Source organism: Nostoc sp. FACHB-280 (assembly GCF_014697615.1).
In the GTDB taxonomy this organism is placed as follows: Bacteria; Cyanobacteriota; Cyanobacteriia; order Cyanobacteriales; family Nostocaceae; genus Nostoc_B.
In genome coordinates, this window is the sequence record NZ_JACJSD010000011.1 from 1 (window position 1) to 57671 (window position 57671).

A 57671-nucleotide genomic window follows, 5' to 3' on the forward strand; every position below is an offset into this window, starting at 1 on the left:
TTGGTAGAATTTAGGTAACATTATCATTTGATAGGTCTTGTTGACAATACCTGACCTATCTTTTTTTACCCCAAAACGGTCACAATCTTTTATTTCCTCGGCTTCAGCCGCTTTGTCACCCCTTCAGGTCCCAACCTTCAATTCCTGATGCACAGGAACAACACAGCCAATTTCGCCATCTGCGGTTGCTTTTTTCATAACAACATGACTACCAGTTTGACGAACTTGCTCAAATCCCAACCGCTCCAGTGTGCGAATCGCTTCTCTGCTTGAGATCCGTGGTAGCTTAGGCATAGCTGACTTCTATACTGGTCACAAATCTAGGTGATGTATCAGGTAGAGGAAATTCCTCTAAGTAAAGCCGTGTAGCCTCTTTCAAACCGATAATCGCTTGTTCAATAGTCTCACCTTGATCTACAGTGCCAACTTCTGGACATTCAGCTATGTACATATCATCTTCTTTATAAAGAATCACTGTAAAGCTACGAGTCTTCATTGCATTTTACTTCCCAAGGCTTTTTTGTTTAGCATAACATCACCCTTTTCTCACAAAGGTGGTTTTCAAGGTTGCGTTATGCTAAGTTTTGTCCATCAATTCTGATTAACTTACCGCTAACTTACCCCAACCGACATAAGGCAATTTCGTAGCTGTAGAGCGAATTTTATCAGCGTTAGCAACTAACTGACCGCAAGCATCCCAACTACCAGAAACGAACATATTTCTAGAACCTTCACCGATGAAAACTGGGGCTGTAAAGTCACCAATTTGTACTTGTAAGGTTTCTAAATTTATTGTTACCGTTGCTTGGGGATTTGCTGTTACCAGTTCTTGTAATTGTTTGACAGTTGCCCCATCCGCAGTTACACAAGGCACACCAATAGCCACACAATTACCGAAAAATATTTCGGCAAAACTTTCACCAATTAAAGCTTTAATACCCCATTTAGCGATCGCTTGTGGCGCATGTTCCCGCGATGAACCACAGCCAAAGTTACGATTCACAATCAACACATTTGCGCCTTGATATTGGGGCTTATCAAAGGGATGTTCACCTTTTAAAGCTGTGCGGTCATCAATAAACGCATTTTCACCCAAACCATCAAAAGTAATCGCCTTTAAAAAACGGGCAGGAATAATCCGGTCTGTATCAATGTCATTCCCAACTAAAGGTACAGCCTGCCCAGATACTTGTTGAATTTCACTTCCCATAATTTTCTTTGCGCCTTTGCGCCTTTGCGCGAGATAAAAAAGATGTGGTTTGTTAACCCAAATTCCTGAGTGTAAGCTTTTGCCTCCTGCCCCCTGCCTTCTCCTACAGCAAGTCACGCACGTCAGCAACTTCGCCCTTAATAGCCGCAGTCGCCACCATCGCCGGACTCATCAGTAATGTGCGACCAGAGGCGGAACCTTGTCTGCCTTTAAAGTTGCGGTTAGAAGAAGAAGCACTGATTTGTCTACCTTGGAGTTTGTCGGGGTTCATCGCCAGACACATGGAACATCCTGGTTCTCGCCATTCAAAACCTGCGGCTGCAAAGATTTTGTCTAATCCTTCGGCTTCGGCGGCTTGTTTCACTCTTTCGGAACCGGGGACAACAAAGGCTTTGACTCCTTCAGCCACGCGACGACCTTGGGCAATTTTCGCCGCTTCTCGCAAATCGCTGAGTCTACCGTTGGTGCAGCTACCAATAAAGCAGACATCGATTTTTGTGCCTTTGATTGCTTGACCGGGTAATAAATCCATGTAGCGATAAGCTTCTTCGGCAATAAAACGGTCTTCTTCCGCCAGTTCTTCGGGTTTGGGGATGAATTGATTAATGCCGATTCCTTGACCGGGGGTGATTCCCCAAGTAACTGTTGGTGAAATCTCGGCGGCATCGAAGACAACGACATCATCGTATTCGGCATCAGCATCACTCTTGATGGATTCCCACCAAGTTACTGCTTGATCCCAGTCTGCGCCTTTGGGGGCAAAGTCTCTATCTTGGAGATAATCGTAGGTGACTTGATCGGGATTGACGTAACCGCATCTCGCCCCACCTTCTATTGCCATGTTACAGACGGTCATCCGTTCTTCCATGTTCATGGCTGCAAAGGTAGTGCCGGCAAATTCATAGGCGTAACCAACACCACCTTTCACGCCCAAGGTACGGATAATATGCAGAATTACATCTTTGGCGTAGACACCGGGGTTGAGAGTGCCGTTCACTTCTATTTTGCGGACTTTGAGTTTAGCGAGGGCTAGGGTTTGGGAGGCGAGAACATCGCGGACTTGACTTGTCCCAATACCAAAAGCGATCGCACCGAATGCACCATGACTTGATGTATGACTATCTCCACAAGCGATCGTCATTCCTGGCTGGGTTAATCCTAATTCTGGGGCGATGACGTGGACTATACCTTGATTGCCGGAGCCAATATTATAAAAAGTTAAATTATTTTCTTGACAGTTCTGTTCCAGAGCTTGAATCATGGCTTCTGCCACACTGTCAGCAAAAGGACGTGCCTGATTATCCGTAGGTACGATGTGATCTACTGTCGCTACAGTGCGCTGGGGAAACAGTACCTTCAGACCTCGTTCGCGCAACATCGCAAAGGCTTGGGGACTAGTGACTTCATGAATTAGATGCAGGCCGATAAATAGTTGTGTCAGCCCTGAAGGAAGTGTACCAACGGTGTGTAAGTCCCAAACTTTATCAAACAGGGTGCCTTTGCTCATAGGTCAATCGTTATGTAACGAGTCGGAATTTTTATAGTATCAAAAAAGCGTCGGACAATTTTAGATTTTGGATTTTGGATTTTGGATTGATTTCACAGATAAATTCGGAATTTTACCTTGATGGAATCATTGCTTTATCTCTTGCCTTTATGCTGAAGTTTGTGTGTTGACAAATGCTAGACAAGAGTTTGATTGAAATTGGAGAAATTGATGCAAAATCTTTTTGAGGGAATTTTGCTTGACCATTTGAATAGCAAGGTTCACATCTAACCATTCTCGCTGTCTCAGCCCAGCTTCAGGATAATCTTCACTTAGCATTTCAACTAACAGTAAATACATCTGCACTCGGTAGATTTTGCCGCGTTTGCGATATCTGTAACTACCTACGGCATTGACATCTACTTGTCCAATGATACCTGCTTCTTCCCAAGCTTCTTTGGCGGCGGAAGCAGGCGGACTCATACCTTTGGCAATTCCGCCTTTGGGAATTACCCAATTATTGCGATCGCGGGTTGTTATTAGTAAGATTTCGATGGTGCCATTCTGCACTCTATAAGGAATGACCCCCGACTGCTTGAAGATTTTCCTGATTTTCTGATTCATGAACTTTCTGGATGAGCGTCATCATAAAACAAGGCAAGAGGTGATTTCAGCTAAGTCTCATTTTTATACAGCTATTAGGCATCTACTATAAGACAGAAAGCTTTGAGAAGTAAAAAGTAAAAAGTAAAAAGTAAAAAGTCAGAAATCGATACATTTAGGCGTTTACAAATATTTTTCTTGCTTTTAACTTTTAAATTTGAACTTTTGCCTTATTACTTCATGCTGGCTTATGATCTAAACGAATTGCTGCTTCTAAGGCTGCTTTTTCTTTGGCGCGGCGAGCATAAGGTTGCAACTGGGAGCGATCGCAGCCTGTTAAAATACTTAAATCTTCCAAACTCACACCTCGCATTAACATTTCTACACACCATGTTTGTTGTGCTTGAGTAATTTCTGGTGGTTTACCTTGGGGTGTTAACAAGTCTTGAGTCCAAATCTTCCAACGTTGCAGTAATTCTGACTCAGAAAGAGAATTACCTAAATTGTCAATAAACATTGCCGGATGATAATCTTTGCGACTTTTTAGCCATTTAATCAAAGGATTGTTGGTATGAGAACCGTAGTGTTTACCTAAAATCCATTGGTTCACAGGCACTTGGCGGGGTAAAGTTGGGGTAGTGATTTGCAGAATTAGTCCTTGAGTATCGGAAATTTGGTGCGATCGCTGCAAGCTGATTATCTCTGAAACAGATAAACCAGCACCAAATAACAGGTATGCTAAAGCATAATCTTCTATTCCCGATTTTCTGGAGTTTTGCAGAATTTTATGGACTAAAATCCCAGGCAAATCAGCTACTTCTTTGATAATTACAGCTTCTTTGGTTAATTGGGGAGCAGTAGACATTGCTCCATGTAAAAACAACTCCACTAAATTCTCTAAAAAATCATCTCTATCTTCCCATAGTTCATGAAATTCACTTGTAAATTCAATCACCGCATATCCCAAGATCATACCGTTGAGTAAACTGGCTAATTTTTCTGCCGGTAGATAGGTATTTAGGTCTCCCTGTTGGATGACAGTAGCTAAATACTGCGCTACATAGCGGTTAGCTTCTGTTAATCCTCTCCCCAACGCACGGCGATTTTCAGCAGGAAATTGGTCTGCTTCACCCACTACCGACCGCACAAACTCTGGGACTCGTTCTAATGTATGTAAGCTATCACTTGCATAATCTTTCAGGGCTTGATAAACGTTACCTGGAGGAGTAGCCCTCTGGACTAAAGATTCTCCCAAATCCTTAAATGCTGCTGATTCTTCTAATACTGCTAACAGGAGACCATGTTTATTGCCAAAATGGCGAAATAGAGTCACTTCATTGACTCCAGCTTTTTCAGCAATTTGGCGAGTAGTAGTATTACTAACTCCTTGTGTAGTAAATAATTCTAGTGCTGCTTGGATCAGACGCTGACGGGCTGAGATTGATTGAGATGCCATAAGAAATAATGCAAGTGGCACTTGCATAAAAAACCAATAGTTGTTACGATGCCTAATGTAAGTGATACTTGCTTAAGTTCACTGTAACGAACTAGTTTACAGAATGGGGAAATTTCTTGGGGAAGTTTACCCAGATCCCAGCAAATCACTTCATGATCCATCAACGGAAATGTTTATGACTGCAAAATATCTGGCGGTTGCTTCTGAGACAGGAAAATCACCTCGCCTTAGATGGGTGAATGTGGCTTTTTTTGCAACTATTCACGCCTTAGCTCTGTTGGCTCCTTGGTTTTTTTCTTGGTCGGCGCTAGGATTGCTAGTGTTTCTCCATTGGTTATTTGGTAGTATTGGCATCTGCTTAGGATATCATCGACTATTAAGCCATCGGAGTTTCCAAGTACCCAAGTGGTTAGAATATGCGATCGCCATTATCGGAGCCTTAGCACTTCAAGGTGGGCCGATTTTTTGGATTGGTGGACACCGCCAGCACCATGCCCATACAGAAGATATTAACTTAGATCCCTACTCTGCCCAACGGGGGTTTTGGTGGAGTCACATACTATGGATTTTGTATCCCCGCCCAGAGTTTTTTGACTATGAAACTTATAAAAAATATGCCCCAGATTTAGAAAGACAACCTTTCTATCGTTGGCTAGATCGCTACTTCTTATTGTTGCAAATTCCCTTCGGATTATTGTTATATGCTCTAGGCGGCTGGTCTTTCGTAATCTACGGAATGTTTGTGCGAGCAGTATTATTGTGGCACTCCACTTGGTTTGTTAATTCTGCATCACATTTGTGGGGTTATCGCACCTTTGACGCGAATGATGGCGCACGTAACTTGTGGTGGGTATCACTTCTAACTTACGGTGAAGGCTGGCACAACAACCATCATACCTTTCCCCATGTTGCCAAATCTGGATTTCAGTGGTGGGAAATTGACATTACTTGGTGGAGTATTAAAGCTTTAAAAAGTTTGGGTTTAGCCAAAAAAGTCATCTTACCGCCACCGCAAATTGCAAATCAAAGATAAATTAACTCTAAGAATTCAGCACTCAGGAGTCGGAAATCAGAATTTAGAAAAAATTAAACATGATTCCTAAATTGATTTGTCACAATTGTTCTGATTTTGATCAATATTCTGACTCCTAAAGCCTTAAATCATGTCCGGCAAATCAGTTACGAGTCTAAGAATCTGTGCAGAAATATCAAATCCTCGTCCTCTGCACCTCTGCTATCTTAATGAGAAGTCTTTTACCGGACAAAATATCACACCTAAATTATGGCAACTTATAGCTGGCAACCCGGACATTTAATTGTCCTTGACTGGGATTTTTGCTGAATATAAATGCACCTTCTTCCTTCTCACCATCAGATAAAAAATCTATTTGTTGTTCTCCTGTTTCGATGACTTGATCAGCGATTTTTAACTCAGCAATAATCTGTACTGATTCCGCAGTTTCACCACCAGCATTAACTATTTCAAAGGGAACATAAAATTTCCCCTCAATTTCTTTAATTGCTGATTTTTGATTTACCGACAAAATAGGAGGCTGATTTTTTTCATTCAGCCACATATAACCAACTAAGCTAATCACAACTGCCAGAATAGATAAAGCTATTCCAAATGTGATCCATTCAGCTAAAGAGCGTTCCGGTTGTGGTTCTGTTTCCATCATATTGCTAACCTACCCGCCGCGCCGCCAATAGTCGCAGGTAATCCCAAAACTAAAGTATGTTCTAGCCACATCATCCAAGGGTCTGATAAAGTGAGCTTTTGAAAGAAAAATAGCATTGCTCCACTAGCCAGCAAAGATACTAAATAAGATATTGTAGTTTCGCTTAGTGGACGCTGAAAAATTCCTTTTTGCTGTCTACGTTTTTTTTGGTCGGAAAAACCAGCTTGAAAGACAATAGCGTAGGAAATTACTAAAGACGCAGCTATTAATACCCATAACCAAGGCGGAGAAATAGCCGCCGCTAACATAGGAACTTCATCTGTTGGTGCAATATTAAAAGCAATTACAGTTGCACCAATCACAGTTGCGCCTAAGTCAGCTAATGTGGCGTGTAAATTATTTTTATGAGTGGCTGGAGTTGAATTATTTTGATTACCTTCTTGGAGAAATTGGTTAGCTAAAGCTACACCAAGGGTAAATGGTACGCCTTCATATACCACTTTTCCCAATGATTCTTTTAAGGAAGTTGCTGGGGTAATTTCTTGCAATAACCACAACATAAATGCAGCACAAACAAACCCAATCGCCATTGCTTCTACAGTGTCTATTGCAGCTTCATCTAGTCGCCAAGTATTTCGGCGTTTCCGAAATCCCTCTGTATAGTTGAGTAAAAAAACTACAATAAACATTAAGGCGATCGCTATTGCAATTAATCTTGGTTTTGCTAATGAGCCAATCCACCATACTTCCATTGTATATATTAGTGGAATGCCAAATAAAAAACCTCCACAAATTCCCCGGACAATATCATTTATTTCCTGCTTCCAGGAATTTTTGTACTGCTTTTTTCTCACTACTAATAAGTACCTAATTATTTGGTTGTCAGATTTATATGTGTTGTCATATTTCTCATAAACTAGAGATTCTCCGCATCTATCTGAGGTTACGCTAAATCAATTTCACACCTTCATGATTGAGTAACCAACGCTTGCGTTCTAAACCTCCTGCATAACCAGTCAGCGCAGCATTCGCACCGACAACTCGATGACAGGGAAGCACAAGTGCAATGGGATTAAGTGAATTCGCCATTCCAACAGCGCGATAGGCTGTCGGTTTACCAATTCTCGCGGCTAACTCAGCATAAGCAATAGTTGTACCCCAAGGAATTGTTCGCAATGCAAGCCACACTTGCTGCTGAAACACAGTCCCACCAGTGTTGAGGGAAATATTGTTTAAACTGGTGCGATCGCCTGCAAAATAAGCTTGAATTTTATTACTAATACCTTGGGGATTTTTTATATATTCAAAATTAAAGCTTTCATAACGCTTTTGCAACAAATTCAGCATTCTTGATTCATAATCTGCAAAGTCCAAAGCGCAGAGTTTTTCACCATCAGTCACAATTAAAATTTGGCCGATTTCTGAATTGATTTTGTCAATGAATAATTTCATATTGTGATAGAAAAATTAAATATTCAAATATTTAAGACAATTGCTGAAGGACTAATTACACCATTAGCATTTCCTGAGATTCAAGTATCAGTTAAACAGCTTTTGGGATAAATTTTGGTCACTATCCTGTTGAAAAAATCAGAAAAAGAAATGTTTGTAATGATTTAGGATTACTTATATATGATAGTATTAATTAATGAAAAAGCTATTATTTATCTGTAGTCAAAATAAATTGCGGAGTCCTACGGCTGAGGTAGTATTTGCAGAATATGAAGGACTAGAAACCGACTCAGCAGGATTAGACCATTACGCTGAAATTCCCGTTTCTACAGAAGCAATTGAATGGGCTGATATTATTTTTGTTATGGAACAGTCCCATAAACGCAAATTGACCAAAAACTTTCAACATTTTCTTAAAAATAAGAAAATCATCTGTTTAGATATCCCAGATGATTTTGAATATATGGAACCAGCTTTAATTGAGATATTAAAGAAAAAAGTACTTCCCCTTTTAGGAACCTATTAAATTAAGACGTTTAATATCATGTCAATTACTTCCCAGAACAGTAGCTATTAATTTCAGTGACTATTGCACCTTCTTCACTCCCACTCTTTTTTAAAGATGCTAAAGAAGCATTTGCGGCTTTGAGATTTTTCTTATCAACAGCAGCAGCCGTATCACGTAAACCTTTACTGGTATCCTGATATAACTTGATAAATCGTCCTTGAAAGCCTTGTAATTTTTCATCTTTAATTTCTAATGCTTTCATTTCATTAGCATAAGTATCAATTTTACCTGCAACTTCTGTTAATGCTTTAGAACCTTTTTCTCGTTGTGGATTTTTGCTAAATTCTTGACTTAAAGTTACTGCTTGATTAGCAACTTTGATAATTTTATTGCATTGAGCTACTTTGCTTTCGCCGCAACCTGTGAATGTAACTGCGATCGCTGCTGTGGAGGAAAGTATAAGAGTTCTTTTAACAATACTTTGCATTTTTTTGGGTTCTCCTAAATATATCTTAATTATCAGACAATAGGCAGATAAAGCAAATCAGTCACAGCAAACATACTTTTGAAAGCTATGAGTTTTAAATAATAATTTAACTTTTGCGTCTAACTTACTTTTCGCCCTGCTAAGTTATACTGCATGTTTTTGAATATGCGTATTAAAGGTTATTAATTTAACAAAACTTAAAGTTATACCTCTCGGTTGAGCAAAATCACAGGCGATCGCTTAACTATAGAAAGCTTGTAATTAGTCATTTGTCAGAATTAATAGCTAAATTGTCAGATAGTTTTGGATGTATTCTGGTTTAGTTAATAAAAATTGATGTAACCCTTAATTAATTGAGATGATTTGTGGTTTCAAGAAATCTTTGTTATGAGAACACAAATGAGTGTATTGAAGATTATAAATATTTCGTTTTCTTTGTATAGATTTTTCATGAAAATTAAATACTTGAATCAGTAGAAAAAACGCTGAATTTTATAATCCAGGTACTTGCAAACTCTGCATTGCAATTCTTGGCTGATATGAGCATTAGAAAAATTTACACAATACAACTACCAAAAGATAGATTTATGAACTTGTGACTACAAATTGATATTTCATGAGGAGCAAAATGGAGCTTTTGTCTGGAGCGAAAGTACAGGAATCTTTGACTTAGATACTCTCACAGATCCCAGTTTAGGATGGAACTTTTATTCTGCGATCGCCATTAATAATAAAGGACAAATTCTAGCCCAAGGTGATAACGGTAAGAGCTACGGTTATGTCGTACTAACTCCCAGAAATGCGGAACCTGTACCAGAACCAATCACAATGGGGGGTACATTCTTAGCAGGAGTGGGTTTAGCTGATTTGCGTCGTCAACCTCGGTTGCGTTCTTCTCAAGTTACAGAATCATAACGCTAAGAATAGGTTTGGGGTATGAGACAAGACTTTTACTCATACCCGGAAATTTTCTATATCTTCCACGCATATCTTCATTTCAGACAAGCAGTAGATAAAACAAACTAGTACAATAAGGCGTAAATAAACAGACCATAAGAAATTGCTAAAAGGCTTGTGGTATCATTATTCTTTCTTTTTCCTTTTGCTTTTTGCCTTGTTGTACTAGTCACAGCTTGAGTATTTCTTACTGATTTTTTCATCAAAAAAATATTTTAAGCTGAAAAATCTCAGTTAAACTACTGTTAGTATATGTATCAGTAGTTATTTCAATGAGATTTAACTGGCTAAAAAAATTATTGAGTGTTTCAACTTTAGGTTTCTCAGTCTGGGGGATATTCTTGATATCAGCTTCATCAGTGCAGTCTCAAAACAGCAATGAAGCGGTTTCTTTTAGGTCGTATAATTTGAGCGATCGCTATATTCGCCACAAAAATTTCGTAGGTTATATAGAGCCAATTGGTGATGAACTCGGAAGAAAAGATGCAACCTTTAAAATAGTTCCAGGATTAGCAAATAACAAATGTAGCTCATTTGAATCTGTTAACTTTCCAGGTCACTTCTTAAGACACGAAAATTTCCAGATCAAGTTGTCCAGGAGAATCAATCAGCAGTTATTTAGAGAAGATGCTACCTTTTGCATTAAGAATAGACTATTTGGTGATAATCCTCATAGTAGTTCATTTGAATCTCTAAACTTTCCCGCACACTATATCCGTCACAAAAATTTTGAGTTGTGGTTAGAACCATCAGATGGTAGTGATTTATTCAGACAGGATGCAACTTTTATTATCACTAATCCGCTCTATCGGTAAGTTATTCATTGCATTAAACATCTCCAACAATTAATGCTGATGATTGACGCAGAAAAAACAAGGTTTAGAGAGAAGGTTAAGGGGTATAGATTTTCTCTAAAACCCTTACACCCAGTCTCTACAGCAATGACGTAGCGTAAATTATTTAAGCTGTTTTACTGAAGATTATGTCCCATCAATTAGCTGATTACTTAATAAAATTACCCCAAAATATAAAATTGCTTATCCAAGGCGTATTCATTAATATTTTTACTCTTACTGTTAGTTCGATATTATTAACCAACATTTCTATAAATCAAGGACAAGCATCATGTACAGCCCCTTATGGCAATCTAGACTTTGAGCAACAACCACATCCCTCATCTTATTGGGAAACTGAAGGACGTGCAGGTTTTGATGTTAATAAAGGATATAGTTTTAGTGGTAAAAATAATGCCTGGATGCGGAATGTTTCAGATTGGAATGGCATTCGTCAGCAAGTACGTCTTCAGCCCAATTCTAACTATATATTAGAAGCTTATGTGCGGACATCACCCAATGTCACAGATGGATATTTTGGAGTGCGTGATACTGAACAGAAAGTTTGGTCTGAACTCAAGTTTGGCAATTTACCACAATATACAAAGCTAACGTTACAGTTCCGTACGGGGAATACTACCACTCATAACATTTTTACTGGTTTCTGGGCTTTAGGACAAGATAGCTGGGTACAGGTTGATCACTATTCTTTAAAAGGCCCTAGTCCCAACTGTCCTATTGAATAAAAACTGGTAGTATCTTGGTGCTGTTCTGTGGGTTTTAATCACGAATTATGTAAAATGCACAAAGTAAAAAATATGGAGAGATAGAAAATGGCATTAACTGGGGTCAGGATTGTGTTGGTAGAACCAGCTGGCCCAATTAATGTGGGTGCGATCGCTCGTGTGATGAAAAATTTTGGTTTGTACAACCTCATATTAGTTAACCCCCAATGTGACCCGCGATCGCCAGAAGCGATGAAAATGGCTGTCCATGCCAAGGATATTTTAGAATCTGCCCAAGAGGTAGCAACTTTACCAGAGGCTTTGCAAGGATGTGTCAGAGCGATCGCCACTACTGCGCGTGTGCGTGATTCGGGAACACCGTTAGAAACACCCCGTACCGCCTTACCTTGGTTACTCGAAGAACCAGACAAACCCTCGGCGTTGATTTTTGGTAGAGAAGACCGGGGATTAAGTAATGAAGAATTAAATTATGCCCAGCGATTTATCCGCATTCCCACCAGTGAGGTATATCCCTCATTAAATTTAGCCACGGCTGTCGGGATTTGTTGTTATGAACTGGCGCAACAGGTAGAAATCGCCCAACCGCAGATCAGTCAACCAACAGAATTAGCGCCTTTTGAACTGGTAGAAGCCTACTACCAACAATTAGAATCGCTACTGTTAGATATTGGTTATCTCTATCCCCATACAGCCGCGAGTCGGATGGAGAAATTTCGTCAACTATATAATCGCGCCCGACTGACAACTAATGAAGTCGCAATGTTGCGGGGAATTTTTCGGCAAGTAGAGTGGGTGCTAAACAATCGTAATGATGATGAAAACTTATGATGTATCGATTAATATGTACGGAATCTCCCTCAAAATAGATAATATGGCTTAAACTAAACACACTACTGAGTAGTCAAAGTTGATTTCAGCATCAAGCTGTATAAACAGTCAGTTTTAGGCCGGAAGTCTGCAAGAAAAAATTCGAGTGAGTCACAAGGAGTACCAGTGACAGAATCAAGTGACAAACTAAGAGCTTTCTCGCGGCGACAACCCGTAAATGGCCGCCCGCGATCGCGCAAAGCTCCAAAAACACAACCAAAAAAAGCAAAAGTTCCCCAGCCACAGCAACGTCCTGTGAGCAGAGAACAGATGCTGGCATCAGGCGCGATCGCAATGGGCGGAGTTCCCCGGCCAAGACAAGGGCTAGTAATGCCAACGGCTGTCAAACCCATCCCCAGAAAACCCGCTTATGTTCCACCCCCGTACCCCAACACTGTTAAGGTAAAAACAGTGCGGGTACAAAAGCCGCCACAGCCCAAAGGAACTAAAAGAGTGTCAAAAAAGACACGGCTCAAGCCAATGGCGAGAACGATGTTATATATCCTGCGATTGTTAATTGTGGGAGTCGGTATGGGTGCGATCGTTGGTACAGTGTTATCAGCTCTCGACCCAGCTACTCGCATCAATTCCAACTCGCCCGTGTCATCAAATACTAATAATTCTGGTCAAGTCCAGCCACAAAGCACTCCTAATCCTGTAGCGCCAACTTCCGGTTTATACCTGTCCCAAGAAATTACTCCACTCAAAAATGCTGTGCAGAATTTGGCAGCTACTACCCCAGACCTGACACCAGGTATTTTCTTAGTTGATTTAGATAATGGTGGCTATGTAGATATTAATGCTTCCGTTGGTTTTCCAGCCGCCAGCACCATTAAAGTTCCAATTTTGGTAGCGTTTTTTCAAGATGTTGATGCAGGCAAAATCCGCCTTGATGAAATGTTAACCATGCAGCAAGATATGGTGGCTGGTGGTTCGGGGAATTTCCAATTTAAACCTGTTGGCACACAATATAGTGCGTTGGAAGTTGCCACCAAAATGATTACCATCAGCGACAACACAGCCACAAATATGCTGATTGCGCGACTGGGAGGCATAGACGCATTAAATCAACGTTTTCGCAGTTGGGGATTAACCACAACAGTAATTAAAAATAAATTGCCAGATTTACAAGGCACAAACATCACCAGTCCCAGAGAACTGGGCAACTTGATGGCAATGGTGAATCAAGGTAACTTTGTGAGTCTGCGATCGCGCGATATTATGTTGGATATTATGCGTCGTACCGAAAGAGATAATCTCCTACCTTCTGGTTTAGGTGCAGGTGCCAGAATTTACCACAAAACAGGCGATATTGGCACAATGCTGGCAGATACGGGTTTAGTAGATATTCCCAATGGTAAGCGTTACATCATTTCCTTGATGGTCAAACGCCCCAACAATGACCCCCGTGCCGAAAAACTCATTAGTTCCATTTCTCGGACTACTTACGAAAACCTCAGTCAAAGTAGTCCAGCAAATACAATTAATACTAATATACCCACCACTACTTATCCATCCCCAGCCATTAGTTCTCCCGTACCTAATACTACTGGTGTGATGCCCATGAGTGGTTATCAATCACCTATAATGAATCCTACTATTCCTAATAACGTACCAATGACTGGCTATCAATCACCAGCCATTAACCCTCAGTATTATCCCCCAAGATAAATTTGTAACTTGGCATTTTTCATGACATCTACCACACCCACAATTCAGTTTTTTGCAGGCATTTTTGAAGAACTCAGCAATGTGAGTTTGCGACGTGGCAAAGTTTCTGGCAACCGCATTGTCGCTATGACTTTTAATCAATTACAAGCTTTAGAAGGCTTTAATAGTTTTACGAAACCATCTTTAAATTCCTTACTGTTAACTGATGAAGAAGGTGAAATTAGCGTAACTCCTTCTTCAACTCGATTTATTTTTGGTGGTGATGAGGGTGATGAATTACAACGGGTAGAATGCCAATTTGAGATTGAACAAGATGATCATTGGGAACGCTTTATGCGTTTTATGCACCGTTACGCTGAGGCTAATGGGATGGAGTATGGTAGTTCTAATTGAGACAAGGTAGATAGGGGAGACACGGGAGACACGGGAGAGATATAGGTTTTTAAATTATTTAGGATTGATAAATCAAAGTTGATTTCACCCCATAAGTTTATTTATTTTTTTAAAAGCAATAAAAAACAAATTGGATAATTATTGACTCAAAAAAACTTTTATCTCCCTTGTCTCCCTTATCCCCCTTGTCTCCCTTGTCCTCTTTGTCTCCCTTCCCTTATCCTGTCATTCAATCGACACCTAACTGATTAAATCAGTACGAGGTTTAAAGGTTTCAATTTGTCGAATTTTTTCGTAAAGTTCTTTTTCTTCAGGGCTAATATTTTTGGGTGTAACTATCTGAATTTCTACCAATTGATCGCCGCGTTTGCCGTTATCGGTGGGGTAGCCTTTATTTGCCAGGCGGAATCTTTGACCAGACCTAACTCCGGGTGGGATGGTCATTTTTACGGGGCCGTCGAGGGTCGGTGCTTCGACAGATCCACCAAGAACTGCTTCGCTAGGAGTGACTGGTACTTGACAGGAAATGTTTGCGCCTTCTAGTTTAAATAAAGGATGTGGCTCGACGGTAATTTTGAGGTATAAATCGCCACCACCAATTCCTTGATTTTTCAGCCGAATACTTTGACCCGTTACCATCGCTGGAGGCATTGTCACTTCTAGCGATCGCCCATCTTCTAAACGAATGCGTTCGTTACCACCTTGATAAGCCTTTTCTAATGGTAAGGTTAATCGCGCTTCAATATCTCGCCGTGCTGGTTTTGGTGGGTTTTTCGGAACTGTGTATTGAACTTTGCTATTCGGCGAACGAAACGGATCGGTTTTAGCCGTATTGCCATTTCTGGTGTCTTGGCGACTACCAACACCGACGACTTGATTGATAAAGTCTTCAAAATTAGCAAATTGGCTGGGGTCTACTTGATTACCGTTGGTGCGATCGCCTGGTTTTTCTCCCCAAGCTTTGGCTTTGGGCGGCTGTTTGTTACCTGCAAAGCCTTTTTGCTTCCAATAGCGGCTAAACTGGTCGTATTGCGCCCTTTTAGCAGTGTCAGAAAGCACTTCGTAAGCTTCATTCACATCTTTAAATTTTTCTTCGGCTGCCTTATTCCCTGGATTCAAATCAGGGTGATATTGTCTAGCTAATCGCCGATAATTCTTTTTAATTTCTTCATTAGAGGCATCTTTAGGTACTCCCAAAATCTCGTAGTAATCGCGGAAATTCTGCAAATTTTGCATAGTCAGTTATTTAAATTTAGATTTTAGATTTTAGAGGTTGGTAATAATTTTTAAGTAACTAGTAATACTATTTACCAATTACTTAATACTTATCACCAATGACTAAATCCGTATTTTGAATCAAGTTTCTCAATCAAGTAAAGAAGGGGGAGTACTACAACCAATCATCTTCATCATCCCAATTATCTTGATAACTGGGGCGAGATGGGCGGCGTGTGGGGCGGCTGTCGTAGGCGGAAGAACGGCTATCTCTATCTCGTCCGTAATCTCTGCCATAATCTCGGCTGTAATCTCTACCATTATCCCTACCGTAATCGCGGCTGTTGTAGGAATCGCGATCGCGGTAGCTATCGCGGTAGTAATCTGGTTCGCGATCGCGTTCTTTGTCGCCGCCGCCTGTGAAGATTTCTTTAATTGTGCCTAACAAGTCGTCGTCTTCGTCTTCAGCGTAATATTGACGGACTTCTCGGTTGAGTTCATAAAGGGCATCTTGTAAATCGGCGTAGGCTTGATCAATACCGCGATCGTCATTGGCTTGTAAACTTTCTTTCAGTTCGCGGCAAATATTATCAATCCGTTGACGACGACTGCGGGCAAATTGCATCCCAAATTCTAGGGCGACTTCTCGCAGTTGGCGTTCGGATTGTAAAATCAATGCTTCTGCACGGGTGCGTTTTTCGACACGTTCTTTGCGTTCCCGGTCAACATCAGCGTATTTCTGCGCGTCCTGAATCATCCGATTAATTTCCGATTCAGTCAAGGTAGAAGCGCCTTGAATGGTAATGCTTTGTTCTCTGCCTGTCGTTCGGTCTAAAGCTGTTACCTGTAAAATCCCGTTGGCATCAATATCAAATGATACCTGGACTTGGGGAATGCCTCGCGGTGCTGGGGGAATGCCATACAACTTGAACCGTCCCAGAGATTTGTTATCTCCTGCCATATCCCTTTCACCTTGGACTACGTGAATTTCCACGGTGTTTTGGTTATTCTCGGAAGTGGAGAAGATATCAGAACGGCGAACGGGGATGGTTGTATTGCGGGGGATGAGTTTTTTCATCACACCGCCAATGGTTTCCAGTCCCAAAGATAAAGGTGTGACATCCAATAACAGCAAATCCTTGAGTTCCCCAGCCAAGATACCTGCTTGAATGGCTGCACCCACAGCGACGACTTCATCAGGGTTAACGTTTTCGTTGGGTTCAATGCCAATTAAATCGCGGACTAATTGTTTCACCATTGGCATTCGCGTCGAACCGCCCACCAACACAACTTCTTCGATGTCTTCTGGCCTAAGTCCTGCGTCTTTTAATGCCCGTTTGACTGGAGTGCGGACACGTCCTAGCAAATCACTACACAAAGCTTCAAATTGAGAACGAGTCAGGCGGGTTTCGATGTGTTTTGGCCCGTCCTCTGTAGCGGTGATGAAGGGTAGGTTAATATCGGTAACGCTCACCGCCGATAATTCGATTTTAGCTTTTTCGGCAGCTTCCATTAACCTTTGTAGAGCTTGGCGATCGCGTCTTAAGTCTACACCTTCCGTCTCTAAAAATTGTTCTGCTAACCAATCAACTATCTTTTTATCAAAGTCATTACCCCCCAGTTGTGTATCACCACTGGTTGATTTAACTTCAAATACCCCATCGCCAACATCTAAAATCGATACGTCAAAAGTCCCACCACCCAAGTCAAATACCAAGATGGTTTCAGTATCACCCCGATCTAAACCATAAGCTAAAGAAGCGGCGGTGGGTTCATTGAGAATCCGCAACACTTCCAAACCAGCAATTCTGCCCGCATCGCGGGTGGCTTGTCGCTGAGAATCGTTAAAATAAGCCGGAACTGTCAAAACTGCCCCAGTAACAGGTTCACCTAAATAACGGCTGGCATCATCAGCTAATTTTTTCAGTACCATTGCCGAAATTTCTTCGGGGGCAAAATCTTTACTCAACCGGGGACAAGCAATTTTAATATTGCCGATGTCGTCTTTGCGGATGGTGTACGGCACACGTTTCGATTCGGGATTCAGTTCGCCATACTTGCGCCCAATAAAGCGTTTAACTGCAAAAAAAGTATTTTGCGGGTTGAGGACGGTTTGCCGTCTTGCCATTTGCCCAACCACTCTCTCGCCATCTTTGCTGAAACCAACTACGGAGGGTGTTGTTCGCATTCCTTCTGCATTGGCAATCACCACCGGCTTGCCACCCTCCATCACGGCGACTACTGAGTTGGTTGTACCCAAGTCGATGCCGACTACCTTGCCCATGCGTTACTCTTCTCCTAGTGCGTCTTATATCTATTAATTTATTATGATTGTCCAAGACTACCAATAGCAGTAAGCTATTAGTGGAAAACACCTCAATGGTATAATAATCAATTGAGGCAAAAGCTGAATAAATTTAAGGTTAAAGAGCTAGTTGCAAGACTAGGATAGCATTCACGACGCTAAGTATGTCCCAGCATCGGGAAATCTCCATAGTGGAAAAACTCTACTTTATCAGTGCTTTAAGTTGGGAAATCCACACTTCTGTAATTGATTTTTGGCAGAACTACTAATTATTGGTGGGTTAACTTCATACTTTATCCTGAATACTTCCGTTGAATTTACAAGAGCAATTACAAATCCATCTCTCTGAAATTGCAAGAGAACGTGATCCTTTCTTGGCAACAGCAGGACATTTCTTTGTCCAAGAATATATTCGTCAACAATTTTCCCAATGGGGAAGTGTGGAAATCCACACCTTTAAAGTGAATGGGAAAAGCTGTAAGAACCTGATTTTAAATTTATCTGCTGACGGGAAGCACAAAGATTTGCCCCCGATTTTGATGGGGGCGCACTATGATGCTGTGCCAGGAACCCCAGGGGCGGATGATAATGCGACAGGGGTGGCGGTGTTATTAGAATTAGCCAGGAAATTTGCCGCACAACCAGCTAAATATCCCTTGCGATTAGTAGCATTTGATATGGAAGAATATGGTTTGCTCGGTAGTGCGGAATATGCAGCTTTATTGCATCAACAACAGCAACCACTCCGGTTAATGATTTCTTTGGAAATGCTGGGTTATTGCGTTTCTACTCCAGGTTCCCAAAGTTACCCTAGTCCGTTGGAGAAATTTTACCCAAATCAAGGTGATTTTATTGCTTTAATCGGCAATTTGCGGACAATCCGTGATTTAATCAGCCTCAGCCGAAGTATTCGCAAAGTAGGTGTAGCTAGTCAGTGGTTGCCAGTACCCAACCGAGGCTTAATTGTACGTCAAACCAGACTTAGTGATCATGCACCATTTTGGGATTTGGGCTATCCCGCAATTATGGTGACAGATACGGCATTTTTACGGAATCCCCATTATCACAAATCTAGTGATAATATTGCTTCCTTAGATTTAGATTTTCTCACTGGTGTTTGCCAAGGTTTAGAACAGGGAATTAGACGGTTAAATTAGTTGTCATGATTGCAATGCGAGATTTCGTTTGATTGCGATCGCCTTTAGCCCAATAGAATATAGCTGATTTCTGCGTATATGAATTTAATTAATTTTGAATTTATTTTGATTTTTATTCTGCCAAAACTAATAGATGCAACTTTAATTAGTTTAGTTATCGGGACTATCGTTGGTGGAATTGTTGGGTTAATTATGGGCAAAATTACCCACCGAAGGAAAGATATCCTGATACCTGCGATGTTGGGTTCTTTTCTCGGTATGATGCTGCTGGCAATGATTCCTATTTTTGCCAGTCCAGCGACTTACACAGGAGGCCCTTATGGTGGACTGTCGATATTTTTGCATTTCATTGTCGTCGCACCAATAGGTTCGATTATCGGTAGTGTGGTGGGTGGAATTTGTGGACTCAAGCTTTCTTCTCAACTCAAGCCTCGTTTTACGCTGATTGGATTAATTTTCACCTACAGTGTGATGGCAATTTCAATGTATGTGACCTTAGCACCTCCGTCTTTTCAATTTGTCAAATCTAATGGACAAGAGGAAAACTTTCTCCCCAACATTGGCAAGATCATCGGCTATGAACAAAAATTTGGCTCATCATATAACGGCATCCGTTGTATGGCATTTACCCGTGATGGCAACAAATTAGTGATTGCTAATTCTGATGAACTGAGAGTTTGGCAAATAGATTCTGGTAAATTACTTCACACATTCCCAGGCCCATACAACGGTAACACAACTCTCAATGATCTTACAGAAGCGATCGCTATTACTCCCGATGGCAAAACTTTAGTTACAGCTGCACTAGGGCAAATACAAATCCGAGATTTGGAAACAGGTAAAATTCTCCACAGGCTACAAGGTTCTAATTTTGTCAAGTTGACTCCTGATGGTAAAACCCTAATTGGTTTCTATAAGACAGAGGAACCTAGATTAGATGTGGGAGTTTGGGAACTTAGCACTGGCAAATTATTACGTACTATGCCTGTCAACATCAGTACTCTGCGGTCAAGCTATCCTGTGGATATTACTGCTGATGGTAAAACTATTGTCGTTGCCAACAGTTCCTACAGTAACCAAATAGAAATTTGGGATATTAATACAGGTAAGCGTCTACAATCTTTTGGTGATAATCAAGGCAAAGGAGTCACTACACTAACTGTTACACCTGATGGTAAAACCCTGATTACCGCCCAGAACAATAATCTGCAAATCTGGGATATGAACACGAAAAAAGTCGTAAAAACTATTCCCAACATCGGAACAGTCAACACCTTGCTAGTCACACCAGATAGTCAAACATTGATTAGTCAGAGTGAAAATATACAGATTCCCCCTGCACAAAGTAAAGATGGCTTATATATTTGGCAAGTTAGCACAGGCAAAGAATTATTTAGTTGGAAAACACTTCCTAAATTTTCTTTAACTGAAGTAGCACTGAGTTCTGATGGTAAAACTCTAGCTGCTAGTGATTATGAAGGTGTGCGGCTGTGGCGTTTGGCTTTAAATCGTTGAGCTATAGTTGGTCAATCTACAAGTTTATTTCTTGATTTTATCTTTCAATACACTACATTTTCTTGCAGCGATCGCGCTGCATTTGATTGTGTCGTAATCAAGTCTTCAATATTATGTTTGATTGTGTTAAAAGTAGCAAAATAAACCTTAAGGAATAAAGAATGAATGGGGCATCATTATCGGCTGCAAGTTGGGAGTTTTGGATTGATAGAGGTGGAACTTTCACTGATATTGTGGCAAAACGTCCTGATGACCAGTTAATAATTCACAAGCTACTTTCAGAAAATCCTGAACAATATACAGATGCAGCAGTCCAAGGAATTCGAGAAATTCTAGGACTTGCTGCTGATGCGCCAATCCCAGCCGATCGCATTGCGGCAATTAAAATGGGAACAACTGTGGCTACAAATGCTTTATTAGAAAGAAAAGGCGATCGCACTGTTTTAGTGATTACTCAAGGATTTCGGGATGCCCTACGCATCGGTTATCAAAACCGTCCCGATATTTTTGCCCGTCAAATAATTTTGCCAGAAATGCTCTATGAAAGAGTAATTGAAGTAGAGGAACGTTACAGCGCCCAAGGTGAAGAATTAATCCTGTTAAATCTGGATGCTGTTCGCCCACAATTACAAGCAGCATACAATGATGGTATTCGCTGTTGTGCGATCGCGTTTATGCACGGCTACCGCTACACCACCCATGAACAACAAGTTGCATCTTTAGCCAATAGTATTGGATTTACACAAATTTCCATCTCTCACCAAGTCAGCCCTTTAATGAAATTAGTCAGTCGGGGTGATACAACGGTTGTCGATGCTTATTTATCCCCCATTTTGCGGCGATATGTTGATCAAGTCTCCCATCAATTGTCATCAGCTACCCACAAAGGACAAACAACTAAATTAATGTTCATGCAATCCAACGGCGGACTAGCGGATGCAGAGAACTTCCAAGGCAAAGACAGTATTTTATCTGGCCCGGCTGGTGGGATAGTTGGGGCAGTCCAAACAAGCCAGATGGCTGGATTTGACAAGATTATCAGCTTTGATATGGGCGGTACATCTACAGATGTGGCGCACTACAACGGCGAGTATGAACGCACCTTTGAAACCGAAGTGGCGGGAGTGCGTCTGCGAACACCGATGATGGCAATTCATACCGTTGCGGCTGGCGGTGGTTCGATTGTGCAGTTTGATGGTTCGCGGTATCGGGTGGGGCCGGAATCGGCGGGGGCAAATCCTGGCCCGGCAGCATATTCTAAAGGCGGGCCGTTGACGGTGACTGATTGCAATGTGATGGTGGGCAAGTTGCAACCAGAGTTTTTTCCCAAAGTATTCGGGGCGAATGGAAATTTACCTTTAAATGTAGAGGTGGTAAGGCAGAAGTTTCAGCAATTGGCGGCGGAAATTGGAGATGGCAGAACACCGGAAGAAGTCGCTACAGGATTTTTGGCGATCGCAGTTGATAAAATGGCGAATGCCATCAAAAAAATCTCCCTCCAGCGTGGTTATGATGTGTCGGAGTATACTTTGTGTTGTTTTGGTGGCGCTGGTGGGCAACACGCTTGTTTAATTGCCGATGCTTTGGGGATGCAGCAGGTATTTATCCATCCTTATGCGGGGGTATTGTCTGCTTATGGTATGGGTTTGGCAGATGTACGGGTCATCCGCGAGAAGTCGGTGGAAGCGGTTTTGAGTGAGGGTTTGTTGGAGGAGTTGGAGTTAGAGTTTGTGGGGTTGGTGGCGGAGGCGGTAGGGGAAACGAACCGCCAAGGCGCAGAGGGCGCGGAGGGAGGAGAGACTACATCTTTACACCCTGACACCCTTACACCCTCTTTAGAGATTTATCGCAAGGTGCATCTCAAATATGAGGGTACTGATGCACCGTTGATTGTGGATTTTGCAGATGTGGCGATGATGCAGTGTCAGTTTGAGGAGTTGCATCGTCAGCGTTACGGGTTTATTGCGGCTGAGAAGCAGTTGATTGTGGAAGCGGTGGCGGTTGAGGTGGTGGAGAAGCATGATGCGCCGGAGGAAGCTGTAATTACACGTAGAGATAATAAAGAGCCTGTAGCAGTAGCAACTATACAAATGTACACTGCTGGGTTATGGCAAACTACGCCAGTGTATCAACGCCAAGATTTACAGCCAGGAGATTGTATCGCAGGGCCTGCCATTATTGTAGAGGCGACGGGTACAAATGTGATTGAACCCCATTGGCAAGCTGAGTTAACTGCACGCAATCATCTTGCGTTGTCTACTGTTGGGGTTGCACAAAACAAAGAACAAATGACAAATGACAGAGGACAAAAACCAGATCCTGTGATGTTGGAGATTTTCAATAATCTGTTTCGCGCGATCGCCGAACAAATGGGTATAACCTTACAAAATACTAGTTCCTCTGTCAACATCAAAGAACGGCTAGATTTCTCCTGTGCAATTTTTGATGGTGCTGGACAATTAGTTGCAAATGCTCCACACATCCCCGTTCATTTGGGTTCCATGAGTGAAAGTGTGCAAGCTTTAATTGCTAACTATGGCGAAACCATCAAACCCGGTGATGTTTTTGTTTCCAATAACCCCTACAACGGCGGTACTCACTTACCAGATATTACCGTTATCACCCCCGTCTTCCCCCACTCTCGGTTGGTGAGCGGACTTGTACTGAGCGCAGCCGAAGCAGTCGAACCACGCCCATTATTCTACGTCGCCTCACGGGGACATCATGCAGATATCGGCGGTATTACTCCTGGTTCAATGCCGCCAAATAGTACAAATGTAATTGAAGAAGGCATATTAATCGATAATTTCCAGTTAGTTGCAGCAGGTAAATTCCGTGAACCTGAATTAGTTAGTTTACTCACCAGTGAACCTTACCCCGCACGCAATATTCCCCAAAATTTAGCAGATTTAAAAGCCCAAATTGCCGCCAATGAACGTGGTGTACAAGAACTGTTAAAAATGGTAGACCACTACGGCTTAGAAACTGTCCAAGCCTACATGAATTTTGTGCAGGATAATGCTGAAGAATCTGTAAGACGTGTGATTGAAGTTTTAAAAGATGGTAGTTTTAGCTATGCCTTAGATGATGGCAGCGTGATTCAAGTTGCAATTACAATTAATCAAGAAAACCACAGTGCTAAAATTGACTTTACAGGTACTTCTAGCCAACAGTTAACTAATAACTTTAATGCCCCAGCCGCAGTTTGCAAAGCGGCAGTTTTATATGTTTTCCGCACATTAGTTAATGATGATATTCCGTTAAATGCTGGATGTCTCAAACCTTTAGAAATTCACATTCCTGAAGGTTGTATGTTAAATCCTGCTTACCCGGCGGCGGTGGTGGCGGGAAATGTGGAAACTTCCCAAGCGATTACCGATGCTTTATATGGTGCGTTGGGTGTTCTTGCTGCTTCTCAAGGAACGATGAATAATTTTACTTTTGGGAATGAGCGTTATCAATATTATGAAACTATCTGCGGTGGTTCCGGTGCAGGTAGAGATTTTGATGGCACAGATGCAGTTCACACCCACATGACTAATTCCCGTCTTACAGATCCCGAAGTATTAGAATGGCGCTTCCCAATTGTGTTAGAAAATTTCGCTATTCGGGAAAATAGCGGTGGTCAAGGATATCATCATGGAGGAAATGGTGTGATTCGTCGCTTGCGTTTTCTAGAACCAATGACCGCAGCAATTTTGTCAAATTATCGCATAGTTGCGCCTTTTGGTTTATGTGGTGGCGCAAGCGGTGAAGTCGGACGAAATTATGTTGCACGGTGTGATGGAACTGTTGAGGATTTAGGTAGTAAAGCTGTGGTGGAAATGAATATTAATGATGTGTTTGTGATTGAGACTCCTGGCGGTGGTGGTTATGGTTTTACTGATCATCAGTAATTTTTTATAAAGTAAACATAAACATTCTCTTGTGGGATGGGCTTCTAGCCCGTCCGGTGCGGGCAGGATGCCCACACCACAAGAATCATATTTCTGAACTATTTTAGTCGGGTCACGCCACTACTTAAATCACCGCTTTTTGGCGTGGACAGTCAAACACAACCACAAAATTAGCGTCTGGGATGAGTTTACGTAAGCTTTGTAAATGACCGTCTGCATCGGAACGATTGCGAAATCTTGCAACTGTAACCCGTTGCATATCTGGAAATAACCGCGCAACAATCCAAGAATTTAGACGTTCTTTGTAAGCGTAGGTCTGAGTTTCTGAGACAAAATCTTTGTAATTAGTGTTTTGTGGCATGATTAATCTATCCATAAGGAGTTTAGTAAAGGGCGTTAGCGAGTCTCTTGGCGGGGATGCTAACGCCTCTTCAACAAAAATTGAATCCCGATCCCATATCGTTTGTCAATTGTCAATTATTAGCGCCAAGTTTTAGCGCCAAAAAATTTTAAAGCCCAAAAATATGGATTTAAGAGCATTAAGACAACGTACAGGCTTAAGAATTAGTGATGTAGCTATTGAATTGGATTGCGCTTTATCTTCAATTCGCAACTGGGAGAAAGGTAGAACAACACCCAAAATGGAAGTATGGCAAGTATTTCGTTTGCGGGATTTATATCAATGCACTGAAGAAGAATTAGTACAAGCAGCCAAAAAATCGACGTTGGCTGAAGATAGTTAATTTTGCTGGGATATTATGTGAAATTTGAAAGTTGCTTTTTTATAAACAAGCGATCGCATCATCTCACAATAGACATAAATGAGTCCTCTCTCTTGCGAAGGAAGACAAATAAATTTTCTATTCTTCTAAACTTTGATGAGAGATAAATACAGGCGATCGCTTAACTTTGAAAAAATCGTAAAAATACAAAAGGGAGAAAGAAAAAGAATATGATATTTTCAAACTTCCTTTTCTTTCTCAGCCTTAGCTTGTCTTCAAACCTTTGCTTTTATCAGAATGTAATTAACATTCTACTGAACTCACTCTTGCACTAAAATAAACTTTATTTTTAAAGTAGGTATCTATACCAAGATAGATATCAATAATCTACTTCCTAGGGGATGCGATCGCTAAAACAATCAAGATATTTAATGATGAGTTCGCTAATCAAATAACAGTGCTTAATATAGAGAAGTTGCCAATTATTTCTGCTAAAAAATTATAATTATGCCACAATATTTTGGAAAACTCCCGACTACTAACCAACCTTGGCAACAAGTTGGTAGGGTCGAATCAGTTCATCAGCAAGAAAATATTATTAATTTGATATGTGATAATTCACGCATCAGCCTTAGCATCCTGGCAGCAAATTTAATTCGAGTACGTTTTACACCCACGGGCGAATTTTTACCCCGTCGTAATTGGGCAGTAAATGTTGATGATGGAGAATGGGAACAAATACCTTTTGAAGTACAAGAAACCGAAACAACTTTAGAAATTACAACAGCAAAAATTCGCGTCTTGATTCAAAAGCAAAATTTTCATCTTAGCTGTTTTGATTTAGCAAATCGTCCTTTTGCCGAAGATGCAGAGATGGGAATTGGTTGGCGTTTAGGTGCAGTTGCAGGCTGGAAGCAAATTGCAGCCAATGAACATTTTGTTGGTTTTGGTGAACGTACAGGCTTTTTAGATAAACTCAGTCAAGTTAAAACCAATTGGACAACTGATGCTTTAGATTACGATGCACTCACTGATGAAATGTACCAAGCAATTCCATTTTTTATGGCTTTGCGTCCCAATCTTGGTTATGGCATTTTTTTCAATACTACCTTCTGGAGTCAATTTGATATCGGTGCAGCCCAACCGGGTGTGTGGAAAATGGAAACTCGCGGTGGTGAGTTGGACTATTACATTATCTATGGCCCTGAACCTGCCGAAATTCTTCATACTTATACTCAGTTAACAGGGAGAATGCCTTTACCGCCTAAATGGGCTTTAGGATATCACCAATGTCGTTGGAGTTATGAATCTGAAAATGTGGTGCGAGAATTAGCTCAGGAATTTCGCCAGCGTCGCATACCTTGTGATGTGATTCACTTGGATATCGACTATATGCGCGGTTATCGGGTGTTTACTTGGAGTCCCACACGCTTTCCCAACCCAGAAAAATTAATTGCTGATTTAGCAAAAGATGGCTTTAAAACAGTCACAATTATTGACCCTGGGGTTAAGTATGAACCAGAAGCAGATTATCCGGTTTTTGACCAAGGATTAGACCACGATTATTTTGTGCGAAAAGTTGATGGAAGTTTGTTTCACGGTTATGTTTGGCCGGAAAAAGCTGTATTTCCTGATTTTATGCGTGCTGATGTACGTCATTGGTGGGGGAATCTGCACAAAAGTCTGACAGATATTGGTGTGGCAGGAATTTGGAATGATATGAATGAACCTGCTATTGATAGTCGTCCTTTTGGGGATGGTGGGGAGAAGATTTGGTTTCCCTTGGATGCGCCGCAAGGAGAGGAAGGGGAAAATGCAACTCATACTGAAGTGCATAATTTGTATGGGTTGATGATGGCAAAAGCTTGTTTTGAGGGATTGCAACAACATCGTCAACAAGAGCGTTCTTTTGTATTAACTCGTTCTGGTTACGCTGGTGTGCAGCGTTGGTCTGCGGTGTGGATGGGCGATAACCATTCTTTGTGGGAACATTTGGAAATGTCCCTACCCATGCTGTGCAATATGGGACTTTCGGGTGTGGGGTTTGTGGGTTGTGATATTGGCGGATTTGCGGGAAACGCGACGGCGGAACTATTTGCGCGGTGGATGCAGGTGGGAATGCTGTACCCGTTGATGCGTGGTCATTCGGCTATGTCTACGGCGCGTCATGAACCTTGGGTATTTGGCGATCGCACTGAAAATATCTGTAGAGAATATATTAATCTGCGTTACCAGCTTTTGCCTTACATTTACAGTTTATTTTGGGAAGCTGCGACCACAGGCGCACCAATTTTAAGACCTTTACTTTACCATTTTCCCAACGATCCCCAAACCTACACTCTTTATGATCAAGTTCTGTTAGGTGATTCACTCATGGCTGCACCAATTTATCGCCCTGGGGTGGAACATCGAGTAGTGTATTTACCCGCAGGGACTTGGTATGACTGGTGGAGTGGCGAATCTTATCAAGGTGAAACTCATATTCTTGCCCATGCACCTTTAGAAAAAATGCCGCTTTATGTGCGTGGTGGAGGGGTGATTCCTATGCAGCCTGTGATGCAATATGTAGACGAATTTCCCTCTGATGAACTGCGCTTGCGGGTTTGGCCTGGTAATAGTGTATATAGTTTTTATGAAGACGATGGACAAACATTTGAGTATCGCCATCAAAATTTTTCTCTCAGAAAAATTACTGTACTTACAGATACTAATCAAACAATAGTCAACATCAGCACCAGCCAAGGCAACTGGATACCTCCACAGCGACAAATAATTGTGGAACTTGTAGGTGTAGGCCAGCAGCAATTTTTAGATGATGGTCAACAACGAAGCTTGTCATTTTATTAGCGAGAAATCTGAGATTAAATGTTGTAACAATTGTGGAGATAGGAAACAATAAAAGCTCCGTCAAAATTAATATTATGTCAGATTAATTAGTTATGATTCCCCAAATGATTGCACTTCACCCCCGTTCATGGCAAAGGGAGACGAAGCAAAGCTTTGTCTGGGTGAAGTCGAAAGCTTTTCGTAAGTAATCAAGCGGACATAATACAACTCTGAGTTTTATTATATATAGGTAAAAGATTGCTCATTTCTTGTCATATCAAAGACGCACAATACAAGATGTAAAGGCACGCAGCAGCGCAATTTCAGCAAGTTATTCTAGTTAAAGATGCGGTAAAAAATATCAATGTTAAACAGCAACCGCTTGCAAATGCAAAATGCACGGAATTCAACAGTAGTTAAGGTTGCAGCAGCGATCGCCACCTGCATCGGTAGTTTTGTACTGCTTGGGTGGATGTTCGACATTGGATTTCTCAAAATGGGGAACAACCCCAGGTTGTTTACCATGAAAGCGAACACAGCATTATGTTTTATCTTATTAGGTGTGTCGCTGTGGTTGCTACAAATCAACAAAAATCAAACAGCCAAGCGCAAACAGCAAGTTTATTTCTGGTTAGCGAGAGTATTTAGTTTCATCCCCATAATTATTGGCTTACTCACAATCATTCAATATTTATTTGGCTGGAATTTTGGTATTGATCAGCTGCTGTTTCGAGATACACAAAATTCTGTTCTGTCATTTTATCCCGGACGCATGGGAATCAACGCCGCCATTAACTTTTTCTGTTTGGGCTGTGCATTAGAAATTTTGATCTATCCAAGACACCATCGCCACTATTGGTATAGTCAAATTCTGACTCTCATGGCTGGCGTAATTTCTTTAGAAGCACTCATTGGTTACACCTACAATATCAAAATTCTCTACAGCTTGTTTCTGAATGGCACACCAATGGCGTTACACACAGTGTTAATATTTAGTGTGCTGTGTATAGGAAGTCTCTGGTCAAATACTGACCAAGGATTTATGCGTGTCATTACCAGTGAAAGTTATGGCGGTTTACTGGCACGTCGTTTATTAATAGGTGCGATCGCTGTACCTTTATTATTAGGCTGGTTAATTGTTCAAGGTCAACAAGCAGGACATTATAATCCAGCTTTTGCCATAGCAATTTTTGCCCTAATTTTGACTATTATTTTTACCTTGTTAATTTGGCAATGTGCGGTTGTAGTAGAAAAGCTGTGTTTCAAGAATGAACACACGCAAACAGCACTGAGAGTATATGAAGAAAAACTTAAAAGTTTCGTAGATGCAAACATCATTGGAATTGTGTTGGGTGATATTTATGGCAATATTCACCAAGCCAATGATGAATTTCTCAGAATGGTTGGTTATACTCGCGCAGATTTAGTTGCAGGTGAATTAAAACGAGACAAAATTACACTACCAGAGTATCTGGATTTAGATGCACAAGCGATCGCCGAAGCCCAAAGTAATGCTAATGGCGCTTGTACACCATACAAAAAAGCATATCTCCGCCAAGATGGTCATCGCATACCTGTGTTAGTTGGTTATGTTCTCGTGGGAGAAAAAAGGGAAGAATCTGTAGCCTTTATTCTGGACTTAACGGAACGTCAACAAGCACAAGAACAAATTCTCCAACTCAATCGAGATTTACAACGGCGAGTTGTTGAACTACAAACCTTATTAGATGTGATTCCTATAGGAATTGGTATTGCGGAAGATCCTGAATGCAGAAATATTCGCGTTAACCCTTGTTTAGCCAAGCAACTGGGTATCTCCACAGATGTGAATGCTTCTCTAACTGCGCCTACCGCAGAACGACCCAACACATTTAAAGTCTACAGCGAAGGCCGAGAATTATCGCCAGAAGAACTACCAATGCAGTATGCAGCCACGCATGGTGTAGAAGTTCTCGATTTGGAAGTGGATGTGGTTCATGAAAATGGCCGAGTCACCAACTTATTAGAATATGTTGCACCGTTGTTTGATGAAGAAGGCAACACCAGAGGTTGTATTGGGGCATTTTTAGATATTACTATTCGCAAGCAAGCCGAAGAATCACAGCAAAAGCAACGCAAATGGCTGGAAGATGTGTTAAATCTTATGCCTAGACCATTGCTGTTGATTGAACCTGGAACAGCAAAGGTGACATTTGCCAATCGCACAGCCAATGAGTTAGCAGGTGGTGAATTTCCCCAGGGCATACCAGCCGAAGAATATCACACAGCATATTATTATACAGATGCTACAGGCGATCGCATCCCCAATGAGCAAATGCCAGGGGTACGTGTTGCCCGTGGCGAACGTTTGAATGGTATGGAAGTAGATTGGCATACCAGCAAAGATACATACTCTTTATTAATTTTTGCGGATACGTTGCCAGCAATGCACGGTTATCCAGCTACCTGCATATTAGTATTCCAAGATATTACTAAACTTAAGCAAGCAGAAAAAGCATTATCACTAGGTAATCAAAGGTTGCAATTACTATTTAGTACCGCCAGTGCCTTATTATCTAGCCAGCAACCAATAGCACTAATTGACAATGTTTTCTCTCACTTGCAAGAACAAATTAGTTTAGATGTTTACTTCAACTTCTTGATTGAGGATAATTCGCAAATAATGCGTCTCGTTTCCTATGGAGGCGTGACAGCAGAAATCGCTAAAGAAATTGAGTTTTTAGAATTTGGACAAGCAGTCTGTGGTACAGTTGCCCAATATCGCCAATCAATTTATGTCGAAAACGTCCAGCAATCAACTGACCCTAAAACAGCATTAATTCGTTCTTTCGGTGTTAAGGCTTACTTCAGTTACCCCTTAATCGCCCAAGGCAAGTTGTTCGGTACTCTTTCTTTTGGTAGTTGCAGTCGTAATTTTTTCACCGAAAATCAAAGAAGTATGATGCAGGCGGTTTGTGATCAAATTGCGATCGCAATGGAACGTGCAAGTTTAATTACTTCCTTGCAGCAGCAAACCGAGCAGTTGCAGCAAGCCAACCGAATGAAAGATGAGTTTTTAGCTATACTTTCCCACGAATTGCGATCGCCCCTCAACGCAATTCTCGGCTGGGCGCAACTACTACGCAGTCGCAAACTCAACGAAACTCAAATTGGTAAGGCGCTAGAAACCATAGAACGGAATGCGAGGACGCAAACCCAAATGATTGAAGACTTACTCGATATCTCCAGGATGATTCGCGGTAAGTTACGGCTAAAAGTCGCTACCTGTAATTTAATCACTATTATTGAATCCACAATTGAAACTGTTACTTTAGCCGCCCAAGCCAAAGAAATCGAGTTGCAATTTGCATGGGCGAATCATGAGAAATCACAATTTTTAATTTCTGGTGATAGCGATCGCATACAACAAATTATCTGGAATTTGCTATCAAACGCCATTAAGTTTACACCCCAAGGTGGCAAAGTAGAAATTAGACTTGCCAGAATTGTTGGTCATATTTCCGAATCTATCAGTTACGCCCAAGTTCAAATTATAGATACAGGTATAGGAATTAACGGCGAATTTCTTCCTTACGTATTCGACCGCTTTCGTCAAGCCGACAGTTCCAGCACCAGGGCGCACGGTGGCTTAGGGTTAGGGTTAGCAATTGTACGTCACTTAGTAGAGTTACACGGTGGTACTATCACTGTCGATAGCCCCGGAGAAGGGCAAGGTACAACCTTTACAGTCAAATTACCCTTACTACTACCCAACAAAGAAACCATATCTGCACCAGTCAGCCTAAATACTGATGTTTTACCTGCGTCTCCCTCCCTAGCTGGTGTGCGCGTCTTGGTTGTAGATGACGAAGCCGACACCAGGGAGTACATATCCACAGTATTGCAACAATGTCAAGCCCAAGTACAAACCGTTGGCTCAGTCCCAGAAGCATTGCAAATGATTGCTCAGTGGCAACCCGATGTGTTAGTTAGTGATATTGGGATGCCCGGTGAAGATGGCTATTCATTAATTCGGCAATTGCGATCGCAACCTCCAGAACAAGGCGGTAAAATTCCCGCCGCCGCCCTTACAGCCTACGCCAGAACCGAAGACCGAATGCGTGCTATTCAAGAAGGTTTTCAACTACATCTACCTAAACCCATCGAACCAGCTGAATTAGCTACAGTAGTCGCCAGCTTAGTCGGTAGAAGTTGACCGAAGAAGCAGGGGAGCAAGCCTGCGAGCGTCATTGTGAATTGACAATATCGGCTTTGCCTAAATTTTAATTCTTTTCGCAACCTACTCCTGCGGAAATTACTGCTCAGAAATTGTACTTATATTTAGGACTAATCATTACCAAAGATTAATGTCCGGTTTACGGTTTTTTTATCTCTCCTTATTAAACCGGATTTATATTTCATTCGCTAACTTTTCTTTTATTTCTGTATTGCCTACAGAAATCATTTTGTTTTGCCTAAATAAGTAACTACAAATGAAAAAGTCTAAATTTGCCAAACTGATTCTACCTATTGCCTTACCAGCAGTATTTTTTGCTATCTTTAATAGCTCGCAAAAGCCACTTACTGCTCAAAACTCCAGTGTTCATTTAACAATGGGAAACCCAAGTGGTGCGACAAATAGTGGTACCACAAGCAATAACTTATTATTAGTTAAACCCCAGTATGTAACTTCACATAACTGTGCCAAAGGAATCCCAAATTGGGTAAGTTGGCAATTAAACTCATCATGGTTAGGTAGTGCGCCACGCCAAGATGATTTTCGTGCAAATACTACCTTACCTTCTGGATGCTATCGAGTTACTAATAGTAGTTACACAGGTAGCGGCTTTGATAGAGGACACATGGCTCCTTCCGCCGATAGAACTAATACAATTACTAATAATTCTGCTACCTTCTTAATGACAAATATCATTCCTCAAGCTCCTGATAATAATCAGGGTGTCTGGGCAAATCTCGAAGATTATTCTAGAAGTTTAGTTACTCAAGGTAAAGAACTTTATATTATTGCTGGTGGTTACGGCACTGGTGGAATAGGATCAAGCGGTAGTCGCACTACTATTGATAGTGGTCGAGTCACGGTTCCCGCCAGAACTTGGAAGGTTATTGTAGTTTTAGATAGGCCAGGTTTAGGAGTTAATGGCGTAACTAATGCTACTAGGGTAATTGCTGTTGATATACCCAATGAACAGGGCGTGAGAAATGCAAATTGGAGAAATTATAGAGTGAGTGTTGATACTTTGGAATCAAGAACTGGGTACGATTTCCTTTCTCAAGTTTCCACCTCTATTCAAAGTACGATTGAGGCTAGAGTCGATAATTTATAAAGATAGTTATTTGCATTCACACTCAGTTGTTTTAGTGTGTATTATTTGCAGCAGTTTGTATATTAGTGGAGTAGAGACGTTACATGTAACGTCTCTACATAATGATTTTGGTTGTTACCATTGGCGAAGTTTGTTCAACCCTACAACTTATGCTGAAATTATGTTTCAATAACTTTTGTAGAAATTCCCGCTAAATCACCAGCAGGAGTTTTACCAATAATATAAACATCAATATCTATCGTCCCTAAACGATAAACTTTGATATCTGTGAGATTATTTTTGAGTGTTTGGACTAAAGATTGAAATTTCTGTACATCTTGTCTTTGAATGTCATCGTGCCATTCTTTTTCTTCAGCTAAGTTACGAAAAAAATAATCTAGTTCTACTATTTCTATAGGCGTTTCTACGGGATGATTTGTTAGCTGAAGCAGTTTTTGATTAGTTAAACTTTCTTGACCTTCTCCAGACCAAAAAACAACTGCAAATGGAAATTCCGATTCACTCATCATCAGCAGACTATGAGAAGTTTGCTGGAGACTTTGTATAACATTATTAGTCATATAATTGAGCCAGGAATAATAAACTAAAGCCTTAGAAATTACAACATATCTAGAATAATTTTCTCAAATTTTAACACTATTCTAAGAACTGGTGCGATCGCTCAATTTTTATGTCAGCATATTGAGTTTTCTGGCAACAGTCTCTACAAAATAGGTAAGAATTATACTTTGATGAGCAATGAGGTTTTGAATATGTCACCTTGGACTAGTCTGATTACTGTTTTAACACTACTGCTGTACTCAGTCATCACAATTAATGTTGGTCGAGCTAGAGCAAAATATAAAGTTATGCCTCCCCAAATGACAGGCGATCTCAACTTTGAAAGAGTGCTAAGGGTTCAGCAAAATACTCTAGAACAAACTATTTTATTTCTCCCTGGCTTATGGTTGTTTTCTGTTTACATAAATCCATTATGGGGAGCAGTAATTGGTGCTATTTGGCTCATAGGTCGCATTGTCTACGCTTGGGGATACTATCAAGCCGCAGAAAAACGAATGATTGGTTTTGCCATTACTACTATGAGTGGAACAGTGCTACTTTTAGGTTCGCTAATTGGCATTATTCTCGCTTTAGTGAAGTGATAAACTAAGTAGATTATTGTAAATAATTGTATTTAGGGAAAAGCAGGAGATAGGAGGCAGAAGGAAATAGGATTTTAGCTTAATTAGCCTTTCTTAATATAGTTTGGTTTTTCCCACCGACTTACTTAGTGTAGAGCCTTAATCTTTAAACTATAAGTAGGGTGAGCATTTTCAGTAAAAATCTCGATAAACATAAAACATATTTAGTGAATGCTCACCTCAAATATACTTAATTTTTGTAAAAATCAAACATCAAAACTGGATAAAACTGATATAACCACTTGTCTGAAAATTGACTATAAATTTATCAAAAATCTTGATAACGACCGATATAAACAAGCATACAATTATCCTGTATTTGCCTTTTCCTTTGCCCATAGGCTAGACAGGTCTTGTTTGTATAGCCCCAGACTTTCAATATAAAGGGTTTATTTCATACTTGATAAATATTCTCATAATCTAGTCACATGAAAGCTATAATCCTGGCAGGAAGAGAAACTCAGTAGAACTGTTAAAAAAATATTTTGATGTTAAACAAGACAAGTTTAAGGGAATACTAAGTGCAGTTAAAATACTCCCACTATAACTGCAATGTTAGCATTCTCTGATAAAGTGTTCTCTTTAAGTGGTTATCGAATTGTAGAGCAAATTTATTGTGGTAGCAAGACCCTAGTTTATCGAGGAATTAAAGAACAAAATCGACAACCAGTAGTAATTAAACTGATCCGAAATGAATATCCTACCTTCAGTGAAATTGCCCAATTTCGGAATCAGTATACAATCACTAAGGATCTCAATCTACCAGGAATAGTCAAACATCTGTGTTTAGAGAACTATCGTAATCGCTATGCCTTAATCATGGAGGACTTTGGCGGCATATCGCTTAAAGATTGGGGCAGGTATAACAAAGCTACACAAGAGTCTGGGATTACTCTACAAGAATTTTTTCCCATTGCTATTGCGATCGCATCTATTTTAGAAAGTTTACATCGTCATCGGATTATTCATAAAGATATCAAACCCGCAAATATACTGATTCATCCCCAGACTTTAGAAATCAAAATTATTGACTTCAGTATTGCTACCCTCCTCCCCAGAGAAGTTCAATACTTGACAAACCCCAATGTCTTAGAAGGAACACTAGCTTATATCTCTCCTGAACAAACAGGTAGAATGAATCGTGGCATTGATTACCGCAGCGATTTTTACTCTTTAGGTGTCACCTTTTTTGAACTGCTCACCGGACAGTTACCCTTCAACAACACTGAACCGATGGAGTTGGTTCACTCCCATATTGCGAAACAACCACCAAGCCTACATCAAATTAATCCCAATCATCCGCCAATTTTATCAGCCATTATCAACAAATTAATGGCTAAAAATGCTGAAGACCGCTATCAAAGTGCGTACGGACTCAAGTATGACTTAGAACTTTGCTATCAGCAATGGCAAACAAGCGGTAATATAGCCACTTTTGAGTTAGCGACTAAAGATGTTTCTGACCGTTTTCTCATCCCCGAAAAACTCTATGGTCGTGAGAAAGAAGTTGCTACCTTACTTGCAGCCTTTGAGCGAGTTGCTAAAGGTACCACAGAAATGATCCTCGTTGCTGGTTTTTCTGGAATTGGTAAAACCGCCGTAGTCAATGAAGTACATAAACCAATTGCTAGACAGCGTAGTTATTTCATCAAAGGTAAATTTGATCAATTCCAACGAGATGTTCCCTTATCGGCATTAGTCCAAGCTTTTCAAGATTTGATAGGACAAATCTTAGTAGAAACTGATATTCAAATTCGCCGATGGAAAGACAAAATTCTTTCAGCCTTGGGTGAACAAGCCCAGGTAATTATCGATGTAATTCCGGCTCTAGAACAGATTATTGGTAAACAGCCAGCCGTTGCAGAACTTTCTGGAACTGCTGCTCAGAATCGATTTAATTTGTTATTTCAAAGGTTTATCCAGGTATTCAGCACCAAAGAACATCCTTTAGTGCTTTTCTTGGATGATTTACAATGGGCAGACTCCACTTCCTTGAAGTTTATCCAACTCTTAATGAGTCAAACTTCAACCAGTAATAAAGAGTCTAATGTAGTTACACCAGAACTCACAAATAACTTATGGAACCCTGTATTTGAGGAAGAAGTTTGGGAAGGTGATAATGAACAAAAAGTTATCCCCACAGCAGGAAAATTTTTATTAATTGGTGCATATCGTGATAACGAAGTTTATCCAGCACATCCCTTCTGCTTAACATTGCAACAAATTGAGCAAGCAGGAGCAAAAATTAATCAGATTACCCTAACTCCTCTCCATCAAACTCACTTAAATACCTTAATTAGTGATACTTTACATTGTCCTCAAGCAATGTCTATAACTCTGGGTCAAATGGTGTTTGCAAAAACCAAAGGTAATCCCTTTTTTACAACTCAGTTTTTGAAGTTACTACATCAAGACGGCATCATTAAATTTAACTTCGATTTAGGTTACTGGCAATATGATTTGGCAGCAATCCAAGCATTAGTGTTGACTGATGATGTTGTCGATTTTATGGCACAGCAAATCGAAAAACTGCCCCCATTGACACAGAATATATTAAAGATGGCAGCTTGTATTGGACATGAATTTGACTTAAAAACTCTGGCGATCGTCAATGAAAAATCTGTAGTAGAAACAGCCTCAGATTTATGGATAGCTTTACATGAAGGCATCATTTTACCACAAAATGATGTTTATAAGTTGTTTCAAACTGATTCTAAATCAGCAGAAAATACCGAAATTTCTAACTCTTCTCCAGAACTGTTAAACAATAGTTTTGCAGTTCCAAAATACAAATTTATTCATGATAGGGTGCAACAAGCAGCATATTCATTAATTTCGGAAAGTCAAAAGCAGCAAACCCATTTAAAAATTGGCTTGTTACTATTCAACAGCATTCCAGTAGCAGAACGTGAAGATAAGATTTTTCAGATTGTCAATCAATTTAATATTGCATTAGAACTGATCACGGAGCAGACGCAGCGTAATGAACTAGCTCAAATGAATTTTTTGGCTGGACGCAAAGCTTTAGCATCAACAGCTTATACAACAGCAATTAAGTATTTAAAAACTGGAATCACACTCCTCTCATCTGATAGCTGGCAAACGCAATATGAACTTTCCTTAGCTTTGTATGAGACAGCAGCAGAAGCAGCATACCTGGCTGGTGAATTTGAGCAGATGGAGCGATTAATTGATGTTGTGTTAGCACAAGCTAAAACTCTGCTAGAGCAAGTAAAAGTCTATGAAGTCAAAATTCAAGCTTACGGCGCACAAAATAAAGCATTGGAAGCTGTTAATACTGCACTCACTGTTTTACGACAATTGGGTGTTGAATTTCCGCAAAATTCTGATTCATCAGACCTTCAATTAGCAATAGCAGAAATAAAATCAAATCTTGATGGTAAATCAATAGAAAAATTAATTGAATTACCAGAGATGATAGCTGATGAATCACTTGTAATAATGCGTCTTTTATCTGGGGTATCTGGTTGGGTATATCAAGTATATCCTCAACTTTTTATCATGATTGTCATTAAACAAGTTGAGTTATCTCTCAAATATGGTAATGCTAAATTGTCTGCTTATGCTTATGTCCTTTACGGCTTAATCCTGAGTGGAATCATGAGAGATATTGACTCTGGCTATGAGTTTGGGAATCTAGCTGTAAACCTAATCGATAAGTTTAGTGCTGAAGAATTAAAATCCAAAGTAATTCAAGTCTTTTATGCCACTATAGCCCATTGGAAAAAACATACTAAAATTATAATTAATCCTTTATTAGAAGGTTATTCAGTTGGTTTACAAACAGGGGATATAGAATTCGCAGCCTACTGTATTTATAGTCATTCATATTCTTCATATTTTACAGGCAAAGAATTGAATGAATTAGCATCTGATATGGCAAAATATAGTGATGCCCTATCTCAAATCAAACAAGAAACAATACTGAAATGGCATAATATTTATCGCCAAACAGTTTTAAATTTGTTACAGACTCAAGAAAAAGCAATTTGTTTGATTGGTGAAGCTTACAATGAGGATGAAATGATAATAGTTCACCAGCAAGCTCAAGATGGAGTAGGTCTTTTATATTTACACTTTAATAAAGCATATCTCTGCTATCTCTTTCGAGATTTTACCCAAGCGATTAAAAACTTAGATGTGGCAGAACATTATTTAAATAGTGGAATTGGCAATTTAGTTATGCCTCTTTTCTATTTTTATGATTCGCTAGTGCGACTTGATACTTATGATGAGATTCTCACAATAGAACAAAATTCTTTACTCGATAGAATCAAAGCTAATCAGGAAAAGATGCAAAATTGGGCGCATCATGCCCCGATGAATTACCTGCACAAATTTTATTTAGTAGAAGCAGAAAAATATCGCGTTACAGGTAAATATCTAGAAGCGATCGAATCTTATGATCGTGCTATTTCTCTCGCTAAAGAAAACGAGTACATCAATGAAGAAGCTTTGGCTAATGAACTAGCAGCTAAATTTTATCTAGAGTGGGGCAAAGAGAAAATCGCTCAAACTTATCTCACTGATGCTTATTATTGTTATGTTCGTTGGGGAGCAAAAGCAAAAGTTGACGACTTAGCAACACGCTATCCTCAATTACTTATGCCCATACTTCAGCAAGAAAAGCTGAGTTTTCAACTAGCTGAAAGAATCTCCATTCCTACTTATCAATCTATCTCAACTCAAAATACCTATCAAAGCTTTATTGGTTCTAAAACAAGTATTTCGGAATCACTAGATTTGGCTTCTGTAATCAAGGCTTCTCAAACACTCTCTGGAGAAATTGAGATGGATCAACTACTGTCTAAATTAATGCAAGTTGTGATGGAAAATGCTGGAGCCTCTAAATCTGCCTTAATTTTAAGTGGAAATCATAACTCAGAATTAAGGGTCGTAGCTCTCAGTTCTAGTGAAAATTTTGCATCTCTTTCTACACAGTTACCATCTATTTATGCTGAATCCAGCAATGATATTCCGATTACTTTGATTAAATACGTTAACCGCATTAAAGAAGTATTTGTAGTTGATGATGCAAAGACTGTTGATTTCTTAGCGGAAGACCGCTACATTATCAGCAAGCAGCCTAAAAGTCTCTTGTGCATTCCAATTATAAATCAAGGTAAATTGCTGGGTATTCTTTACCTGGAAAATAGTCTAACTACTGGAGCCTTTACCCGCGATCGCGTTGAGGTTTTAAAACTGCTGACCACTCAAGCAGCAATTTCCTTAGAAAATGCCATACTCTACAATAATCTAGCTCAGGCAAATCAAAACTTAGAAGAATACAACCATAGCTTAGAAGTAAAAGTAGAAGCTAGAACGCAAGAGCTAAACAATAAAAATCAACATTTACAAGAAGCATTGCAAGAATTACAACGCACACAAACCCAGTTAATTCAAAGCGAAAAGATGTCTTCTTTGGGTCAAATGGTGGCGGGAATTGCTCATGAAATTAATAACCCAATTAACTTTATTCATGGCAATATTGCTCATGCTAGTGAATATGTCAAAGATTTGTTAGAGTTATTGGCTATTTATCAGCAAGAATGTTCTCATGATTCCGATTTATTAATAGCAAAAGTCGCCGAAATCGATGTAGAGTTCTTGTCTGAAGATTTGCTAAAAATTCTTGATTCTATGGAAGTTGGTAGTTCTCGAATTCGCAAGATAGTTTTAGGTTTGCGTAACTTCTCACGCTTGGATGAGGCAGAAATGAAGACTGTTGATATTCATGAAGGTATTGATAACACCTTGATGATTTTACAGCACAGACTTAAAGCAAAAAGTGATGCTGTGGAAATAGAAGTGATTAAAGAATATGCAAAAATACCTGAAATCAGTTGTTATGCTGGTCAACTGAATCAGGTATTTATGAATATTTTGAGTAATGCGATCGATGCTGTAAATGATTCAAGAGCTAATATTGATAGACCCCAAATTCATATTTATACTGCTCTAAAAGATTCAAATACTTTGCAAGTCCGCATTGCTGATAATGGTTGTGGGATGACTGAAGCAGTTAAGAAGAAAATCTTTGACCCATTTTTTACTACAAAACCAGTTGGTAGTGGTACAGGGTTGGGATTATCTATTAGTTATCAGGTGATTGTAGATAAACACAAGGGTCAGTTAACTTGTAATTCTACTCCTGGTAAAGGAACTGAGTTTGTGATTGAAATACCAATTAAGCAGTAAAGTGACTAAACTTATGACGCAGATGTAATTCCTGTACTTACTAACGACCTATGAGGGTTACGTGGTCTACGAATTAACATCTGAATTCCATTAGTAGGACCAACACCAAAACCTCTCCGATGAAGTTGCTCTGGTTCTCGACTTGCCAAAGCAAGTTGATAATTAGATAGAACTTTTGCGACTACTAGCTTCATTTCAAATAAAGCCAAAGCTTCACCAATACAACGGCGTGAACCACCACCAAAAGGTAAAAATTCGTAAATGGAAAATTGTCTGTCGAGAAAGCGTTCTGGTTTAAATTGATCAGGTTCTGGATATAAATCTTTACGGTGATGAGTAAGATAAATACAGCCAGCTACAACAGTTCCAGTTTCTAATGGATATCCCATCAATTTTAAGGGTTCTTGCACTACCCTAGGCAAAGTCAACATTAAAACTGGATGAATTCGCAAACTTTCATTACAGACTGCTGTCAGATAAGGCAGTCTGTAAATATTCATAGGATCTGGTGATTCACCAAGATTGGCAAGTTCTTCAAGTAGTTTTTCCAGAACTTCAGGCTTGTAGTGAGTCCAGTACAATACCCAAGCCATCGACATTGCTGAAGTTTCTTTGGCTGAAAACATCATCAGTATTAATTCATCTCGCAACTCCTGATTTGTCATTGCTTGGCCTTCTTCGTCTTTTGCTGACATTAGCAAAGAGAGAACATCTATTCGATTTGGATCAAATCTTTGGCGACGTTCGTTAATTTCAGCATAAAGCAACTCATCAATTTGTTGCCGTAACTTCAAAAATCTCCCCCAAGTACTCCATGCACCTAAGTCTTTTTGCAACAAAGGAAACATTAGTAAACTGGAACTAAGTGGTGAACTAAACAAATCTAGAAGCGATGCCAGCAGATACTTTATTTTTTGATAACGTTCACCTTCATATAATCCAAAAATAGTTTGTAGTGTTACCTGTAGAGAAATCTCTTGCATAGCAACACAAGCTGAAAAAGGTTGTTCTACAGGTAAGTTGTCAAAAACTTGTTCAGCTAAGTTACAGATTATTTGACCATAAGCTCGCATTCGTTCTCCATGAAAGGCAGGCATCAACAGTTGTCTGCGTTTTTTGTGAAGGCTACTATCAAGCATAGCAATACAAGAACTACCAACGATTGGTTCTCCTATTCTGTTAAAGCTTCCAGGTGCTGTAAACTGTTTTCTATCGTTGCTTAAAATCTCTTGGATTCCTTGAGGATGACTGACAAATACGACAGTATCTCCAAAACCAACTATACTACCAGTAAAGATATCTGGATATTGCTTATTTGCCTGTTTCATATATCCTACAGGATCAGCAACCCAATGGAGCTTTTGTATCAAAGCAGCAGTTTTCAACTGATTTGGTAGTTGCATACGAATATACCATTACAACATTTTATTGATATCTTTTGAATTTTGAGAAATTCTAGATGAATTGGAAATATTTTCCACCTCAAATAACTTCTAACTAACTTTAGCTAAATCTATTGTTTCAAGGCTTTGATATCTTCCAGAATAGGAATACCATGCTAAATGTCCACTAATCCAAGCATGTATTCCTGATAAATATTGAGCAATTTCATTATCTATCTCTTCTCCATAAGATGGAATACATGCCTCCATTTTAGTTAGATTTTTAACTTCTTGATTGTGCATGTTTACGGCAAGATTAATTGCTGAATTCAAAGATATTTTTTGTTGATTTTGAAGAATTAATACTAAATTATGAACATGGTTAATTGCCAATTCTTTTGGATATGAAAATATATCATTAGACCAGCAAATAATATTGGTAGCCATCCGCTTTATTTGGTTTAAAATATCGTGATTCCTCAAAAAATCTGAAATCTGTAATTTATCGCAGAATTCAGTTAATGCAAGAGAAGTTTCTACTCCTATTGTTGCCCTACGTATATTCATGTAAGTTTCCACACTAGGTATTATTTTCAGCATACTGATATTTGCTTCTTTTTCACAACCGTCAAAATAATCTTCAAAAGTATTAATGAAGTGATTGAATACTTGTTGGCTACCCAATCGTAGCATTCTCATTCTTATATCACTTAAAGCATAACTAAGATGTATATCTTCATTAGTAAGTTTTGCTCCTTTTAATATTTGAATAAACCTTGTATGATAAGCCTTTAATACTTCCGGCTTTAAGGTTGACATATCACATTGGTCATCCCAAATAAATATCCAACTCATCCAATCGTTAGCGACTTTTAGTTCTTCTATTTGACAGCAAGGATAGGTAAGTGCAACTAACATATAAAATTTTGCTTTTAAAAAGCGTTGATATATTAAGTTGTTAGTTAGAAGATTATACTTTGTAACCCAATTTAAAGCAGATTCTTCCAACAGATCAACATATCTATTAACCTGGGAAGGAAATGGGCAGTATAAATCGGGGAAAACCAACTTTTCCATAAGTCCTCTGCAATTGTAATAAGTTTTCAATTCCTGAAGTTTTGGATAGTGGCTAATTCTGAGATTGACACTTGCACTTACAATACTTGCAGCAACTAATTTATGCAGCTAGAAACCAGATATTTAACTCTTATTCATGCTTGATTTACTTTGCAGCCATAAAAAAATAGCTGCAAAAAACACGTTAATTTTGCAGAAAAATATTTGATATCTGCGTATACAAAAATAGTCTCACGCAGAGCCAGATTTCAGCTATGAGCGATAGGTAGCTAAATATCCAGCAATAGCCACCACAAGACACTCACCAATAAATTAGATTTGCTAGAGTATTGTCGAAACTTTAATGAACAGCACCTTAATTTTTATACTGCTTTTCTATGCAGTATAAAATTTGTTTTCGTTTGTTTATGCCACTATATCGAACCAGTCTTGAGACTTTGTTTAATGAAGTTTTAAACTCAAGACTTAAGTTGTTTCACTATTTTTTAATAATTTTCAAGAAAAGATAACTGTAATTCTGTGTAATTAATTAAGTCAAATTATATGTTTTGATACAGCGTGACATAAAATACTAAAATTTTCTAAGTATTTGTAAAATGATTTAGTCAATTTCTTTAATAAATTGATTAATTATATTCTTTCTATAAAAATTTTATTTTTATCCAGATAATACTAGCATTTTAAATCACTTACACTTTAAGTGTAGTTACGATATTGTTATATTTTCCTGACATTCAAAAGATTAAGATAGATAACACTTAATAAAAAAAAATATGTATTTCTTAATTTTTATACATTTTCTTTGTCTTATTAGACATTAACGTAAATAAATGTACAAAGTTATAATTAATACTTCCTCAAAAAGATACATTCAGTATGAATTATTTTCTTCCGTATGATAGTTGAAAAATCTGAATTTTTATGAATGCTGTAATTATTAGGTTGCGGTATAGGCAGGAGCAAATTCAATTAAGCCAAAGTCTTATTTCATAAGGATTTCTCTTTTAGCTTGATAAATTATGCCTATTATCTAGCAGAAGAGATCCTCTTTAAAAGAGAATACTAGCAGGTAAAGGTAAACATCAAAGAAATTATTGCCAGAAGTATAAGATATAACGTTAATTACCAAGCAAATAAGCGTATTACTATAAGTGATTGCGATGAAAAGGCACAATTTTTAGCTTCTGGTTAAGGGCTGGAATAGCGATCGCAACTTGCAGCACGAGACTATTAATCTGATGAATAGCAACTCTCTCAAAGAATTCCATCAGTTACATGTAGCGGTAGTCAGATTAGGACAATTTGAAAGCTTAAATGCCAGGAATGATAGCTCTTTTCCTCCTGCCTCTGGTTGGTGAGCGAACTTGTACTGAGCGCAGTCGAAGTAGCCGAACCACTGCCTCCTGCCTCCTGCCTTCTGCTATTTAGGGTGTAAGTACTCGGTAAAATGGGTGTGTCTGTAAATCTTGTTAAGACACCCAAGTAGCCAATCTGTATGTTCTCAACAGCTGACTTTCTTCAATACACCCAGTGGTCGGGTATTGCTACATTAGTATTTGCTGCCTTAGCAATACTGGCTTTTATTTTTAAATGGGGCATTCGCTTTCGGCTGGTAGGTACAACTGGCTTTATGCTAGTGCTAACAGGCGGGTTATTTGCTCTATCTTTAGTACCCTTAAGTCGCACAGTAATTCCCGGAGCCGGAAAATATACCCTGGTTTATGATAATGGTTCCACCCAAGCAGTAATTTCCATTAATCCAGAAATTTCCCCTTCAGCTTTAGAAGCAACTTTGCGTCAAGCCGCCAGCAATTTATATTCCTATGGTCGTTTAGGTAAGCAAGGCGATAATTCTCTGACAATTCGCGCTCGTACTCTGGTACATCCTGAACCTGGAGTTTCTGTACCGCTTTACCTTGGTCAAATTAAGCGCAATCTGGCTTCACGGGAAGATGTGAATATGTCAGTTGAGATTTATCAAGATAAATTTGCTCAGTTGCCAAAGCCTACTGCTTAGGGACTTCCAACTCAAAAAGTGTAGGTAGGGGGAATAGTGCATCCACTTTCAGCACATAGCCCTCAAACTAAAGTCTGGGGCTATACAAACTAAACCCGCACTTCGACCTTTCGACAAGCTCAGGGCATCGCAAGCTCAGTGACCACCTGCGCGGCTTAAAAACCAATACAGTTCAGTTAAGACTAAAACTCTTTGTTAAAGTCATTTTTTTTAACGAACCACATAGACGCGGTAGCGGCTTCCCGGAGGGTAGGGCGCAAAGAGCGCGAAGATAAGAAATAAGTACTAACTGAACCGTATTGGGTTAAAAACCTTGATTTTCTGTTAGTCCGCCTGCGCGGACTTTGTTTGTATAGCCGAGCCAGTGCGTTGGGGAGATAGCGCCGTGGGCGGGTTTCCCGACTTGAGGCGACTGTCGTCGGCTTTGCCGACTCCCTCACTGGCGTGCGAATTCAATTCGTCGGGGCTAGGTGCAATATGTGAATATCCTCTTTTGAACACATTCACTCACTCCTACACTGGGTAAGTCCTAACTGTGATTGTGGAGCGATCGCATTATTTAGATAATTTTAGTTTTCTGCTAACTTATACGTATATTCCCTAACAGCAAATTCTGATTTTTGTGTTTGGGGAGACATCAATTTTTTTTGTATTTGACTATACAATAGAGATTATTTTTAGATTAAGATATTACTTACTAATTTTATCAATGGAAAAATTTTTAGTGGGTGCTGGTCGTAAGTGATGGTGAGTTTTGTTGATAGGCGACTGCCTTCTCTAAATATTATGTAATCCTACTAGCATCAATACAAATTCAGGTTTTGCCTAACTAATTATTATATGCCCCATCAATCAGCTACTACGTTGTCTACTCAAACATCTAGTTCATTATCAGCACTGGCGATCGCTCCGGCAAAAGTCATCCGTGGATCTGGAGTATTGTCAGCAGCACCAACAGAGATTGCGCTTTTAGGCAGCCGTCCTTTAATAGTTGCAGGCAATCATACTCTAGCGATTACTCAAAATACTTTACAGCCAATTTTAGAACAACAACAGTTGCATACTGCTCAAGCTTCCTATGGTGCAGATTGTTCAGAAGCAACTTTGAAATCTTTAAGGAAGGCGGCGAAAGAACACAAAGCCGACATGATTATTGGTGTTGGTGGCGGTAAAGCATTGGATACAGCAAAACTAGTTGCTTTTCAGTTGCAGTTACCAGTGGTGACAATTCCCACTTCCGCCGCTACCTGTGCCGCTTGGACAGCCCTTTCTAATGTATATTCTGAGACAGGGGCTTTTTTGTATGATGTGGCGTTGTCTCGCTGTCCTGATTTATTGATTCTGGACTATGATTTGATTGCCACCGCACCAAAACACACCTTAGTAGCTGGCATTGGGGATGCGATCGCTAAATGGTACGAAGCCTCGGTGAGTAGCGGACATTTACAACAGACTTTAATTATTGCCGCAGTCCAACAAGCCAGAGTTTTACGCGATATTTTATTCCAAAAATCAGCCGCAGCCTTAGAAAAACCAGGCAGTGAAGTTTGGCAAGAAGTTGTTGATGCAACCGTTTTACTAGCCGGAGTGATTGGCGGATTAGGTGGGGCGCAGTGTCGTACTGTTGCTGCCCATGCTGTACACAACGGCTTAACTCATATTGCCGGACACACCAGCATCCACGGTGAAAAAGTCGCATTTGGTATCTTGGTGCAACTGCGTTTAGAAGAAATGATTTTGGGTAATCAGTTAGCCAGCACTGCTAGGCAACAGTTGTTGAAGTTTTATGCAGAGATTGGCTTGCCCCAACAATTAGACGATTTGGGCTTAGGCAACATTAAATTGAGCGAGTTAAAAACCGCAGCTGAAATTTCCCTCGCACCAAATTCGGATATTCACCGTTTGCCTTTCAAGGTAGGACTGGAACAGCTGATGGCGGCGATGGTTTCGACAACTGCACCCACCGATAGCCGAGAATCAAGCAGTCGGGTGGCAGTAAAGACAAGTGATCAGCCAATTGAAGAGTAAAAAACTTCTGGCTGGCAAAATAAGACTTGATTTTTTGCCAAGATTACCAAACTCAGATTTTGCTCACTTTATAGATTTCTCAAATTGATCCGCAGCCGCCAACTGTGATGTATGAGAGAAATTTTACTCACAAATCAACTGTATCAAGAAGTGGTACATCAATGACACTGAATTGGATTGCCCCAGCAGAACGTATACAGAAACTGCCAGCTTATGTATTTGCCCGACTGGATGAACTCAAAGCTAAGGCACGGGAACAAGGATTGGATCTGATTGATTTGGGGATGGGGAACCCGGATGGCCCCACACCCCAACCAGTCGTAGAAGCTGCGATCGCTGCTTTGCAAAATCCTGCCAATCACGGTTATCCGCCCTTTGAAGGAACTGCGAGTTTTCGCCGCGCGATTACCAACTGGTACAATCGCCGCTATGGTGTAGTGCTTGATCCCGATAGCGAAGCCTTACCGCTACTCGGTTCTAAAGAGGGGTTAGGGCATTTGGCAATGGCTTATATTAACCCTGGTGATGTGGTTTTAGTACCTTCACCAGCTTATCCCGCCCATTTTCGCGGGCCTGTAATTGCTGGGGCGCAAGTCCATAACTTGATTCTCAAACCGGAAAATGATTGGTTGATTGATTTAGCCGCAATTCCCGAAGAAGTTGCCCAAAAAGCCAAAATTCTTTATTTCAATTATCCCAGCAATCCCACTGCTGCCACTGCACCGCGAGAATTTTTTGAGGAAATTGTCGCCTTCGCCCGAAAATACGAAATTCTGTTGGTGCATGACTTGTGTTATGCCGAGTTAGCTTTTGATGGTTATCAACCCACCAGTTTGTTAGAAATTCCTGGCGCTAAAGAAATTGGCGTAGAGTTTCATACCTTATCGAAAACTTACAATATGGCTGGTTGGCGGGTAGGTTTTGTTGTCGGCAACAGCCAAATTATCCAAGGTTTACGGACGCTGAAAACCAACTTGGATTACGGGATTTTTGCCGCCTTGCAAACAGCCGCCGAAACCGCCCTACAATTGCCAGATGTCTATTTACACGAAGTCCAACAGCGTTACCGTACCCGCCGCGACTTTTTGATTCAAGGTTTAGGAGAGTTGGGTTGGGATATTCCTAAAACCAAAGCCACCATGTATCTTTGGGTGAAATGTCCTGTGGGTAAAACTTCCACCGATTTTGCCTTGAATGTCTTGCAACAAACAGGCGTGGTGGTGACTCCTGGGAATGCCTTTGGGGTTGCGGGTGAAGGCTATGTGCGGATTAGTTTAATTGCCGATTGCGATCGCTTAGGTGAAGCTTTACACCGCTTTAAACAAGCCGGTATCTCATATCAATCGGAAAAATTAGTTTCTGTGCCACTTTAATAAGTGACATGAGATTTTAACTATTAACTCCCCTACTACACTAGAGTGGGGGTTTAACTTTAAAAATTATTTGATTACTACTGTTTTAATTGGGCAAGTTGGTGAAAAAGATTGTGCTTGGCCAAATGAGATTTATCTTGTGAATTTGCTGTAAAAATTATTGTCTAGGCTGCAATATTGTATTTGCCAAGCTAATTGGTCAATAGCTAAAGTTTTTTCCGACTTTACAATGAGCTAATTGTTGATATTTATAGTTAGAAGCATTTTTTGAGAAATTTTATTTGGTTTTTCATAATATTTTTACAATACAGAAATCTGATCGAGAATTTTATGCTATCTTCCGAATTCGGGACTATCTGCCCGTATCAATTCGCTCATCAGTACTGAAAAGCCAAATTAGATAAACTGCTGAATTTTAGCACAGTTGTTTATATTTACAGCAAAAAATTGCGCTTACTTCAGATATCAAATCACACAGAACAAATTTCAGTAACCAAAGTCTTATATACTAGACATGAATTTAATCGGTTTGAATTTGTCGTTAATTATGATACAAAGACTATTAATCTTGAGATGAAATACTAATCCATCTCAAGGTAAAAAGTATATCCCGGATCATTAAACAACTTTCAACTGCATGTGGTGTAAAAACTCAGAGGGGAGTGACAACATGGATTTACGTGGTGATGCCTTGCAAATCCTCAAAGAAACTAGTCGAACTTTTTATATTCCAATTAGTATTTTACCGTCAGGATTGCAAGAAGCCGTCGCATCAGCATATTTGTGTATGCGTGCCATTGATGAAATTGAAGATCATCCAGACCTGGATAATTCAACAAAGGCACAACTATTACACAATATTAGTTTGACATTACAAGCAGGAGTAGATGGCTTTGCAGTTGACGCTTTTTCCGTAGGGTTTAGCGGCTACGAGGATGTTTTGGCAGAAGTAACTCTGAGAGTCAGAGAATGGTCTTTATTAGCCCCTGAGACTATTGCACCACGGATTTGGGATGCCACCGCAGCAATGGCTGATCGGATGGCTGATTGGGCAGAAAAAAACTGGAAAATTGAAACCGAGTCTGATTTAGATCGTTACACCTTTGGAGTTGCAGGTGCAGTTGGGTTGTTACTTTCAGATTTATGGACTTGGTATGATGGTACGCAAACCAACCGTACTTTAGCAATTGGCTTTGGTCGTGGCTTGCAAGCTGTCAACATCCTCCGCAACCATATTGAAGATATGGGACGTGGTGTCAACTTCTTTCCAGATGGTTGGACAGTCACAGAAATGCAAGAGTATGCCCTACGCAACTTAGCGTTAGCCGATGCTTATACTCAAGCTTTACCTGCTGGCCCAGCTTTAAACTTTTGTCAAATTCCGTTAACTTTGGCACATGGTACGATTGATGCTCTTGCCAATGGTAAGGAGAAACTTAGCCGTAGTGAAGTTATCGCCTTGCTTGAGCAATTAAATGCTGTTAATGCCAAAGCTAGTTAAATAACTTTGTTCAATACGATTGATTAAGTAAGTTCAAGTTTAATAGTGCCGATTTTTAGACTGTGGTGTATTTTGGTTATTAACCCAAATTTTTAACTACGTCGTAAATCTCAAAAGCAAGTAACCATACAATACAGACGTGATTATTCGCGTCTGTATTTTAAATTAAAGGTTAAGGTGCAGAAAAGGCGTACTTTTTTAAATCTTCTAACGAACAAACTTCCAAGGCTCTAGCGTGGGTGGCTTCAAGAACGACAGGGGGCGCGTAACCCGCCTCCATTGCTTCTTGCCAACGGGCTGCACACAAACACCAGCGATCGCCAGGGCGTAATCCGGGAAAATTATATTCAGGAAATGCTGTACTCAAATCATTACCCCGCGATTTGGTAAACTCCAAAAATTCGGCTGTCACCTGGGCGCAAACAACGTGCATTCCAAAATCTTGCCCACCAGTGCTACAGTACCCATCACGGTAATAACCTGTCATCGGTGAAGTACAACAAACTTCTAAATCTGTGCCGAGTACATTTTTAGCTTCTGCCATATCTATATTTATTACGGTTTAATTAAAGACACTTCAGACTGGCGATATTTAGTAATTAACCTACGTCTTTTTAAGGGTGAAAAAAGCAGCATAGAAAGTGCGGGTAAACTGGTTCCTGTTAGTGCTAACAAAATAAATGGATTTAGAAAGCTTGCTATTATCCCAGTTCCTACACTAGCTCCAAATCCTAATGTTAATAGTATTAGTACGGTTGTAAATGAGTCTTCAGCCAAATTGATAACCCAATCCACAGCCGAAATCACATAGCAACCCACATAGACACCCACATACAAACCCACATAGATACCCCCACCCCCAGCCAAACCCCCAGCCATAAACGCCCCAGCCACAGCCAAACCCCCAGCCAAACCCCCAGTCACAGCCCCAGCCATAACCGCCCCAGCCATAACCGCCCCAGCCACAGCCACAGCCACAGCCGCACCCACAGCCGCACCCACAGCCTTACTCACAGAGTTTTCTTTCTTTAGTATGAAATAACCGCTCCCAAACCCAAACATAAGTGAGACAATACCGAAAAACAGAATCCACCCGTATCCAAAAGTTTGTAACAACCAACTCCCAACCGCACTTGCAGCATAAGTAATAAACCAAGTCGATGCTAAAGCAGGGTGCGTTGAAGCAAAATGCAACGCACCCTACTGGCGTGACAAGCCTTAAATGTTGCATTATAAATTTCTTGTGGGATGGGCTTCTAGCCCGTCCGGTGCGGGCAGGATGCCCACACCACAAGAGTCATTTTTATGCTCTATTTTAGTCTAGACACGCCACTACTAAAATACTCTTCCCTTTTAAGGCTAACTCTTACCAAACACCGTACTCAGGGAACGGGCGATGTTTTGCGGTTGCATTGCATCCATTGCGGCGGTTGGTTCGTAGCCGCAGTGAACCATACAATCAGCGCATTGGGGATTACCACTAGCGCGGCCGTATTTACTCCAATCTGTTTTGTCTAGCAATTCTTTGAAGCTGGTGTAATGTCCTTCATTCAACAAATAACAGGGTTTTTGCCAGCCAAGAACGCTATAACTAGGACTTCCCCAAGGTGTACATTCGTAGTCTTTTTCACCAATCAGAAAGTCTAGGAACAAGGGATTGTGATTGAAGTTCCAGTTTTTCTTACCTGATGTGTAGGGTGTGAGAATTTCCCGGAAGAGGGCGCGGGTTTGTTCGCGTTTGAGGAAATGGTCTTGATCTGGAGCCCATTCGTAGCTGTAACCAGGGGAAATCATCATCCCATCAACATTCAAGCTTTCGAGAAAATCAAAGAATTCTTGCATTTCTTTGACATTTGCACCTTCAAAGATGGTGGTGTTGGTGGTGACGCGAAAACCTCTGGCTTTAGCTGCACGAATGGCGTTGACAGCAGTATCAAACACGCCTTTGCGATCAACACATTTATCATGCCATTCCCGCATTCCATCTAAGTGGACACTGAAGGTAAAGTAAGGCGAAGGTTGAAACTTATCGAGGCTTTTTTCGAGTAACAAGCCATTGGTACACAAGTAAACATATTTCTTGCGTTCTACTAAGCCTCGGACAATCTCATCAATTTGGGGATGGAGTAGTGGTTCTCCCCCAGGAATAGAAACTACAGGTGCGCCACATTCTTCCACGGCGGCGAAGCACTCTTCTGGTGTGAGATTACGTTTGAGAATTTCCACAGGGTGCTGAATCTTGCCACAACCAGAACAAGCTAAATTACAACGAAATAATGGTTCTAGCATCAATACCAAGGGGAAGCGTTTGCGCCCTAAAAAACGCTGAGTCACCAGATACTTCCCGATATCCATCGCTTGTTGTAAATTAATTCCCACTTTTTTATCACTCCTCTCTTATAAGTAAAAATTGCTGAGTGCTGGGTACTGAGTAAAAATACTAACCTCTAGCCTCTAGCCCCTAGCCTCTTTATCCGACTTCATTTGACATAACCCTCAGCAATAAACCAATCCACAGCATCTTTAAGTGCTGCTTTTAAGGGAGACTGGGGTAGTCCCAACTCACGGACAGCTTTACTCGCGTCATAGTACATGTGTTGTTGAGCCATACGGACACCATCGATCGGTACGGAAGGCGTTTTTCCTAACGGTGCGAGAATTTTCTCATCAATCCAAGCCACACTCAAGGGTATCCAAGCCGGAATGGTGCGTTGGGGTGCTGGTAAATTAGTAATTTCGGAAAGTTGTTCTAGTAATTGCTTGAGGCTGAGGTTTTGGTGTCCTAATATATAGCGATCGCCTGTTTTCCCTTTTTGCAACGCTAGTAAATGTCCCCAAGCCACATCCCGCACATCGATGAAATTTAGCCCAGTGTCTAAATAAACTGGCATTTCTCGCCGCAAAAACCGCAGGATAATATCACCTGTGGGTGTAGGTTTGATATCTAGTGAACCAATGGGTGTACTAGGATTGACAATTACGACATTTTGTCCTCTGGCGGCGGCTTGTTTGGCTTCTTGTTCGGCAAGAAATTTTGACTGTTTGTAACTACCAATCAGTTTTTCTACTGGGCTTTGATAACTTTCATCAACAGGTTTACCGCCAGCCCCTACCCCAATTGCCGATACTGAACTGGTGTAAACAGTGCGTTCAATGTCGGCTTTGCGGGCTGCTTCGAGGATATTCCGCGTACCGATGACGTTGTAACGATACAGTAGTTGTTTATCTACTTGCCACAAAGAATAATGGGCGGCGACATGGAATAAATATTGACAACCCCGCATTTGTTGCCAAATTTCAGGATCTGTCAAATCGCCTTTCACCAGTTCCACATCCAAGCCGCGTAAATTGGCTAAATTGCTACTAGGGCGGACTAAAGCTTTGACTGTGTATCCTTGTTGCAGTAATAACCGCACCAAGTGGGAACCGACAAAACCAGTTCCCCCGGTAACAAAGGCCTGCATTAATTTTTCGCCTCCTGACGAAAGCGCGGAAACCAGTCATCTAAGATGGCGTAAACAACGGGGACAACAATTAAGCTGAGGATAGTTGATGTGACGAGTCCACCAGCAATAGCCACAGCCATAGGCGATCGCAATTCTGAACCAGCACCCAGACCCAAAGCAATGGGTAACATCCCTAATAGTGTGGAAGCAGTGGTCATCATAATTGGTCGCAGACGTACTGGCCCAGCTTTCAAGATGGCTTCTTTGCGGCTTAAACCAGCTTGACGCAGTTGATTAATGTAATCCACCAACACGATCGCATTTTTGTTAGCCAGCCCCAACAAAAATACAAACCCAATTAAGGAAATCATGCCAAAATCACTCTTGGTAAAGAGTAAAGCCAGCATGGCTCCCACAATTGATAAAGGCAAGGAAACACCAATAACTACAGGGTCTATCCAACTGCGGAACAACAAAATCAGTACAGCAATAATGCAAAGTGCCGATAGTACCAAAGTAGAAGCAAAACTGCTAAATACTTCGTTTTGACGGGCAGAATCGCCACCCAAATCTAAAGTTACACCAGCAGGTAAAACTTCTTTGGCCTCTGCAACGATTTTGTCTGTGGCACTACCTAAAGACAAATCCTGGCCTAGATTGGCACTGATATAAGCCACACGCTGATTATTCAGGCGCTCAATTTGAAAAATTCCCCCTTGGTTTTTACTGTCACCTGTTACCGTCACATCCGCAAATCCCGGTATCTTGGCGATACGTTCTTTAATCGCTTGGGCTGCTTTGTTCAGTTCTTGGAGATTTTCGCCGCGTAATGACACTTGTAGAGGTTTTTGCCCACCAGTATCGATAAATTGAATGTCTTCCACGCTGGTAGTTACGCCTGGTAAATTAGGCAACTGAGCGCGTATCTGGTCTTGTACTTCCGCCGTCTTTAGTTCTCTGTCTTCTTTCAGCTTGACGTAAAGCGTACCTTTATTGGGTTCACCTTCGCGGGAACCGACAGTAGCAAATACTGTTTCCACGGCTGGGGATTTTCTCACCACCGCTTCTAGTTTCTTGGCAACTTCCAGAGAATCATTGAGCGGGTTGGGAAGAGAAATTGGGGGTTGAGATGACAAAGGAATCCCGGCTTGTGCTGCCTGTGCTGCCTGTTTTTGCAAAGCGGCAATATCAGGTATTTGTGGTAAGGGAGCCGTATATGTAATATTAAATTCGCCCCGGTCTAGTTTTGGGATAAAGCCTTTGGGGATGAATGGCACTAGGGCAATACCCGCAACAAAGCTGAGAATAGCTAATAAAACCACTGTTTTACGGTGATTTAACGACCAATAAAGCAATTTCCGGTAAGCTTGGGCAAAGCCTGACCATAGCTTTCCTTCCTTTCGGGGGGAATTTGTAGAGATTGGTTTGAGCCAGTAAGTAGCCAAAACTGGTGACAGTGTCCGAGCTACTAAGGTAGAAGCAATATAAGAAGCGGAAACTGTAATCCCAAAGGGCTTGAAGAACTGCCCAACGACACCACCCATCAAACCAATTGGTAAAAACACTGCCACGGCTGTAGCTGTGGTGGCGACAACGGTTAACCCAATTTCACTGGTGGCTGAGAAGGCAGCTTGACGAGGGCTTTCTCCTTCTTCAATATGCCGCATAATATTTTCGACATCGATGATGGCATCATCAATCACGCTACCAATGACTAATGCCAAAGCTAACAATGTAATGGTTTCTAAGTTGAAACCGAAAATTGCCATGACAATAAATGTTGCCAACAAAGAAGTCGGAATCGCCAGTGCCGAAATTAATGTGGCTCGCCAACTCCACAAGAAAGGAAAGATCACAACAATAGCCAATACTATGGCTTCAATCAGCGCGTCAATGGTTGACTTGGTGGCATTGCGAATATACTCGGCTTGGGTAGCAGCTAAGGTTAGTTTGACATCCTTGAGGTTAGTTCTCAGCTTTTGAACTTCTTTTTCTACCCGACTCACAACCTCTAAGGTGTTGGCGTTACCCCGTTTGATGACTTGAAAAGCCAGTGCATCTTGCCCATTAAACCGAACTAATGTGGCTCCACCTTGGGGAAGTGCCGCAGCTGCATTTTGGGCGCTTGGTAATGCGGGTGTAGGGCTAGGCTCTCCCAACAAATTGACTTTCAAGACTCCCGGTACTTTGGTAATAACTGGGATAATTTTGTCTTGTGCTACTTTGGTCAATTCTGTGAGGTTCTGCGAAGCACTCTCTATGGTATAGCTAACGGCGGCTGATTCGTTTAAGTTCAGGGGAATAATTTTGTAATTTGCCCCTTGTGGCAAACTTAACTGTTTCAGGGCAGCTTCTACATTGTTGGTGGATTTTTCTAAATCAGTACCAACTGCAAAAGCTAAACTAACTGCCGTTTGACCAGGATAAGCAGATGAACGCAGATCATCTAGTCCTTCTACAGAGCGGAGGCGCTCTTCGATTGGTTTTGTGAGCTTGGCTTCTGTATCAATTGCTGTTGTTAGTGGTGCTGTGGCGTTAACTACCACCACCGGGAAAGTAATATCTGGAAACAAAGCATACTTGAGGGAACTGAACGCCAAAAGCCCAGCTACCGTTACAGCAATCCAGAAACTCACTGTCAACCACGAGAAGTCAATGGCCAATTTGGAGATATTGAAGCGTTCTCGTGCAGATTTTGCGCTACTAACCTTTACCATCTTGGAAAATTTTGCTGGTGTCCCAATTAATTGTCATGCTACATTAATCGTCTAAAGTTTGGGTGGTTTAGTTTCCTTTGGTGGGCAATTTTACTTAATGGGTTTCTTAAAAAAGCATAAAGGATAAACGGTCAAAAAATTTCTTCTACTTAAACACTTAATAATTAATACTGGGCAATCAGCACTAGGTAATCAGTAATGTATTACTCTATGCTGAGAAATAACTTGTGTTACTCACTACATAGTCCTGGTTCTAACGGCAATTTTAAGCACACATAAATTTAATTATGAAGATTGGTTCTGTTGACCATAGGGAATTATTCTGTCGTAGTTTTATGGAGAGTTACAGGGAATATGAGCCTGAGCATCTCCCTTGGCCTGATTTGGATAATGCAGCTTTGGAACTTTTGCGAAGCATCCCTTTTTGGGGTCAGGCTTTGAATAAAGAGCGTCAAGCGGGTGTTATTGTCAGTGAATATGCCAAAACTTTAGACAGTGGCATTTTACAAGATGCGATCGCTCTCCAAGGTGAAGAAGAATCTCGTCACGCTCGGTTGCTGAAAGTGTTTATTGAGCGTTGTGACATTCCTATGCCTGCTTGTCCACCCATAGAAATTCCCGCCAACCTTGAACAGACATTCATTGAATTTGGTTTTGAAGAATGTCTCGATTCTTTTTTCGCCTTTGGCTTATTTGAAATTGCGCGAGAAGCCAGAGTTTTTCCTGAGCAAATCTTCACAATCTTTGACTCAATTGTTGATGAAGAAGTACGGCATATTGTATTTTTTGTCAACTGGTTCACTGATTTACAAATTCAACGTGGTGATGGATTTTTACCCCTGCGGAGTGCTAAAACTCTCTGGTATTACGGCAGAGCCTTGAGCAGTGTGGTTAAAGCCATTGGTGAATCTGATCCCAATGGTGCAGGTTTTACTGCTAGTGGAGCCAGTGTGTTTAGTCAAGATTTAACACTTGAAAAATTTCTCAAAGTGTGCATCCAAGAAAATCAACGGCGAATGAGTAAGTTTGACTCGCGGATATTGCAACCACAACTGCTACCTCGACTCGCTTCCACAGCTTGGAATACTCTCCAGTTACTACCGAAACGGAAAGCGTTTGGGGAGGGGGTAAGGGTGTAGGGGGGTTACTTCGACTTCGCTCAGTAACCAGGGTTTAGGGGTGCAAGGGTGTTACTTCGACCCTTCTCCTACCGGAGACGCTACGCGAACGACAGGCTCAGGGCGGCGCTACGCTCAGTAACCAGGGTGTAGGGGGAAGAAGTGGCTGCAAGGCTGAAACATTCACCAGCACGGAACTGATAATTCTCCCTTGTCCCCTTGTCTCCCTTGTCCCCCTTGTCCCCCTTCGCAAAATAATTCTCCACACAAATTATTAATAATGAACACTGTGATTTTAGTGCCG

General features: G+C 40.6%; 45 protein-coding genes (1 of these 45 running past the window's edge). 23 read left to right on the plus strand and 22 right to left on the minus strand.

Going from position 1 to position 57671, the window contains the following annotated elements:
* Positions 1-123: 123 nt before the first annotated feature.
* The 6 genes from H6G75_RS10270 to H6G75_RS10295 all read right to left on the minus strand — a co-directional run bounded on the left by H6G75_RS10270 (position 124) and on the right by H6G75_RS10295 (position 4755).
* Positions 124-294: a type II toxin-antitoxin system HicA family toxin gene (locus tag H6G75_RS10270; RefSeq protein ID WP_190979844.1), complete on the minus strand. Its 171-nt coding sequence runs from the start codon at positions 292-294 to the stop codon at positions 124-126.
* Positions 287-496, minus strand: a complete 210-nt coding sequence (locus tag H6G75_RS10275; protein ID WP_190979845.1) for a type II toxin-antitoxin system HicB family antitoxin — start codon at positions 494-496, stop codon at positions 287-289. Before H6G75_RS10275 ends, H6G75_RS10270 begins: the two co-directional genes overlap by 8 nt.
* Positions 497-601: 105 nt before the next feature.
* Positions 602-1210 carry a 3-isopropylmalate dehydratase small subunit gene (gene leuD, locus H6G75_RS10280; RefSeq protein ID WP_190979846.1) on the minus strand — a complete coding sequence of 203 codons (609 nt, stop codon included), beginning with the start codon at positions 1208-1210 and terminating at the stop codon, positions 602-604.
* Positions 1211-1313: 103 nt separating this feature from the next.
* Complete coding sequence (gene leuC, locus H6G75_RS10285; RefSeq protein ID WP_190979847.1) at positions 1314-2717, minus strand: 3-isopropylmalate dehydratase large subunit; 1404 nt, start codon at positions 2715-2717, stop codon at positions 1314-1316.
* A gap of 147 nt (positions 2718-2864) precedes the next feature.
* Positions 2865-3320, minus strand: a complete 456-nt coding sequence (locus tag H6G75_RS10290; RefSeq protein WP_190979848.1) for an NUDIX hydrolase — start codon at positions 3318-3320, stop codon at positions 2865-2867.
* A gap of 217 nt (positions 3321-3537) precedes the next feature.
* Positions 3538-4755: a TetR family transcriptional regulator gene (locus H6G75_RS10295; protein WP_190979849.1), complete on the minus strand. Its 1218-nt coding sequence runs from the start codon at positions 4753-4755 to the stop codon at positions 3538-3540.
* A 175-nt stretch (positions 4756-4930) separates the two neighbouring features.
* Between H6G75_RS10295 and H6G75_RS10300 the strand changes: the two genes are divergently transcribed.
* Positions 4931-5788: an acyl-CoA desaturase gene (locus tag H6G75_RS10300; RefSeq protein ID WP_190979979.1), complete on the plus strand. Its 858-nt coding sequence runs from the start codon at positions 4931-4933 to the stop codon at positions 5786-5788.
* Positions 5789-6035: 247 nt separating this feature from the next.
* Here the strand turns inward: H6G75_RS10300 and H6G75_RS10305 are convergent, their stop codons facing one another.
* From H6G75_RS10305 to H6G75_RS10315, 3 genes are all read right to left on the minus strand, one after another.
* Entirely contained in the window at positions 6036-6434 is a 399-nt protein-coding gene (locus H6G75_RS10305; RefSeq protein ID WP_190979850.1) for a TIGR02588 family protein, read from the minus strand.
* Positions 6431-7288 (minus strand): TIGR02587 family membrane protein, encoded by an 858-nt coding sequence (locus H6G75_RS10310; protein WP_190979851.1) that lies wholly within the window; start codon positions 7286-7288, stop codon positions 6431-6433. Before H6G75_RS10310 ends, H6G75_RS10305 begins: the two co-directional genes overlap by 4 nt.
* A 94-nt stretch (positions 7289-7382) precedes the next feature.
* The gene (locus H6G75_RS10315) at positions 7383-7886 is read right to left on the minus strand and encodes a methylated-DNA--[protein]-cysteine S-methyltransferase (RefSeq protein WP_190979852.1); all 504 of its coding nucleotides are present in this window, start codon (positions 7884-7886) and stop codon (positions 7383-7385) included.
* A 196-nt stretch (positions 7887-8082) separates the two neighbouring features.
* Between H6G75_RS10315 and H6G75_RS10320 the strand changes: the two genes are divergently transcribed.
* Positions 8083-8412 (plus strand): low molecular weight protein tyrosine phosphatase family protein, encoded by a 330-nt coding sequence (locus tag H6G75_RS10320; RefSeq protein ID WP_190979853.1) that lies wholly within the window; start codon positions 8083-8085, stop codon positions 8410-8412.
* Between the two features lie 25 nt (positions 8413-8437).
* Here H6G75_RS10320 and H6G75_RS10325 read toward each other — a convergent pair whose 3' ends face one another.
* Positions 8438-8881 carry a hypothetical protein gene (locus tag H6G75_RS10325; protein ID WP_190979854.1) on the minus strand — a complete coding sequence of 148 codons (444 nt, stop codon included), beginning with the start codon at positions 8879-8881 and terminating at the stop codon, positions 8438-8440.
* 606 nt (positions 8882-9487) lie between these two features.
* Between H6G75_RS10325 and H6G75_RS10330 the strand changes: the two genes are divergently transcribed.
* The 6 genes from H6G75_RS10330 to psb28 all read left to right on the plus strand — a co-directional run bounded on the left by H6G75_RS10330 (position 9488) and on the right by psb28 (position 14348).
* Entirely contained in the window at positions 9488-9796 is a 309-nt protein-coding gene (locus tag H6G75_RS10330; protein ID WP_190979855.1) for a PEP-CTERM sorting domain-containing protein, read from the plus strand.
* Between the two features lie 314 nt (positions 9797-10110).
* Positions 10111-10653, plus strand: a complete 543-nt coding sequence (locus H6G75_RS10335; RefSeq protein WP_190979856.1) for an AbfB domain-containing protein — start codon at positions 10111-10113, stop codon at positions 10651-10653.
* 167 nt (positions 10654-10820) lie between these two features.
* Positions 10821-11417 carry a hypothetical protein gene (locus H6G75_RS10340; protein ID WP_242051502.1) on the plus strand — a complete coding sequence of 199 codons (597 nt, stop codon included), beginning with the start codon at positions 10821-10823 and terminating at the stop codon, positions 11415-11417.
* Positions 11418-11504: 87 nt separating this feature from the next.
* Complete coding sequence (locus H6G75_RS10345) at positions 11505-12245, plus strand: RNA methyltransferase (protein WP_190979857.1); 741 nt, start codon at positions 11505-11507, stop codon at positions 12243-12245.
* Positions 12246-12410: 165 nt separating this feature from the next.
* Positions 12411-13955, plus strand: a complete 1545-nt coding sequence (locus H6G75_RS10350; RefSeq protein ID WP_190979858.1) for a serine hydrolase — start codon at positions 12411-12413, stop codon at positions 13953-13955.
* Between the two features lie 21 nt (positions 13956-13976).
* Positions 13977-14348 (plus strand): photosystem II reaction center protein Psb28, encoded by a 372-nt coding sequence (gene psb28, locus H6G75_RS10355; protein WP_190969797.1) that lies wholly within the window; start codon positions 13977-13979, stop codon positions 14346-14348.
* Between the two features lie 240 nt (positions 14349-14588).
* Here psb28 and H6G75_RS10360 read toward each other — a convergent pair whose 3' ends face one another.
* Together H6G75_RS10360 and dnaK are read right to left on the minus strand one after the other, a co-directional pair.
* Positions 14589-15584, minus strand: a complete 996-nt coding sequence (locus H6G75_RS10360) for a DnaJ C-terminal domain-containing protein (RefSeq protein ID WP_190979859.1) — start codon at positions 15582-15584, stop codon at positions 14589-14591.
* Between the two features lie 154 nt (positions 15585-15738).
* Entirely contained in the window at positions 15739-17847 is a 2109-nt protein-coding gene (gene dnaK / locus H6G75_RS10365) for a molecular chaperone DnaK (protein ID WP_190979860.1), read from the minus strand.
* A gap of 332 nt (positions 17848-18179) precedes the next feature.
* Between dnaK and H6G75_RS10370 the strand changes: the two genes are divergently transcribed.
* The 3 genes from H6G75_RS10370 (at position 18180) to H6G75_RS10380 (ending at position 24436) form a co-directional block, all read left to right on the plus strand.
* Positions 18180-19025: a M28 family peptidase gene (locus H6G75_RS10370; protein WP_190979861.1), complete on the plus strand. Its 846-nt coding sequence runs from the start codon at positions 18180-18182 to the stop codon at positions 19023-19025.
* Positions 19026-19103: 78 nt separating this feature from the next.
* The gene (locus tag H6G75_RS10375) at positions 19104-20540 is read left to right on the plus strand and encodes a hypothetical protein (protein ID WP_190979862.1); all 1437 of its coding nucleotides are present in this window, start codon (positions 19104-19106) and stop codon (positions 20538-20540) included.
* A gap of 161 nt (positions 20541-20701) precedes the next feature.
* Complete coding sequence (locus H6G75_RS10380) at positions 20702-24436, plus strand: hydantoinase B/oxoprolinase family protein (RefSeq protein WP_190979863.1); 3735 nt, start codon at positions 20702-20704, stop codon at positions 24434-24436.
* 124 nt (positions 24437-24560) lie between these two features.
* Here the strand turns inward: H6G75_RS10380 and H6G75_RS10385 are convergent, their stop codons facing one another.
* On the minus strand, positions 24561-24797 hold the full coding sequence (locus tag H6G75_RS10385; RefSeq protein WP_190979864.1) for a hypothetical protein: 237 nt from the start codon (positions 24795-24797) through the stop codon (positions 24561-24563).
* A 163-nt stretch (positions 24798-24960) separates the two neighbouring features.
* Here H6G75_RS10385 and H6G75_RS10390 point away from each other — a divergent pair, with 163 nt between their 5' ends.
* From H6G75_RS10390 to H6G75_RS10405, 4 genes are all read left to right on the plus strand, one after another.
* Positions 24961-25179 (plus strand): helix-turn-helix transcriptional regulator, encoded by a 219-nt coding sequence (locus H6G75_RS10390; RefSeq protein WP_190979865.1) that lies wholly within the window; start codon positions 24961-24963, stop codon positions 25177-25179.
* Positions 25180-25665: 486 nt separating this feature from the next.
* Positions 25666-28005: a glycoside hydrolase family 31 protein gene (locus H6G75_RS10395; RefSeq protein ID WP_190979866.1), complete on the plus strand. Its 2340-nt coding sequence runs from the start codon at positions 25666-25668 to the stop codon at positions 28003-28005.
* A 343-nt stretch (positions 28006-28348) separates the two neighbouring features.
* Positions 28349-32179 carry an ATP-binding protein gene (locus tag H6G75_RS10400; protein WP_190979867.1) on the plus strand — a complete coding sequence of 1277 codons (3831 nt, stop codon included), beginning with the start codon at positions 28349-28351 and terminating at the stop codon, positions 32177-32179.
* 277 nt (positions 32180-32456) lie between these two features.
* Entirely contained in the window at positions 32457-33308 is an 852-nt protein-coding gene (locus tag H6G75_RS10405) for a DNA/RNA non-specific endonuclease (RefSeq protein ID WP_190979868.1), read from the plus strand.
* A gap of 158 nt (positions 33309-33466) precedes the next feature.
* Here H6G75_RS10405 and H6G75_RS10410 read toward each other — a convergent pair whose 3' ends face one another.
* A complete protein-coding gene (locus H6G75_RS10410) occupies positions 33467-33868 on the minus strand; it encodes a nuclease A inhibitor family protein (RefSeq protein WP_190979869.1) in 402 nt (133 codons plus the stop codon).
* 192 nt (positions 33869-34060) lie between these two features.
* Between H6G75_RS10410 and H6G75_RS10415 the strand changes: the two genes are divergently transcribed.
* Positions 34061-34450: an MAPEG family protein gene (locus H6G75_RS10415; protein ID WP_190979870.1), complete on the plus strand. Its 390-nt coding sequence runs from the start codon at positions 34061-34063 to the stop codon at positions 34448-34450.
* A gap of 591 nt (positions 34451-35041) precedes the next feature.
* Complete coding sequence (locus tag H6G75_RS10420; RefSeq protein ID WP_190979871.1) at positions 35042-40708, plus strand: ATP-binding sensor histidine kinase; 5667 nt, start codon at positions 35042-35044, stop codon at positions 40706-40708.
* Between the two features lie 11 nt (positions 40709-40719).
* Here H6G75_RS10420 and H6G75_RS10425 read toward each other — a convergent pair whose 3' ends face one another.
* From H6G75_RS10425 to H6G75_RS33505, 3 genes are all read right to left on the minus strand, one after another.
* Positions 40720-42111, minus strand: coding sequence for a cytochrome P450 (locus H6G75_RS10425; protein ID WP_190979872.1), 1392 nt, complete (start codon positions 42109-42111; stop codon positions 40720-40722).
* Between the two features lie 90 nt (positions 42112-42201).
* The gene (locus H6G75_RS10430) at positions 42202-43167 is read right to left on the minus strand and encodes a terpene synthase family protein (RefSeq protein ID WP_190979873.1); all 966 of its coding nucleotides are present in this window, start codon (positions 43165-43167) and stop codon (positions 42202-42204) included.
* Positions 43168-44312: 1145 nt separating this feature from the next.
* On the minus strand, positions 44313-44435 hold the full coding sequence (locus tag H6G75_RS33505; RefSeq protein ID WP_277884086.1) for a hypothetical protein: 123 nt from the start codon (positions 44433-44435) through the stop codon (positions 44313-44315).
* Between the two features lie 227 nt (positions 44436-44662).
* Here H6G75_RS33505 and H6G75_RS10435 point away from each other — a divergent pair, with 227 nt between their 5' ends.
* The 4 genes from H6G75_RS10435 to H6G75_RS10450 all read left to right on the plus strand — a co-directional run bounded on the left by H6G75_RS10435 (position 44663) and on the right by H6G75_RS10450 (position 50086).
* Positions 44663-45184: a Ycf51 family protein gene (locus H6G75_RS10435; RefSeq protein ID WP_190979874.1), complete on the plus strand. Its 522-nt coding sequence runs from the start codon at positions 44663-44665 to the stop codon at positions 45182-45184.
* Positions 45185-46024: 840 nt separating this feature from the next.
* A complete protein-coding gene (locus H6G75_RS10440) occupies positions 46025-47212 on the plus strand; it encodes an iron-containing alcohol dehydrogenase family protein (RefSeq protein ID WP_190979875.1) in 1188 nt (395 codons plus the stop codon).
* Positions 47213-47373: 161 nt separating this feature from the next.
* Complete coding sequence (locus tag H6G75_RS10445; protein ID WP_190979876.1) at positions 47374-48585, plus strand: aspartate aminotransferase; 1212 nt, start codon at positions 47374-47376, stop codon at positions 48583-48585.
* A 670-nt stretch (positions 48586-49255) separates the two neighbouring features.
* On the plus strand, positions 49256-50086 hold the full coding sequence (locus H6G75_RS10450; protein WP_190979877.1) for a squalene/phytoene synthase family protein: 831 nt from the start codon (positions 49256-49258) through the stop codon (positions 50084-50086).
* Between the two features lie 172 nt (positions 50087-50258).
* Here the strand turns inward: H6G75_RS10450 and H6G75_RS10455 are convergent, their stop codons facing one another.
* From H6G75_RS10455 to H6G75_RS10475, 5 genes are all read right to left on the minus strand, one after another.
* Positions 50259-50630, minus strand: a complete 372-nt coding sequence (locus H6G75_RS10455) for a DUF2237 family protein (protein ID WP_190979878.1) — start codon at positions 50628-50630, stop codon at positions 50259-50261.
* 11 nt (positions 50631-50641) lie between these two features.
* A complete protein-coding gene (locus H6G75_RS10460) occupies positions 50642-51100 on the minus strand; it encodes a hypothetical protein (protein WP_190979879.1) in 459 nt (152 codons plus the stop codon).
* Positions 51101-51445: 345 nt separating this feature from the next.
* Entirely contained in the window at positions 51446-52465 is a 1020-nt protein-coding gene (hpnH, locus tag H6G75_RS10465; protein WP_190979880.1) for an adenosyl-hopene transferase HpnH, read from the minus strand.
* 101 nt (positions 52466-52566) lie between these two features.
* Complete coding sequence (gene hpnA, locus H6G75_RS10470) at positions 52567-53550, minus strand: hopanoid-associated sugar epimerase (RefSeq protein WP_190979881.1); 984 nt, start codon at positions 53548-53550, stop codon at positions 52567-52569.
* The gene (locus H6G75_RS10475) at positions 53550-56249 is read right to left on the minus strand and encodes an efflux RND transporter permease subunit (RefSeq protein WP_190979882.1); all 2700 of its coding nucleotides are present in this window, start codon (positions 56247-56249) and stop codon (positions 53550-53552) included. Before H6G75_RS10475 ends, hpnA begins: the two co-directional genes overlap by 1 nt.
* A gap of 287 nt (positions 56250-56536) precedes the next feature.
* Between H6G75_RS10475 and H6G75_RS10480 the strand changes: the two genes are divergently transcribed.
* Positions 56537-57388, plus strand: coding sequence for a ferritin-like domain-containing protein (locus H6G75_RS10480; protein ID WP_190979883.1), 852 nt, complete (start codon positions 56537-56539; stop codon positions 57386-57388).
* Positions 57389-57647: 259 nt separating this feature from the next.
* A protein-coding gene (locus H6G75_RS10485; RefSeq protein ID WP_190979884.1) for a phosphorylase crosses the window boundary here: on the plus strand, positions 57648-57671 show its beginning. Its footprint extends 639 nt past the window's final position; only the first 24 of its 663 coding nucleotides appear in the window; its start codon is at positions 57648-57650; the stop codon falls past the right edge of the window.

Bases quoted from the DNA above. Each gene is read 5' to 3' on its own strand.
- H6G75_RS10270 (WP_190979844.1), bottom strand. From the start codon at position 294: ATGCCTAAGCTACCACGGATCTCAAGCAGAGAAGCGATTCGCACACTG.
- H6G75_RS10275 (WP_190979845.1), bottom strand. From the start codon at position 496: ATGAAGACTCGTAGCTTTACAGTGATTCTTTATAAAGAAGATGATATG.
- leuD (WP_190979846.1), bottom strand. From the start codon at position 1,210: ATGGGAAGTGAAATTCAACAAGTATCTGGGCAGGCTGTACCTTTAGTT.
- leuC (WP_190979847.1), bottom strand. From the start codon at position 2,717: ATGAGCAAAGGCACCCTGTTTGATAAAGTTTGGGACTTACACACCGTT.
- H6G75_RS10290 (WP_190979848.1), bottom strand. From the start codon at position 3,320: ATGAATCAGAAAATCAGGAAAATCTTCAAGCAGTCGGGGGTCATTCCT.
- H6G75_RS10295 (WP_190979849.1), bottom strand. From the start codon at position 4,755: ATGGCATCTCAATCAATCTCAGCCCGTCAGCGTCTGATCCAAGCAGCA.
- H6G75_RS10300 (WP_190979979.1), top strand. From the start codon at position 4,931: ATGACTGCAAAATATCTGGCGGTTGCTTCTGAGACAGGAAAATCACCT.
- H6G75_RS10305 (WP_190979850.1), bottom strand. From the start codon at position 6,434: ATGATGGAAACAGAACCACAACCGGAACGCTCTTTAGCTGAATGGATC.
- H6G75_RS10315 (WP_190979852.1), bottom strand. From the start codon at position 7,886: ATGAAATTATTCATTGACAAAATCAATTCAGAAATCGGCCAAATTTTA.
- H6G75_RS10320 (WP_190979853.1), top strand. From the start codon at position 8,083: ATGAAAAAGCTATTATTTATCTGTAGTCAAAATAAATTGCGGAGTCCT.
- H6G75_RS10325 (WP_190979854.1), bottom strand. From the start codon at position 8,881: ATGCAAAGTATTGTTAAAAGAACTCTTATACTTTCCTCCACAGCAGCG.
- H6G75_RS10335 (WP_190979856.1), top strand. From the start codon at position 10,111: ATGAGATTTAACTGGCTAAAAAAATTATTGAGTGTTTCAACTTTAGGT.
- H6G75_RS10340 (WP_242051502.1), top strand. From the start codon at position 10,821: ATGTCCCATCAATTAGCTGATTACTTAATAAAATTACCCCAAAATATA.
- H6G75_RS10345 (WP_190979857.1), top strand. From the start codon at position 11,505: ATGGCATTAACTGGGGTCAGGATTGTGTTGGTAGAACCAGCTGGCCCA.
- psb28 (WP_190969797.1), top strand. From the start codon at position 13,977: ATGACATCTACCACACCCACAATTCAGTTTTTTGCAGGCATTTTTGAA.
- H6G75_RS10360 (WP_190979859.1), bottom strand. From the start codon at position 15,584: ATGCAAAATTTGCAGAATTTCCGCGATTACTACGAGATTTTGGGAGTA.
- dnaK (WP_190979860.1), bottom strand. From the start codon at position 17,847: ATGGGCAAGGTAGTCGGCATCGACTTGGGTACAACCAACTCAGTAGTC.
- H6G75_RS10375 (WP_190979862.1), top strand. From the start codon at position 19,104: ATGAATTTAATTAATTTTGAATTTATTTTGATTTTTATTCTGCCAAAA.
- H6G75_RS10380 (WP_190979863.1), top strand. From the start codon at position 20,702: ATGAATGGGGCATCATTATCGGCTGCAAGTTGGGAGTTTTGGATTGAT.
- H6G75_RS10385 (WP_190979864.1), bottom strand. From the start codon at position 24,797: ATGCCACAAAACACTAATTACAAAGATTTTGTCTCAGAAACTCAGACC.
- H6G75_RS10390 (WP_190979865.1), top strand. From the start codon at position 24,961: ATGGATTTAAGAGCATTAAGACAACGTACAGGCTTAAGAATTAGTGAT.
- H6G75_RS10395 (WP_190979866.1), top strand. From the start codon at position 25,666: ATGCCACAATATTTTGGAAAACTCCCGACTACTAACCAACCTTGGCAA.
- H6G75_RS10400 (WP_190979867.1), top strand. From the start codon at position 28,349: ATGTTAAACAGCAACCGCTTGCAAATGCAAAATGCACGGAATTCAACA.
- H6G75_RS10405 (WP_190979868.1), top strand. From the start codon at position 32,457: ATGAAAAAGTCTAAATTTGCCAAACTGATTCTACCTATTGCCTTACCA.
- H6G75_RS10410 (WP_190979869.1), bottom strand. From the start codon at position 33,868: ATGACTAATAATGTTATACAAAGTCTCCAGCAAACTTCTCATAGTCTG.
- H6G75_RS10415 (WP_190979870.1), top strand. From the start codon at position 34,061: ATGTCACCTTGGACTAGTCTGATTACTGTTTTAACACTACTGCTGTAC.
- H6G75_RS10420 (WP_190979871.1), top strand. From the start codon at position 35,042: ATGTTAGCATTCTCTGATAAAGTGTTCTCTTTAAGTGGTTATCGAATT.
- H6G75_RS10425 (WP_190979872.1), bottom strand. From the start codon at position 42,111: ATGCAACTACCAAATCAGTTGAAAACTGCTGCTTTGATACAAAAGCTC.
- H6G75_RS10430 (WP_190979873.1), bottom strand. From the start codon at position 43,167: ATGGAAAAGTTGGTTTTCCCCGATTTATACTGCCCATTTCCTTCCCAG.
- H6G75_RS33505 (WP_277884086.1), bottom strand. From the start codon at position 44,435: ATGGAATTCTTTGAGAGAGTTGCTATTCATCAGATTAATAGTCTCGTG.
- H6G75_RS10435 (WP_190979874.1), top strand. From the start codon at position 44,663: ATGTTCTCAACAGCTGACTTTCTTCAATACACCCAGTGGTCGGGTATT.
- H6G75_RS10440 (WP_190979875.1), top strand. From the start codon at position 46,025: ATGCCCCATCAATCAGCTACTACGTTGTCTACTCAAACATCTAGTTCA.
- H6G75_RS10445 (WP_190979876.1), top strand. From the start codon at position 47,374: ATGACACTGAATTGGATTGCCCCAGCAGAACGTATACAGAAACTGCCA.
- H6G75_RS10450 (WP_190979877.1), top strand. From the start codon at position 49,256: ATGGATTTACGTGGTGATGCCTTGCAAATCCTCAAAGAAACTAGTCGA.
- H6G75_RS10455 (WP_190979878.1), bottom strand. From the start codon at position 50,630: ATGGCAGAAGCTAAAAATGTACTCGGCACAGATTTAGAAGTTTGTTGT.
- hpnA (WP_190979881.1), bottom strand. From the start codon at position 53,550: ATGCAGGCCTTTGTTACCGGGGGAACTGGTTTTGTCGGTTCCCACTTG.
- H6G75_RS10475 (WP_190979882.1), bottom strand. From the start codon at position 56,249: ATGGTAAAGGTTAGTAGCGCAAAATCTGCACGAGAACGCTTCAATATC.
- H6G75_RS10480 (WP_190979883.1), top strand. From the start codon at position 56,537: ATGAAGATTGGTTCTGTTGACCATAGGGAATTATTCTGTCGTAGTTTT.